The organism is Streptomyces sp. NPDC039423, from assembly GCF_055598725.1.
Genome location: NZ_JBVKAH010000004.1, coordinates 567,806 through 621,833, shown reverse-complemented (window position 1 = coordinate 621,833; position 54,028 = coordinate 567,806). Strand labels below are relative to the sequence as shown.

Below are 54,028 nucleotides of genomic sequence, written 5' to 3'. Positions count from 1 at the left end.
GGCGCTGCCGAACGGGGAGTTGAAGAAGTCCCGGCAGGACGACAGCCACAGGTCCATCTCGCCGTCCAGCAGCTGCTTCGCCTCCTCCTGCCCGACGTCGAACTCCTTCGCCGCGGCCGCGGCGTCCTGCTGCAACTCGGCCTCCCGCTGCGGTGGGATCACCCGCAGCAGGACCGCCTCCTCAAGGGCCTGTGTCAGGCCGTCGGCGACCGCGGCCTCGTGCAGCGGCCGACGCGCCGGAATGTCGGCGTAGTGGGTGGCTGCCACCTCTGTGGAGTGGCCGCGCGCCAGCAGGGGGAGCTGCCCCTTGGTTGCCCGGTAGAACTCCGCCTTGTAGGTCTTGCGGAGCCGTTTGAGCTGGACGGCCAGCCGTTCACCCTGTTCGTCGCACATGTCGTAGCGCTCGCAGAACAGGCCGGCCGCATGCCGTGGTCGGAAGTGCCGCTGGCCGCCGCTGATCCTCCCGGTCCGGTCCTGCCAGTAGATCCACAGCGCCGACTTCGAATCGTCCCAGGCATGCGCCCGGGCCCGCCGGGTGAGCCGCATGACCAGTCGGATCAGTCCGCCCGGTGTACTCACTCCTCCGTCACGTACCCGCATCCGGTTCAGCTCGCTGCCGTGCCGACGCCGCTTGATGTACTCGATCTCGACGTAGCCACGGGTCGGATTCTTCAGGCAGTCCACCGACAGCTTCAGCGCGCACTCCGGCTCCAGCCCGGTGGACAGGACCAGCAGCAGGTAGAGGGCCGCCAGGTCCTCCGCCGTCGGGAACACGGCCTGGTGCAGCTGACGCTGCCTGCCCTCCCAAGGTTCCGGTCCCATGCCAGCCTGGCGGGTGCGGTGGGCCATCAACTCCCGGACGCTCAAAGGGCCGTGGCGGTCCAAGTACCACAGTACGTTCTCCCGCAACCCCCACCCGCCGACCAGCGGATCCTGACCCGCGGCCACCAGGGCATCCGCCTCGACCGTCAGCCGCCGTACCGCGTCACGGATGTGGCGGCGGCATGCCTCCCGCAGGGCCTGCGCGACCGGCGGAGGATAGGCATCCACCCGCTTGTCGAACGGTGGGCGGGGCCGACGCCCGACGAACATCAGCCGGTCGTGAAGGGCCGGGCTCAGCCTCTCCGGCCCGGCGTCGCGGATCTCGCGCAGCATGGTCAACGCGATCGTCAGCAGCGAGTAGGCCGTCCGCTCGGTCGGAGCTGTGTCGTAGAGCCAGGTCTCGAAGTCGTCGACGTCCCGGGGCGTGATCCGCCCGGCTGTCCAGACGGCGGCGTCCGCGCCCGCCCGGTGGGCAAAGAACACGTCCATCTTCCGGGCGGCCTGGGTGTATGACTGCACCGAGCCGCGCGAGGCGATCCGCCGGCCCACCTGTGCCATCGAGCGGATCGTTGCCCCCAACTCCCTCGCCAGCAAGGGGCACTTGGCGTTCGTCAGGTCCACCAGGGTCGAGGGCTGGCCAGGAAGCGGAATCCGGAAGGCCAGCGGCGAGATGTCCTCGCCTGCCTGCTCGGCCTCGGCAGACGGCAGCGCGAAGTTCGCTCGGCGTGGCCGCCTCAGTCCGCTCACCAGGAACCCACCAGGGACGACAGATCGTCGAGGCCGTCCTCCGTGAGCCGCCCGGCCATTTCGGCGACCGCCTCGTCGATCAGCTCCTGGGCCTCCGCCAAGGAGTCCAGATAGACGTGGGTCGAGCTGATATGGGCATGCCCCAATAGCCGCTGCAGGATCCGCAGCGGGTCCCCCATCACCCGCTGGTAGGCGCCCATCCGCAGATCCGCCTGGCCCGACCGCATCGCCGCGATCTGGCACCGGACCAGCTGAGTGAGTATGTGGACGGCGAACGTGTGCCGGCATGTATGGGGCGATGCCTCCACCGGCAACCCGCCCGCCGTCGTGCGCGCGCAGGCCCGCGTGAACGCGTACTCCCACGAGTTCAGCGCCACCGGCGTACCCCGCTCGCTCAGCCACAACGCCAGCGGCCCCAGGCGCGTCCCGGCGTTATCCACTTCCACCAGCCGCATCCGCTCCTCTGGTGCCAGGTCCGCCCACCGCACCGAGATCCACCGGCCGGACGCCGCCTGCACCCGGCCACCCAGCGGACCCACCTCGCATGCCTCGGTCCACCCACGACCCGGCCACCCTCCCCGAGCCGTCGCACGGGCAAGGGACACTGCCCTCTCCACCTCCGCGTACTCCGTCACCCGACGCAGCACCCGCACCGGCACCCAAACCGCCCGCCCCTTGTCCCCCTTGGTCGTGAGCACCGCCAGATCCAGCCGCGCTGCACGATCCTCCGGAAGCGGCCGCAGCCGGGCCAGCTCCGGCAACAGCAGACTGCCGCCCTCCTCCAGCCGCATCCCCGTGGTCACCAGACATCTGCGAACGCCGCGTTCCTTGCCCCGCAGCGCACCCGGCAGGCTGGATCCTCCGAACCGTCCGACCGAAGCCCCCGCAATCCCACATCCCGAAAGACCCGGTAGCGCTCCAGCGACAGGAACTTCACGGAGGCACCCGGCCCCCTTCTCTTTGGCCTCCGCCACCAGCCGCCCGTTGGCCCGCCCCGCAACAGCCACCTCGCGGTAGCCGAACGGCGCGGACGCCACCAGGCTCTCGTCCATCGCCCACCGGTAGAACTTGTCCAGCGCCGCCGCGGACCGGTTCCACGTCTTCGCCTTCACCCGAAAAGGTGGCTGCGACAGACGGCGGGCAGCGTAGAACGCGTCGAAGTCCGACCGGTCCGCATCCCACACCGACCGACCGCGTACCTCCCCCAAGAACCGACCCCATAACGCCAGATCGCGGGCGTAGCCCTCCCAGATGTTCGCCGAGCGGCAGCCCAGCATCGGCAGAGCCCGAAGGAACCGGTTCAGGTGCACGTCGTACGAGCCGTCCGCGTCGAGGATGAATGGCATCCCCTCGCGTACAGGCTCCCGGTCCAGAACTGCCACCAAGTCCGTACGCGGGCCCGACTCCTGCAGCAGATCCCGCACAGTGAAGAAGACTTCCATGAATCGCGGACCGTAGCGGAATCACCACGCTTCGTGCGTCAGTGAGGCGCTGCCAAACTGCCCGGATAACTCCCGCTCGACGGAGTCCTGGGACCAGGGCCACGTCCCCGGCGCGGTCCACCTGCCGACGGCACTCGTCCCGCAGCAGGCGGAGCGGCTGCTCGACCGGTCGGTGCCGGTGATCACGTACTGCTGGGGCCCGGGCTGCAACGGTGCCACCCGCGCGGCCCTCGCCCTCGCCGAACTCGGCTACCAGGTCAAGGAGATGCTCGGCGGTTTCGAGTACTGGGTCCGTGAGGGCTTCGCGTATGAGACCTGGGAGGGCGTCCGCAAGAGCGACGCCGACCCGCTGACCGCCCCGGTCGTCGCCGGCGACTGCGGCTGCTGACCGGCGTCCGGCGCCCCGCGCCCCACGCGCACGCCCGCCCGGCCCGCGCCCCGCGCGCACGCCCCACGTACTCCCGCCGGGGCACGCGCCCCGCGCGCCCCGTCAGAGCCGGGCCAGCTCCTCCACCAGGTCGTCCAGCCCCAGCGGGCCCTGGGACAGCGCGGCCATGTGCCACTTCCTGGCGTCGAACGCGGCACCGTGCGCCAGGCGGGCCTTCTCCCGGCCCAGCAGCCAGGCGCGCTCGCCGAGCTTGTAGCCGATGGCCTGTCCGGGCACCGACAGGTAGCGGGTGAGCTCGCTCTCGACGAAGGCCGGCGGCCGGCTGGTGTGCCGCTGGAAGAACTCCTGCGCCAGCTCGGGCGTCCACCGCTCGCCGGGGTGGAACGGCGAGTCCGCCGGGATCTCCAGCTCCAGGTGCATGCCGATGTCCACGATCACCCGGCAGGCGCGCATCATCTGGCAGTCCAGGTAGCCCAGGCGCCGCTCCGGGTCGGGCAGGTAGCCGAGCTCGTCCATGAGCCGCTCCGCGTACAGCGCCCAGCCCTCCGCGTTGGCGCTGACGACACCGACGGTCGCCTGGTAGCGGGACAGCCGGTCGGCGACGTGCGTCCACTGGGCGATCTGGAGGTGGTGGCCGGGCACGCCCTCGTGGTACCAGGTCGACACCAGGTCGTACACCGGGAAGCGGGTCTCGCCGTCTACCGGCAGCCAGGTGCGGCCGGGGCGGGAGAAGTCCTCGGACGGGCCGGTGTAGTACGGGGCCGCCGCTCCGCCCGGCGGGGCGATCCGGGACTCCACCCTCCGCACCCGCTCGGCGAGTTCGAAGTGCGTGCCGTCCAGGGCCTCGATCACCTCGTCCATCAGCCGCTGGAGCCAGACCCGCACCTCCTCGACGCCCTCGATGTGGGTGCCGTGCTCGTCGAGGTGGGCGAGCGCCTCCCACGGCCCGGCGCCCGGCAGGATCTTCTCCGCCTCGGCCCGCATCTCGGCCAGCAGCCGGTGGTACTCGCTCCAGCCGTACGCGTACGCCTCGTCCAGGTCGCAGTCGCTGCCGTTGAAGTAGCGCGACCAGCGGGCGTAGCGCTCCCGGCCCACCGTGTCGGGCGCGCCCTTCACCGCCGGCGCGTACACGTCCCGCATCCAGTCGCGCAGGTCCGCCAGGGCTCGGGTGGCGACGCGCGCCGCCGGGTCCAGTTCCGAGCGCGACCCGGCGGGGGCGGCCGTCACGAACTCCTCGAACCAGCCGTGTCCCGCCCCCTCCGCGCCCACCCACTCGGTGAGCTGCCCGATGAAGGTCGCGGTGGCCCGGGGACCGGCCGGCAGCCCGCGCTCCAGGCCGAGTTCGAGCGACGCGCGGTACCCCTCGATCGCGGCCGGCACGGCGCGCAGCCGCTCGGCGACCACCCTCCAGTCGTCCCCGGTCTCCGTGGGCATCACGGTGAACACGATGCGCACCCGGTGCACGGGCGAGCGCATGTTGCTGACCGCGCGGAGTCCCTCGCCGGAGTCGTGGACGGCCAGTTCGGCGGTGAGGCGCTCCCGCAGGAGACGCCCGCACCGCCGCTCCACGCCGGCGCGGGCACCGGGCAGGCGCTCGGCCTCGTCGAGCCGGGCGAGCGTGTCACGGGCCAGCCGGGCGACCTCTTCCTGGCCGGCGGGGGAGAGGTCCGGAAGGAGTCCGGCGCTCTTCCGGACGCCCAGGTACGTACCGGTGATCGGGTCGAGGTCGACGAGCGCGTCGACATAGGCGTCGGCGACCATGCGGGGGAGCGCGCTGCTGGAGGTCTCTGGCATGAGGCCATCCTGGTATGCCACGGGCCTTGTCGTCACCCTCATCCGTCCCGGTCGGCTGACAAATGAGCGGGCGCGCCGGGCGGCAGGAGGGGCCCGCACTCCCACTGCTGGAAGATCAGCCGGGTCTCCACCCGGGCCACCTCCCGCTGCGAGGTGAACTCGTCGAGCACCAGTCGTTGCAGGTCGGAGGGGTCGGACACGGCCACGTGCACCAGGTAGTCGTCGGGGCCGGTCAGATGGAACAGGGCGCGCGACTCCGGCAGGGCGCGGATGCGCTCCACGAACGGGCCGATCAGCTCGCGGCGGTGGGGGCGCACCTGCACCAGCAGCAGCGCCTCCAGACCCCGGCCGATTTTGGCCGGATCGAGACGCAGCCGGTTCCCCAGCACGACACCCGTGCGCCGCAGTCGCGCCACCCGGTCCAGACAGGTGGAAGGGGCGACTCCGACCTCGGCGGCGAGCTCGCGGTAGGTGGTCCGGGCGTCGTTCTGCAAAAGGCGAAGTATGTGCAGATCGACCGTGTCCAACACGACAGAATCGGTCATTCGCCGAACGTAACACGGCGATTTTCGGCTACCGCCCGGTACATGTTCACAGTGCGGTCCATGGATGCCCTGTCTTACGACACCTCGCCCGCCCTCCCCACCCCGAGGGCGCTGGCCACCGAAGCCGTGCACGCCGGGCGCGACGACCTCGCCGCCCTGGGCCTGCACGCCGTGCCGCTCGACCTGTCGACCACGTACCCGTCGCACGACGCGAGGGGCGAGGCCGAGCGCATCGACGCGTTCGCCACCACCGGCGCCCGGCCGGACGGGCCGCCCGTCTACGCCCGGCTCGACAACCCCACCACCGCCCGCTTCGAGACGGCGCTCGCCCGGCTGGAGGGCACCGAGAGCGCCGTCGCGTTCGCCAGCGGCATGGCCGCCCTGACGGCCGTCCTGCTCGTCCGGGCGAGCATGGGCCTCCGGCACGTGGTGGCGGTCCGCCCCCTCTACGGGTGCAGCGACCACCTGCTCACCGCCGGGCTCCTCGGTACGGAGGTGACCTGGACGGACGTGGCGGGCATCGCGGACGCCATCCGCCCCGACACCGGCCTGGTGATGGTCGAGACCCCGGCCAACCCCACGCTCACCGAGGTGGACATCCGGGCGGTCGCCGAGGCCTGCGGCTCCGTGCCGCTCCTGGTCGACTCCACGTTCGCCACCCCGGTGCTCCAGCGCCCGGTGGAGCACGGGGCGCGGATCGTCCTGCACAGCGCCACCAAGTACCTCGGCGGCCACGGGGACGTCCTCGCGGGCGTGGTGGCCTGTGACGAGGAGTTCGCCGGCCGGCTGCGCCAGGTGCGGTTCGCCACCGGTGGCGTCCTGCACCCGCTGGCGAGTTACCTGCTGCTGCGCGGGCTGTCCACGCTCCCGGTCCGGATGCGGGCCGCCGCCACGACCGCCGCCGACCTGGCCCGCCGTCTCGCCGCCGACCCGCGGATCGCACGGGTGTACTACCCGGAGATCGGCGGGGCGATGGTCTCCTTCGAGGTGTTCGGCGACCCGCACGACGTGATCGCCGGGGTACGGCTGATCACGCCGGCGGTCAGCCTCGGCAGCGTCGACACCCTGATCCAGCACCCGGCCTCCATCAGTCACCGCATCGTGGACCAGGACGACCGCCGCTCGGCGGGCGTCAGCGACCGGCTGCTGCGGATGTCGGTCGGCCTGGAGGACGTCGAGGACCTGTGGCGGGACCTGACCGAGGCGCTCAGCGCTCGGCCCGGCCGGCCTGCCGCCGTGGAAGAGGCGCGGGCACACCGTTCAGCCGTGCGGTGATCACCAGGGTGCCCTCCTCGATCTGGTAGTCGAGCGGCAGGTTGAGCCCGCGCATCGCCGCGACCATGCCGGTGTTGGACGACTGGGTCACGGCGTAGACGCTCTCGCAGCCCGCCTCCAGCGCCAGCGCCACCAGGCGGGCCAGCAGTTCGGAACCGATGCCGCGGCGCTGCCACTCGTCCTCGACGAGCAGGGCCACCTCGGTCTCGTCGCCGTCCCACAGCAGGTGCCCGAGGGCGACCAGCCGGCCGGACGCCGTCTGTACGGCGAGGGTGCGCCCGAACCGGGGGCTGAGCAGGTGGTTCAGATAGCCGCGGGCGTCCCCCACCGGGCCGTGGTAGCGCAGGCCCAGGGTGCGGTCCGAGCAGCGGTCGTGCATGGCCCGGGCGGCCTCCAGGTCGCCCTGGTCGGCGCGCCGGACCGTGATCTCGTTCCCCTCCGGGAGGGTCAGCACGTCCTGGCTGCGCGGGATGCGCGGCCCGAGGCGGGCGTCCAGCTCCACCAGGGCGCGGGCCCGGGCGAACTCGGTGGGGGTGAACGGCAGATACGGCCGCTCGATGGTGAGGGCGCCACCGTGGGGGTCGCGCAGCCGCATCACCGTCTCCCCCCGCTCCAGGGCCCCCTCCACCGGTGCGGTCGCACCGGTGGGGCGGCCGGTCGGGGAGACGGCGGGCAGGGAGTGGATGGTGCACCGGCCGAGCAACTGGCGCAGCGCCAGCGGCAGTTCGGCGGCGTCGAGCGCGGTACGGGTGGCCAGGCCCAGCACCCGCGCCGGGGTGTCCACCAAGTCGTGCGCGTCGGCCCGCTCGGTCCACGTGCCGGTGCCGCCCGCCGCGGCGACCTCGCGGGCCAGGGCCGCCGCCTGGAGCGGGGCGGGCGCCCGCAGCAGGAACTCGTCGACCGTCCCGTCGGCCAGCGGGTGCGTCTGGAGGGTCAGGATGTCGACGCGCAGGCGGGCCAGCGCCGTGCACAGCGCGGCCAGGCTCCCCGGCTCGTCGCGCACGGTGGTCCGCATGCGCCACAGCACCGTCCCGGCCGCCGCCTCCCGTTCGGCGGCGGCCCCGGCCGGGCCGCCGCCGGTATCGGACGGGGCCGGCGGGGCATGGCTGTGGCGCCGGGCCCACCAGGTGTGGAACACGGCCGTCGCGACAAGGAGCACCGCCGACACGGCGAGGAGGTGCGGGCCGTGCGGACCGTGCACGATGGTGTTCGCGACCGCGTCCGCGACGGCCACGGCGGTGAACAGCGCGGCCAGTTCGACGAGGTCCCGCCGCCAGTGGTGGCGGCGGCGCGGGGTCTTAACAGGAGTCGCATCCGTCATGGCACCACTGTGACCCGGCGGTGTTGCGCGATCACGAACGTTCTGTGACTGATGGGTTAAGCGTCCCTCTGGTGATATAGGTCCGCTTTTCAACGGTTTGGTCCGCAGGGGATCGGGCGGCCCCGCCCGTCACCCGCCCGCCCGGTCGTCCCCCCGTGCGCCGCCCGCCATCAACCGCACCCCGCGCGCGATCCCGGCCGGCGTCAGATGGGCGTACCCGAGGACCAGGCGCACATCACCGTCGCCGGCCCGCGCCGTCCCGTAGTCGGACAGCGGCCGCAGCGCCACCCCGGCCGCCGCCGCCCGGGCCAGGAACGCCCCCTCCGCGCCGCCCGCTGCCCCGCGCGCCCCCGCGTCCCCCACCGCATCCGGCCGTCGCGGCGCCCAGCGCCCCGGCACGCGGGCGATCACATGGAGGCCCGCCGCGATGCCGCTGACCTCCGTACCCGGAAGGTGCTCCGCCAGGGCGGCTATGAGCGCGTCCCGCCGCTCCCGGTAGGCGCGCCCGCAGCGCCGCAACTGGCGATCGTAGCCACCGCTGGTGACGAAGTGGGCGAGCACCGCCTGGTCGAGCGACGGGTTGCCCAGGTCCATCGTCCGCTTGCGCTCGACGACCTCGTCGGCCAGGGACTCCGGCACCAGCATCCAGCCCAGCCGCAGCCCCGGCGCCAGGGACTTGCTGACGGAACCGGTGTACACCACCCGCTCCGGGTCCAGGCCCTGGAGGGCGCCCACGGGGGCCCGGTCGTAGCGGAAGTCGCCGTCGTAGTCGTCCTCCACCACCAGGCCGTCCACCGCCCGCGCCCACTCCAGCAGCCCGGCCCGGCGCCGCGCCGAGTACGCGATCCCGGACGGGAACTGGTGGGCGGGCGTGGTCACCACGGCCCGTACCCCGGAGGCCGCCAGTGGCCCGAGGGCGAGCCCCTCCGCGTCCAGCGGCAGGGGCACGGTCCGCAGCCCCGCCGACGCGAACAGGGCGGTGGGCTCCGGGCTCCCGGGGTCCTCGGTGCCCAGGGTCCGCATCCCGCGGGCGCCCAGGACGAAGCCGAGGAGCGTCATCGCCTGGGCCACGCCCGAGCACACCACCACCCGCTCCGGATCGGCCACCACCCCGCGCCGCCGCGCCAGCAGGCCGGCCAGGGCGGTGCGCAACTCCGGCAGCCCGCGCGGGTCGGGGTAGCCCAGCGCGTGGTGCGGCAGCCGGGACAGGGCCGCCTTGTGCGCGGCCGCCCAGGCGGTCCGGGGGAACAACGACAGGTCCGGTGTGCCGGGGCGGAAGTCCACGCGCGCGCCCGCGCCGCGCGGCGCCAGGTCCCGCGCGGCCGGCGCGGCCCGCCGCACGGCGTCGCCCACCCACGTCCCGGACCCCCGGCCGCTGCGCAGGTACCCCTCGGCCGTGAGCTGCTCGTACGCCTCCGTCACCAGCCCCCGGGAGACCCCCAGATCGGCCGCCAGCTCCCGGCTGGACGGCAGCCGCGTCCCGGCGGCGAGCCGCCCCGACCTGACCGCGTCCCGCAGCGCGGACTGAAGTGTCCGGCCGCGCCGCCGGGACGGCGCGGACACCGCCGGCAGCAGCAACTCCCAGGCGCTCCCGCCGGGTTCACCCGATCCCTCCGTCATGCTCCCGACCCTACGGCGGACCGGACCGCCCGGGCGCGAAGTGGTCCTCGAACCAGGGAGGGAAGTGGCCCTCCAACGGGACCGCCGACCCGCCTAGCGTCGACGCCATGAACGTGAACCGAACGCGGGGCGCGCTCCTCGCGGCCTTCGCCTGCGTCCTCGTCGGCGCCTCCTTCACCGCCAACGGCGTGCTCGGCGACTACCCGTACGCGGGCGGCCAGGCCCTCCGGTACGGGGTGGCCCTGCTGTTGCTGCTGCCGCTGGTCGCCCGGGGCCCGGCCACGGCGGTGCGCCGGCTGACCGCCCGCCAGTGGGCGCGGATCGCGGTGCTCGCGGCCGTGGGGATGGTCGGCTTCAACCTGGCCGTGCTGGCGGCCGAGCGCACCGCGGAACCCGCGGTCCCGGGCGTCTTCGTCGGCTGCGCGCCCGTGGTGGTCGCGGTCCTGGTGCCGGCCCTGGACGGCCGCCGGCCCACCCGGCCGGTGCTGTACGGGGCGCTGCTGGTCGCGGCCGGGGCGTTCACGGTGCAGGGGTGGGGGCGTACCGACCCGGCCGGGATCGCCTGGTCGGTGGCGGCGCTGGTGGGGGAGGTCGGGTTCGCCGTGCTGGCCGTGCCGGTGCTGCGGCCGCTGGGCCCGAAGCCGCTGACGGCCGTCGTGTGCGGCGTCGCCGCGGCCGAGGCGGCCCTGGTGGGGCTGGTGATGGACGGGGCGGACGCGCTGCGGGTGCCGACCGGACCGGAGGCGCTGGCCCTGCTGTGGCAGGCGGCGGTGGTCACGGTCGTCGGGTTCGTCTGCTGGTACATGGGCGTGCAGCGGATCGGGGCCGAGCGCGCCACCCTGTTCTCCGGGCTCATCCCGGTGTCGGCGGCGATGACCGCGCCGCTGGTCGCCACCGGCTCGTACGGGCTCGCCCAGGGCATCGGCAGCGCCCTGGTCGGCGGGGGTGTCGCGCTCGGCTCGGGCGTCCTCGTGCGCCGGTCAGCGGCTCCCGTCGAGCAGGACGCGCGCGACCAGGGCCGGGTCGTCGTTCATCGGCACGTGCCCGCACCCGGGCAGGCGCACCAGCCGGGCGGCGGGGACGGCCCGCTTGGCGCGCACCCCCTGGCGGCGCGGCAGCAGCCGGTCGCGGGTGCCCCACGCGATGGTGACGGGTAGTCCGGGGACGTCGTCCGTGACCCGGACCGCGCGCCCGGCGGCCAGTGTCAGGGCGAACCCGGCGGCTCCGCGCAGCGCGAGCGTCTCGGCCACCACGGCCTCGGGTGAACGGCGCCCGGGCCGGGCGTAGATGGTGCTGGTCAGGGCGGCCCGCCCGGCGGGCGACCGGGACAGCCACTCGATCACCGGCAGCGGCATCGCCGTGGCCCCCCGGCGCATGGCCAGCAGGGTCCCGAAGGCGTACCGCCGCTCGGCCGGCGTCCAGAAGCCGGCGGGCGAGAGCGCCGTCACCGACCGTACGAGCTTCTTCCGGCCCAGTTCCAGGGCCAGCAGCCCGCCCAGCGAATTGCCCGCCACGTGCGGCCGGTCGAGGCCCAGCGCCTCGATCAGGCCGCCGAGCACCGGCACCACCGTGGACAGGTCGTACGCGAATCCGTCGGGCAGCGCGGGGGAGGCGCCGAAGCCGGGCAGGTCGACGGCGATCACCTCCCGCTCGGCGGCCAGGATCCCCATCACCGGCCGCCAGGCCTGCCAGTGGTGGCCTATGCCGTGCAGCAGCAGCAACGGCTCCCCGTCGCCCATCCGCTCGTACTCCAGCGACACCCTGCCGGACCCCCGGGAGGACTCGACCGGGAAAGACACCTGTGCGGCCATGCTGCTGCTCCCTGTTCCCGACCCCGCGCCCCTGATGTAGACGCCGTGTCAGCAACAATTACCGCCCGGTAGCCGCGAGTTCAAGGGCCTGGTCGTTCCCGCCGTCCCGCCGTACCGCATGATGGGACGGTGGCAACCGACACCGGGACCGAACCCGGCACCGCGACCCCGACCGGGACCGTGACCGGGACGGAACCCGACGGCGCCGCCGCCGTCTTCGAGGCGCACCGGGCCGTCCTGACCGGAGTCGCCTACCGGATGCTCGGCCGGGTGGCCGACGCCGAGGACGTGGTCCAGGAGGCCTGGCTGCGCTGGTCCGCCGCCGCGCACGCGGACATCCGCGAGCCCCGCGCCTACCTCGTCCGCGTCACCACCCGCCTCGCCGTCGACCGGCTCCGCCAGGTGCGGGCGCGCCGCGAGGCGTACGTCGGCCCCTGGCTCCCCGAACCGCTCGTCACCGACTTCGGGCCGGCCGTCCCCGACACCGCCGAGCGCGCGGTGCTCGCCGACTCCGTGTCGCTCGCCGTCCTCGTCGTCCTGGAGTCCCTCTCGCCGCTGGAGCGGGCGGTGTTCGTGCTGCGCGAGGCCTTCGGCTTCCCGTACGCGGAGATCGCGGCCACCCTCGACCGGTCGGAGGCCGCCGTGCGCCAGCTCGCGGGCCGGGCCCGCCGCCACGTCGACGAGGGCAGGCCCCGGTACGACGTCGACCCCGCCGAGCGCCGCGACCTGACCGAGCGTTTCCTCACCGCGGCGGCGGGGGGCGACCTGGAGGGGCTGCTGGCCCTGCTCGCCCCGGATGCGCGGCTCATCGGCGACAGTGGCGGCAAGGCCAAGGCCCCGCTGCGGGTCATGGAGACCGCCGACAAGATCGGCCGCTTCCTCTGCGCGGTGGCGCGGGATCCGGCCACGTTCGGCGAGTTCCGCTCCCTGGAGGTCAACGGGGGGCCCGCGCTGCTGGTGCTCCTGGAGGGGCAGCCGGACTCGCTGACCCAGGTGGACGTCAAGGACGGCCTCATCCAGTGCATCTATATCGTGAGAAATCCTGACAAACTCGCCGCCTTGGTGTCCTAACTGCCCTCCCCTCGCCCTCCCTCGCCGGACCGGGCCCCGCCTCCCGACCTGGACGCGGGGCCCGCCGCCATGCCTCGCAGGCCGGTGCGCGAACACCCTGTGAACGCTCCGCGACAAGGCTCGACTCCGCTGCGTAACCGGCCGACGATTGGTCTTGACCAAGGGTGTGCGCCGCTTTATGGTCGCAAGGGTTAGTGCAGGAACCTTTAATAAACAAGGCACGGAAAGCCGCCGGGAGTCCGGCGATTGCGGAGGATCAGGGTGGGGACCACGCAGCTCGAACCGGTGCCGGAGCCCAAGTACTGGCACCTGAAGACCGTGCTCGGCGAAGCGCTGGACACCGACTTCTCGGTCGGGGAGATCCTGCCCAACGAGCGTGAACTGGCCGCCCGTTTCGGTGTCGCCCGCGCGACGCTCCGCCAGGCACTCGAACAGCTTGAGCTCGAGGGCCGCCTCCAGCGCCGCCGGGGCGTCGGCACCACCGTCGCACCGCCCCGCGTGGGCGTGGACGTCTCCACCGCCCAGGCCCGGTGGCCCGGCGCCGGCGAGGAGGCCTGGCAGCCCGTCGACTGCGCCCTCGCCGCCCCGCCCGCCGCCGTGGCCCGCCTCCTGGACCCGGCCGCCGCCGGCGAACCGGTGCACACCGTGCGCCGCCTCCGGCTGACGCACGGTCAGGCCGTCGCCGCCGAGCAGCTCTACGTGCCCGCCGGCTCCGTCCCGGACCTCACCGCCATCGACGCCTCCGGCGCGGCCCGCGCCCGCAGCGTCCTGCGCGAACTCCAGCGGCTCACCCTGGACGGCCAGGACCGTGCCGTCGAGCTCGGCTCCGCCCGCGCCGACGACGCCAAGGAGCTCGACCGGCTGCCCGGCGCCCCCGTCCTCGTCGTCACCACCCGGTACCTGTCGGCCGGCCGCACCGCCGCCGTCTCCGTCGCCACGTACCGCGCCGACACCTGCCGGCTGACCTTCGGCGACGCGGGCGACTTCGGCATCGCGTCCTGACCCCGCGGCCCGTCGCTCAGCGGCGGGCCGTCACCGTCCCCTCCACCGCGAAGAGCTGCTCCTCCACGTGGTCGAGCGCCAGCCGCAGCGCACCCGTCGCCACCGCCGCCTCGCCCAGCAGCGACAACGCCACCCGGGGCGGCCGCAGACAGAACCGTGCCAGCTCGTCCCGCAGCGGCTGGAGCACACCGTCCAGGCCGGCCGCCCAGCCGCCCACCACCACCAGCTCCGGGTCCAGCGCCAGCACCAGCGCCGCCACGTCGTGCACCAGCCGCTGGATGAACCGGTCCACCGCCGCCCTCGCCCGCGCGTCACCCTCCCGCGCCAGCGCGAAGACCTCCGCGACCGCCTGCTCGTCCAGCGGGTGCAGGGGCTCGTCCGTCGTCGACAGCAGCGTCTCCGGCGTCGCGCCCTGACCCAGCAGGTGCAGCGCGCCGATCTCCCCGGCCGCCCCGCCGAACCCCCGGTGCAGCCGCCCGCCGATCAGCGACCCCGCACCCGGACTCAGCCCGGCCAGGACGAAGACGATGTCGTCCGAGTCGGTCGCGGCGCCCTTCCACTGCTCGGCCACCGCCGCCGCGTTCGCGTCGTTCTCCACCAGCACCGGGCACCGGAACGACCGCCGCAGCCGCTCGCCCAGCGCCAGCCCCGTCCAGCCGGGCAGCGCCGTACCGAGCCGGATCGTGCCGTCCGCCTCCACGATCCCGGGCGTCCCCACGCCCACGGCCCGCAGGCTGCCACGGGCCACGCCGGTGCGCCGCAGCACGTCGGCGACCACCACCCGCACCCGCTCCAGCCGCTCGTCCGCCGAGGCCGTCTCCGAGACCTCCCGCGATCCGGCACCGATGATCCGTCCGTCCAGCCCCGACATCAGCGCGGCCACCCGGCGCGGACCGATCTCGATGCCCAGCAGGTGCCCCGCCTCCGCCCGGAACCGGAACCGGCGCGCCGGCCGCCCCTGGCGCCTGGCCTCGCCCTCCTCGGGCGCCGCCTCGACCACCAGCCCGTTGCCGATCAGCCCTTCGACCACGCCCTCGACGGTCGGCCGGGACAGGCCGGTGATCCTGGTCAGATCGGTGAGCGTGCGCGCGTCCGCGCCCCGCAGCGCATGGAGTACCACCGCGGAGTTGATCCGCCGCAGCAGCGACGGGTCCCCGCCGGTCAGCCGCCCCACAGTGTGTCCTCCCAGCTCGCGCGATGTCTGCCGGATGGTACTCAATGATCCGGCCACCTCGTCACACCCCTTGCCCCTGGTGCGCCGGTCACACCGACAGCCGCCGCGCGGACCACCCCGCGCACCGCCCGGGGCCCGCTCCGGACCGCCCCCGGACCGCCCCCGGGTCGCCCCGCGGGGCCGTCCGGAATGCGGACGGTCCCCCTCGCCGCCCGCCGCACGGGGTGCGCCTGACGGAACGCCAATTGTCAGTGGTGGCGGCTTTACTGGAGCCATGACCACCGCACGGCACCTGACGGCCATCGACCGGCTGCGCTCCCTCCCGTTCCCCGGGGAGTCGGGCAGAACGGACGGGGCCCGCAGCGGTGTTGGCTTCCACATCGGTGAACTCGCCACCAGCGAGGACTTCTGGGAGGACGACGGCACCCGCCGCGAGGCCGTCGAGGACCAGTACGAAGCGGAGCGCGACGCCCTCGCGGCGCTGCTGACCGCCCGCTGGGGCGCACCGCAGGTCTTCAGCCTGTGGTCGCTGTGGGACCGGGCCATGTCCGGCGAGGAGATACCCGAGCCGTGGGTCACGCTCAGCCAGTCGGTGCCCGACGTCCAGCTCTGGCGGGCCGACGGGCGCTGGATAGCCCTGGGCGTCTCCCAGTGGGACGACGAACTGCCGTTCCAGCTCCTCGCCGCCGTGACCGACGTCGACCCGTCCTAGGGGGACACCCCCTAGGACGGGTCCGCCTGGGAAGTGCGCCGGGAGTCGCGTCCGGCGCCGCCGCCCGCCCCGGTGGGTGCGTCCCGGTCGTCCTGGGCGGCCCGCCGCAGCCGGGCGAACTCCTCCGCCATCGTCTCCAGCGTCCAGTGCGCGTTCAGCCCGCTGGGATTGGGCAGCGCCCAGATCCGGGTGTCGCCGATCGTCCGCTCCTGCGGCCCGATCCGGGCCCTGGGCTCGTGGAAGGCCGTGCGGTACGCGGTGATGCCCGCCACCGCGAGCCAGCGCGGGCGCAGCCGCTCCACCTTCAGCTCCAGCAGCCGGCCCCCCTCGCGGAACTCCTCGTCGTCGAGCTCGTCGGCACGCGCGCTCGCCCGGGCGACCACGTTGGTGATGCCCAGCCCGTAGCGCAGCAGCTCGTCCTGCTCGGACGGGCGCAACTGCCGCGGGGTGAATCCGGACCGGTGCAGCACGGGCCAGAAGCGGTTCCCGGGGCGGGCGAAGTGGTGGCCCGTCGCGGCCGACATCAGCCCCGGGTTGATGCCGCAGAACAGCACGGACAGGCCGCCCGCGATCACATCGGGGACGATGCGGTCACGGGCGGCCAGGAGTTCCTGAGGTGTCATACGGGTCGTGTGCCCCGCGTCAGAGGATCGCACCCGGGACGTAACCGGCGGCGTCCGGATGCTGCTTGGCGATCTCCTCGATCCGGGCGACGAGCACCCCGACCTGGTCGGCGGCGGCGCCCGTGAAGGACAGCTTGTCCGCCATCGCCGCGTCCAGCTGCGCCCGGTCCAGCGGGATGCGCTCGTCGGCGGCGAGCTTGTCCAGAAGCTCGTTGCGCTCGGCGCCCCGCTCGCGCATGGCCAGCGCCGACGCCACGGCGTTCTCCTTGATGGCCTCGTGGGCCACCTCGCGGCCGACCCCGGCCCGCACCGAGGCCATCAGCACCTTGGTGGTGGCCAGGAACGGCAGGTAGCGGTCCAGCTCGCGGGCGACGACCGCCGGGAACGCGCCGAACTCGTCGAGCACCGTGAGGAACGTTTCCAGCAGTCCGTCCAGCGCGAAGAACGCGTCGGGCAGCGCCACCCGGCGGACCACCGAGCAGGACACGTCGCCCTCGTTCCACTGGTCGCCCGCCAGCTCGCCGGTCATCGACGCGTAACCGCGCAGGATGACCATCAGGCCGTTGACGCGCTCGCAGGAGCGGGTGTTCATCTTGTGCGGCATGGCGGAGGAGCCGACCTGGCCGGGCTTGAAGCCCTCGGTGACCAGCTCGTGCCCGGCCATCAGCCGGACCGTCTTGGCCAGCGACGAGGGCGCGGACGCGAGCTGCACCAGCGCGGTGACGACCTCGTAGTCGAGGGAGCGCGGGTAGACCTGGCCGACCGAGGTGAAGGCGTGGGCGAAGCCCAGGTGCCCGGCGATCCGCTGCTCCAGCTCGGCCAGCTTCCCGGCGTCCCCGCCCAGCAGGTCCAGCATGTCCTGCGCCGTGCCGACCGGGCCCTTGATGCCGCGCAGCGGGTAGCGGCCCAGCAGCTCCTCCAGGCGCGCGTACGCCACCAGCAGCTCGTCCGCCGCGGTGGCGAACCGCTTGCCGAGGGTCGTGGCCTGGGCGGCGACGTTGTGCGAGCGGCCCGCCATGACCAGCTCGCCGTACTCGCCCGCCAGCTTGCCCAGCCGGGCCAGCACCGCCACCGTGCGGTCGCGCACCAGCTCCAGCGACAGCCGGATCTGGAGCTGCTCCACGTTCTCGGTGAGGTCGCGGGAGGTCATGCCCTTGTGGACCTGCTCGTGGCCCGCCAGCGCGTTGAACTCCTCGATCCGCGCCTTCACGTCATGGCGCGTGACCTTCTCGCGCTCCGCGATCGACGCCAGGTCGACCTGGTCGAGCACCCGCTCGTAGTCGGCGAGCGCGGCCTCCGGCACCTCGATCCCGAGGTCCTTCTGGGCACGCAGCACGGCCAGCCACAGTTGGCGCTCCAGCTTCACCTTCTGCTCGGGGGACCAGAGGACGGCGAGCTCCGCGGAGGCGTAGCGGCCGGCCAGGACGTTCGGGATGCGAGGCTTCGCAGACACAGCAGTCACGTGACCAGATTCTACTGGCGGTTTCTGCAGGTCGGCGCCGCGGTCCGGATTGTGGCTTGCTACGAACGCGGGACTACGGGAGCGGCGTCCCGTCGTCGAGGAGGTACGGCGCCAGCTCCGGGCGCTTGGCGGGCCGCCCGTCGCCGGAGGACCGGCCGGTCAGCCGGCGCCCTATCCACGGCCCCAAGTGCTGCCGGGCGAACCGGACGTCGCCGATCCGCCGGGCCAGCCAGGCGGTCGGCACCGCCGGGGGCAGGGGCGCCCGCCAGTCCTCCGCCGGCTCCAGGCCGAGGGCCTGCCACACCGCCTCGGCCACCCGCCGGTGGCCCTCCGTGGTCAGGTGCAGCCGGTCCAGGTCCCACAGCCGCGGGTCGCCCATCACGTCGGCGCCGTACAGGTCGACGAGGACGGCGCCGTGCCGGTCGGCCAGCTCGCCCACGTACCCGAAGAGCTCCTCCATGCGCGGCCGGAACCGCTCCATGACGGGGCCGTTGCGGCCGGGGCTGCGCATCAGGACGAGCCGCCCGCACGAGGGGGCCAGCCGCTCCACGGCCTCCTCCAGCAGCCCGCGCACCCGGCCCATGTCGCACGTGGCGCGCAGCGTGTCGTTCAGCCCGCCGACCAGGGTCACGACGTCCGCCTTCATGGCCGCCGCCAGGTCCACCTGCTCGTCGACGATCTGGCCGATCAGCTTGCCGCGCACGGCGAGGTTCGCGTAACGGAAGCCGGGCGTGCGGGCCGCGAGACGTGCCGCCAGCACATCGGCCCACCCCCGGTAGGAGCCGTCGGGCAGCAGGTCGGACATGCCCTCGGTGAAGCTGTCGCCGACCGCGACGAAACTGTTGTAGGTGGCATTCATCTCCATGGCGGAGTGATCGTACCGTGCGGGCCGGACGGGCCGGCGGGGGAGCGGACCCGTGCCCGCCCCCGCCGCCCCTGCCGGACACTCCCTAGGCGGCCGGGCGGCCGACCAGTTCGCGCAGCACGTCCTCCATGGTGACGAGGCCGGCCGGCTTGCCGTCGTCGTCGAGCACCGCCGCCAGGTGCGTGCGGCTGCGGCGCATGGCCGTCAGCACGTCGTCCAGCGGCGTGGCCGCCCGAACCCGGGCGATCGGGCGCATCGCCGACACCGGGAACGGCAGGTCGCGCGGGACGGCGTCCAGGGCGTCCTTCACGTGGAGGTAGCCCAGGATCCGCCGGGCCGAGTCGATCACCGGGAAGCGGGAGAACCCGGACTCGGCGGCCAGCGCCTCCAACTGCTCCGGTGTGGTGCCGACCCGGGCGTACACCACCCGCTCGACCGGCATCACCACGTCCCGCACCGGACGGCGCCCCAGCTCCAGGGCGTCGTGCAGCCGCTCGGCCGCCCGGTCGTCCAGGAGACCGGCGTCACCGGCGTCCGTGACCATCCGGGCCAGCTCGTCGTCGGAGAAGGTCGCCGACACCTCGTTCTTCGTCTCCACCCGCATCAGCTTCAGCAGGGCGTTGGCGAACGCGTTGATCGTGAAGATCACCGGCTTCAGCGCCCGCGCCAGCGCCACCAGCGGCGGGCCCAGCAGCAGCGCCGTGCGCGTCGGCTCGGCCAGGGCGATGTTCTTCGGCACCATCTCGCCGAGCAGCATGTGCAGGTAGGTGGCGAGGGACAGCGCGATCACGAACGAGATCGGGTGCACCAGCCCGTGCGGTACGCCCATGACGTCGAACACCGGCTCCAGCAGGTGGGCGATGGCGGGCTCGGCGACGACACCGAGCACCAGGGTCGACAGGGTGATGCCGAGCTGGGCCGCGGCGAGCAGCGCCGAGACGTGCTCCAGCCCCCAGATGACGCTGCGCGCCCGCCGGTCGCCGGCCTCCGCCTCCGGTTCGATCTGGCTGCGGCGTACGGAGATCATGGCGAACTCCGCGCCGACGAAGAACGCGTTGACGACCAGCGTCAGAAGGCCGATCAGCAACTGGATCGCGGTCATCGGCCCGCCTCCCCGTCCTCGTGGGCTCCGTACCAGCCGCCACCGCCACCGCCACCGCCGTGCCGGCCGCCGCCGTCGTCACTGCTGTCGTTGTTCGCCGGTCCGCCCGCCGGGGCGTGCAGCAGGACCCGTGCGGCGCGGCGGCCGGAGGCGTCGACCACGTCGAGCAGCCAGCCGTCCACCGCGACGCTGTCGCCGACGGCGGGGATGCGGCCCAGCTCGGTGGCCATCAGTCCGGCGAGGGTCTCGTACGGGCCGTCCGGCACGCGCAGGCCGATCGTCTCGAGCTGGTCCGTGCGGGCGGCGCCGTCCGCCGACCACAGGGCCCGCCCGTCGGCGTCCTCGCCGGCCGGGGCCAGGTCCGGTGTCTCGTGCGGGTCGTGCTCGTCGCGGACCTCGCCGACGACCTCCTCGACGATGTCCTCCAGCGTCACGACGCCGGCCGTACCGCCGTACTCGTCTATGACGACGGCCATGGTCGTCTTGCCCGACAGCCTGTCCAGCAGCCGGTCCACGGTCAGCGACTCCGGGACGAGCAGCGGCTCGCGGAGGATCTCCGCGACGGGCTTGAGGCGCCGCCGGCCGGCGGGGACGGTCAGGACGTCCTTGATGTGCGCGATGCCGATGACCGAGTCCAGGCTGCCCCGGTAGACGGGGAAGCGGGACAGACCGGTGGCGCGGGTGGCGTTGGCGACGTCCTCGGCGGTGGCCTGGGCCTCCAGGGCGGTCACCTGGACGCGCGGCGTCATCACGTTCTCCGCGGTCAGCTCGGCGAGGTTCAGGGTGCGGACGAACAGCTCGGCGGTGTCCGCCTCCAGGGCGCCCTCCCGCGCGGAGTGGCGGGCCAGGGCCACCAGCTCCTGCGGGCTGCGGGCGGTCGCCAGCTCCTCGGCCGGCTCCAGGCCCAGCCGGCGCACGATGCGGTTGGCCGTGTTGTTGAGGTGGCTGATCAGCGGCCGGAACGCGGTGGTGAAGAACCGCTGCGGGGTGGCGACCACCTTGGCGACACTGAGCGGCGAGGAGATGGCCCAGTTCTTGGGGACCAGTTCGCCGACCACCATCAGGACGACCGTCGACAGGGCCGTACCGAGGACGAGAGCCGCCGAGGACGCCACGGACGCGGAGAGGCCGAGGGCCTGGAGCGGCCCGCGGATGAGCTTGGAGATGGACGGCTCGGCCAGCATGCCGACGACGAGGTTCGTGACGGTGATGCCGAGCTGGGCGCCGGAGAGCTGGAAGGTGAGGGAGCGTACGGCCTTCAGCGCGCCGGCCGCCCCCCGCTCACCCCGCTCGACCGCCCGTTCGAGCTCGGCGCGCTCGACCGTCGTCAGCGAGAACTCGGCCGCGACGAACGCGCCGCATGCGACGGAGAGCAGCAGCGCCACGAGGAGCAGGAGCACTTCGGTCATCGGTTCACCTCCGTTCCATGATCAGCCACGGAGGCTCCGGATGCGCGATCTCGACTACGGCCACTACTGGGAGGCTCGCCCATGGGCGGACGCTCACACCTTCCGATCGAGGGTGAATTGGTCCACCCATGGTAAAGGATCAGCAAAGTGGTCAGTGGCCGGTGGGGCGGTCGCCCTTGCGGAAGACCCGGGCGACTCCCAGGTCACCGACTGGGGCGCGCTCGTCGTCGCCGTCAGCCGGCGCGGGACCTGGCCCGGCTGGTCAAGGGTGGAGGCGCGGACGTGCGCGCCAGCGCCGCGGAGCCGCGCCGCTGGAGCCGCTGACTCCCTTTGTGCGGAATCGCTGGAACCGCTCCGTCCGTTCCGGTGTGCCGTTACGTTCCGCCCCATGACACCCACACGGAACACACGTACGAGGCGGATCGCCGTCGCCGTCGCGGGCACCGCCGCGGCCGTGGTGCTGAGCATCGGCGGTGCCCCCGCGGCCGGCGGCTCCGGCGAGGCCCCGGCCGCCGGGCCGTCCGCGCACACGGCCACCCCGGAGCCGACCACACCGCCGGACGGTGACAGCGGCGGCACCACGGGCGGCGACAGCGAGGGCGGCACCGGCGGCTCCGGTTCGGGCGGCGGCGACGTCGACGGCGGGAGCATCGCCGGCGTGGACACGGGCGGCTCCGGTTCCGGCGGCGGCGACACCGGTGGTTCCGGTTCGGGCGGCGGCGACACCGGCGGTGGCGGCATCACCGGCGGTTCCGGTTCTGCTTCCGGCGGCGGGGACCCGGACCCGACGTCCACCCCCGGCCCCACCGACCCCTCCGTCCCGCCCCACATCGCCGACCTCACCAAGCGCATCGACGAACTGGACGCCAAGGTCGAGCAACTGCCCACCAAGAAGGAACTCGCCGACGCCCTGCGCGCCATGGCCGACCAACTGGAGAAGTGACCGGGCCGCCCCGCCGCCGTCCGCACCGGGACGCGCTCAGTGGACGGACAGCCCGCCGTCCACGAAGAGCGCGTGCCCGGTGACGTACGCCGAGGACGGGCTCGCGAGGAACACCGCCGCGCCGGCGAAGTCCTCCGCCCGCCCGTTGCGGCCCGCCATCGTGCGCGCGGCCAGCTCCGCCATCGTGTCGGGGTCCTCCTGGAGCCGTGCGTTGAGCGGGGTCGGCACGAAACCCGGCACCAGGGTGTTGACCGTGACGCCGTACGGCGACCACGCCTCGGCCTGCGAGCGGGCCAGCGACTCCAGACCGCCCTTCGACACCCCGTACACCCCGCTCCGCACGAAGGCCCGGTGCGCCTGCTGCGAGGTGACGTGGATGATCCGCCCGAAGCCCCGCTCCGCCATGCCCGGACCGAAACGCTCACCCAGCAGGAAGGGAGCCTCCAGGTTCACCGCCATGGTGGCGTCCCAGACGTCCTCGCCCACCTCGCCCATCGGCGGGCGCAGGTTGATCCCCGCGCTGTTGACGAGGACGTCGGGCTCCCCGTACACCTCCGCCGCAGCCTCGGCGGCGGCCCGCACCCCGGCACGGCCGGACAGGTCGCCGCTCACCCACGCGGCGCGGCAGCCGTCGGCCACCAGCTCGTCCACGGTGGCCGCCAGCTCCGCCTCCCGGCGCGCCACGATCACCACGCTCGCCCCGGCCCGCGCCAGCGCCCCGGCGATCGACCGGCCGATGCCGGAACTGCCACCGGTCACCAGGGCCACCCGGCCGTCCAGCGAGAACAGATGGGAGAGGTACGTGGGAATGGTCATCCCCGAACCCTAGTCCGGCCCCGCACACCGGTCCGGCCGCGCACACCGGTCCGGCCGCCCGCGGACCCGCCGCCCGGACCGCCGCCCGTCCCGGGGAGCGCTCAGGCCGGCCGCCGCGCCACGCCCAGCACACAGGGCGACGTCGGCGCCCCCGGACCCTTCTCCGGGATCCGCAGCCGGCGGTAGGTGACGATCTCGAACCCCGCCGCCCCGATCGCGGCCAGCGGGTCCCGGGCCGTGTGGCAGCCGCCGAACAGCAGCGGCCACACCGTGCGGTCCAGCGCCCGCTGGGCCGTCGCCATGGCCCGCCCCTCGGCGAGCCCGTGCTCGAAGAAGCGCAGTTCACCGCCCGGCCGCAGCACCCGCCGGAGCTCCGCCAGCGCCCGCGGCAGGTCCCGTACCGTACACAGCACCAGCGACGCGACCGCCCCGTCGAAGGCCTCGCTCTTCACCGGCAGCGCCTCCGCCACCCCCGGCACCACGTCCACCGGCACGTCGGCCCGCAGGCCGGCGGTCGCGGCCAGCCGCCGCAGCCGCCGCTCCGGTTCGACGGCCACGACCTCCGACACGGCGCCCGGGTAGTGGGCGAAGTTCAGCCCGTTCCCGGCGCCGACCTCGATGACCCGGCCGGCGAGCCCGTCCAGCAGCTCCCGGCGGTGTGCGGCGATTCCGCCCCTCTCCTCCATGGCGACGCTCACGCGCGCGTAGAAACGGGCGAACAGCGGGTGGTGGACGGCGTCCCTCATCACGGACCTCCTGGGAGACGGACGGACGGGCCAGGACCCGACACCGTCAGTGTCCCCCCGTCAGCCGCTGACGAAGCAGAACTCGTTGCCTTCGGGGTCCCGCAGCACCTGGAAGTCGCCCTGTTCGTCCGTCACGATCCCGCCGGCCCGCACCGCGCCGAGCCGCACCGCGTGACCGGCCGCCGCCGCCACGTCACCGGCGGACAGGTCCAGATGGAGCCGGTTCTTCACGGCCTTGCCCTCCGGCACGCGCTGGAAGGCGACCCGCACGAAACCGGGGGGCTCCACGTACGACCAGTCCGGGCTCCGGTCCACCGGCTCGCCGCCCAGCAGCGCGGCCCAGAACCGGACCAGCCCCGCCGGGTCGGCGCAGTCGAACACGATCTCGCTGACGACGGCCCGCACGTCAGCGGACCACCGCGGCGGTGAACGCCTCCGCGTCCCATGTGCCGCCCAGCGCCGGGGCGAGCCAGTGCCCCGCCGCCGCCCGGAAGGCCGCCGGGTCCAGCGCCCCCGCGCCCGCGGGCACCGCGCCGAGCAGCGGCGCGCCCGCCACCTCCGGCAGGTCCCGGACGTTGCAGCGCTCCGCCAGCCCCGGCTCGTCCGGCCAGGCACCGACGACCACGCCGGCCTGGACCAGTCCGCGCGCCCGCAGCGCCTCGGCGGTCAGCGTCACCATGTTGAGCGTGCCGAGCGCGGGGGGCGCCACCACCAGCACCGGGGCGTCCAGCAGTCCGGCCGCGTCGGCGAGCGTGCCGCCCTCGTCGTCGTACCGCACGAGCAGCCCGCCCGCGCCCTCGATCAGCACCAGGTCGTGCTCGCCGGCCAGCTTCCGCGCGGCGTCGGCCACCTCCCGGGGCCCTACCGGCGCCATCCCGGCCCGGCGCGCGGCCGTGTCGGGCGCCAGGGGCTCGGGGAAGCGGGCCAGCTCGACCGGGACGACCTCGTCCCCGGCCAGCCGGACGACCTCGTCCGCGTCGCCCCGCTCGTCCGGGCCGACCCCCGTCTGCGCGGGCTTCAGCACGGCCACCGACCGCCCGGCCGCCCGCGCCACCGAGGCGAGGGCCGCCGTGACGACCGTCTTGCCGATCTCCGTGCCCGTCCCGCTGACCACCAGTACCGTCATCTCAGCCCTCCCGTGCGGCCGCGCACACCGCGCGGCAGATCCGTGCCACGTCCTCGTCACCCGTGACGTAGGGCGGCATCACGTACACCAGGTCCCGGAACGGACGCAGCCACACGCCCTCGCGGACCGCCGCCGCCGTCGCGGCCGCCATGTCGACCGGGTGGTCGAGCTGGACGACCCCGATGGCACCGAGCACCCGGGCCTCGCGCACCCCCGGCAGCTCGGCGGTCTCCGCCAGCCCGTCGCGCAGCCCCGACTCGATCCGCTTGACCTCCTGGGCCCAGTCCTGGCCGAGCAGCAGCTCGATCGAGGCGCACGCCACGGCGGTGGCCAGCGGGTTGCCCATGAAGGTGGGTCCGTGCGCCAGCACCGGCACCTCGCCCCGCGAGATCCCGTCCGCCACCCGCGGGGTGCACAGGGTGGCCGCCAGCGACAGGTAGCCGCCGGTCAGCGCCTTGCCCAGGCACATCACGTCCGGCGCCACGCCCGCGTGCTCCGCCGCGAACAGGGCCCCCGTCCGCCCGAAACCGGTCGCGATCTCGTCGAACACCAGCAGCACGTCATGGGCGTCGCAGGCCTCCCGCAGCACCCGCAGGTACGCCGGGTCGTGGAACCGCATCCCGCCCGCGCCCTGGACCAATGGCTCGACGACGACCGCGGCCAGCTCGTCCGCGTGCCGTTCGATCTCCGACCGCAGCCGGTCGGCGTACGACTCCTCGTACTCCGCCGGCGGCGGGCCCACGAAGACCTGCCGGGGCAGCGCGCCGGACCACAGCTCGTGCATCCCGCCCTCGGGATCGCACACCGACATCGGCTGCCAGGTGTCGCCGTGGTACCCGCCGCGCCAGGTGAACAGGCGCCGCTTGGCGGGCCGGCCCACGGAGCGCCAGTACTGGAGGCACATCTTGATCGCGACCTCGACCGCCACCGAGCCCGAGTCGCAGAGGAAGACGTGCCGCAGCGGCTCGGGGGTGATCTCCACCAGCCGGGTGGCCAGCCGCACGGCGGGCTCGTGGGTGAGCCCGCCGAACATCACGTGGCTCATCCGGTCGAGCTGGCCACGCGCCGCCTCGTTGAGGACCGGGTGGTTGTAGCCGTGGACGGCCGACCACCAGGACGACATGCCGTCGACCAGCTCGTCGTGCCCGTACGCCGGTTCGGCCAGCCGCAGCCGGACCCCGGAGGCGGACTCGACCACCAGCGGGTCCGTACGGCCCGGCATGGGGCTGTACGGGTGCCACACGTGGGCCCGGTCGAGGGCGATCAGTTCGGCCGGGGCGAACTCAGGCATTGGGCGCCAGGTCGGTGCCGGCGCCCCGGCGCCGCACGGCCACCAGGTCCGTGCGGGCCTGGTCGGCGGTGGCGGTGCCGGCGGCGGTGGCCGGGGCGGTCGCGGCGGTCGCGGGGGCGGACTCCTCGGAGGAGCACACCGAACCCGAACCGCAGCCGCCGCCGGATCCGCAGGACGCGGCGTCCGACCGGTGCTCGGGCAGCGTGGTGGTGTCCGTGCCCTCCACCTCGAAACCGGCGTCCGCGATCATCTCCAGGTCCGCCTTGCCGGCCTGCCCCTCGCTGGTGAGGTAGTCGCCCAGGAAGATCGAGTTGGCCAGGTGCAGGGCCAGGGGCTGAAGCGTGCGCAGATGCACCTCGCGCCCGCCCGCCAGCCGGACCTCCACGTCCGGGCAGACGAACCGGACCATCGCCAGGATCCGCAGCGCCCGCTGGGGCGTGAGGTTCCACTCCTTGGCCAGCGGCGTGCCCTCGAAGGGGATGAGGAAGTTCACCGGCACCGAGTCCGGGTCCAGCTCGCGCAGCGCGAAGACCACGTCGACCAGGTCCTCGTCGCTCTCGCCCATGCCCGCGATCAGTCCGGAGCAGGCGGACAGCCCCGCGGCGTGCGCCTTCTGCACGGTGTCCACACGGTCCGCGTAGGTGTGCGTGGTCGTGATGTCCCCGTACGTCCCCTCGGACGTGTTGAGGTTGTGGTTGTACGCGTCGGCCCCCGCCGACCGCAGCCGCTCCGCCTGGCCGTCCGAGAGCAGCCCGAGGCACGCGCAGACCTCGACGCCCTCGTTCTCCTCCTTGATCGCCTCGATGGTCTTGGAGACCCGGTCGACGTCCCGGTCTGTGGGGCCGCGGCCGCTGGCCACCAGGCAGACCCGCTTGGCACCGCCGGCGACGCCCGCGGCGGCGGCCTTCGACGCCTCCTCCGGCTTCAGCCAGGTGTACTTGAGGATCTCCGCCTTCGAGCCCAGGCGCTGCGAACAGTACGAGCAGTCCTCGGGGCACAGACCGGACTTGAGGTTGACCAGGTAGTTGAGTTTCACCCGCCGCCCGAACCACTGACGGCGTACCTTCCCGGCCGCGGCGACCACATCCAGCAGCTCGTCGTCCGAGGTCGCCAGGACGGCGAGCGCTTCTTCGCGGGTCGGCAGCTCGCGCCGAAGCCCCTTCTCCACCAGCGTGTTCAGCAGGTCCATGACGCTGATCCTGGCCTACGGCACGGCCCCGGGCCAAGGAGGAACTCCACAGGAGACTCGGTTTCGAGTGTGTGTATAACCACACTCCGGCGCCACCCCACCACCATTAGGGTCTGTTCGCTGTCTACAAAAGGGACCCAGACATGCCCCAGGCTCCGTTCGACTCGCCGTTCGACTCGCCCTTCGACTGGACCGACGCCGAGGCACGCCGCCGCGCGGACGCCGGTCTGGTCCGTACGCTCCGCCCGCGACCGGCCGTGCCGGACGTCCTGGACCTGGCGAGCAACGACTACCTCGGGCTGACCCACCACCCGGACATCACCGCGGCGGCCGCCGGGGCGGCCCGCCGCTGGGGCGCGGGCGCCACCGGTTCGCGGCTGGTGACGGGCACCACCGAGCTGCACGCCGAGCTGGAGCGGGAGCTGGCCGCGTTCTGCGGCTTCGAGGCCGCGCTGGTGTTCTCCTCCGGGTACGCGGCCAACCTCGCCGCCCTCACCGCGCTGAGCGCCCGTGGCTCGCTGATCGTCTCGGACGCGGGCAACCACGCCTCGATCGTGGACGGCTGCCGGCTCTCGCGCGCCGACACCGAGGTCGTCCCGCACGCCGACCCCGAGGCGGTCGGCAAGACCCTGGCCGCCCACCCGGGACGGCGGGCGCTCGTGGTCACCGACTCGGTCTTCTCCGTCGACGGGGACGCGGCGCCGCTGGCCGGCCACGCGGCGGTGTGCCGGGCGCACGGCGCCGCGCTGGTCGTCGACGACGCCCACGGGCTGGGCGTGCTGGGCGAGGGCGGGCGCGGCGCGCTGCACGCGGCGGGGCTCGCGGGCGCCCCGGACGTGGTCGCCACGCTCACGCTCTCCAAGTCCCTGGGCAGCCAGGGCGGGGCCGTCCTCGGTCCGGCCCGGGTCGTCGACCACCTGGTCAACGCCGCCCGGACCTTCATCTTCGACACGGGCCTCGCCCCGGCCGCCGCGGGGGCGGCGCTGGCGAGCCTGCGGCACTTGCGCGCCGAACCGGGGCTGGCCGGCCGGGCGCGGACGGTGGCGGCCACCCTCCACGCCCGGCTGACGGCCGCGGGCCTGACGGCCGTGCGGCCGGACGCCGCCGTCGTCTCCGTACGCGCCCCCTCACCCGAGCGGGCCGTGCGGTGGGCGGCCGACTGCCGGGCCGAGGGGCTCGCGGTGGGCTGCTTCCGGCCGCCGTCGGTGCCGGACGGCATCTCGCGCCTCCGGCTCACCGCCCGCGCCGACTTGACGGAGCGTCAGATCGACGAGGCGGTCGCGACGATCCTCCGTACCGCCCCGGACGGCGCGGTCAGCCGGACCCCGTGAGAGGGGATCCCTTGAGCGAGGTGACGAAGGACGTCCAGGCCGCCGCGGAGAACCGCAGCGGCGGCCTGGTGGTGTCCTTCGAGTCGCGGACGGCGAGCCGCGCGGTGTCGAGGCGGGCGGCCTCGACGCAGTTGTTCATGCCGACGCTGCGGCTGCTGCGCCGCCAGCGCGGGGCGTCGTGGTGTGCGGGGTGAGCAGACATGGGGGGTGCCTCTCCCTACGCGCCGTCACCGATCCCGGCGATGAGGTCCGACGAGTCCTCGGGTGACAGGGCGCACGCCTGCATGCTGCGGAAGGCGGCGCCGTACGCCTCGAGGTCTTCCGTGCGTTCGAGATAGAGGCTACTCGTCAGGTGGTCAAGAGCAACCACGTCCAGATCAGAAATGTGCGGAAAGGAGAAAATAACGAAAGGGCCGGAGAGTCCGACGTACGCGCCCCCGGCGAACGGCAGGACCTGGAGCCGCACCTGGGGCGACCGCGCCCACTCCCGCAACCGCCGTAACTGCTCCCGCATCACCCCCGGACCGCCCACCCGCCTGTGCAGCACCGCCTCGTCGAGCACCGCCTCCAGCCGCAGCGGGGGATCGGCGCGCAGCACCTCCTGCCGGGCGATCCGCACCCGCACCAGCGACTCGACCGTCTCCGGCGGCGCCCCCTCCAGCGCCGCCCGGGTCACCGCCCGCGCGTAGTCGGCCGTCTGGAGCAGGCCGGGCACGACCGACGTCTCCAGGGTGCGCGCCACACAGGCCTGCGCCTCCAGGCTGATGAAGTCCTGGTACGGCGGCGGCAGCACACCCCGGTAGGCGTGCCACCAGCCCGCACCGCCGCCGTCCGCCGCTCCCGCCAGCGCCTCCAGCAGGGCCCGCCGCCGCGGCTCGCGCACCCCGTAGGCGTCGAGCAGCCGCGCCACGTCCGGGCCCGTGACCCCGCTGGTGCCGGTCTCGATGCGGCTCACCTTCGACTGGTGCCAGTCCACCAGCCGCGCCGCCTCCCGGCTGGTCAGGTCGGCGGCCAGCCGCAGGGCGCGCAACTCCTCGCCGAGCTTGCGCCTGCGCACCGCCGGTCCGTGCCGCGTGCCCCGCATGACCGTTCCTCCCGACGTCGGGCAACCCATCAGTTTGCCGCCCAAATCCGGCCTTCAGGGGCAGAGTTCACCGCTTCGGGCGACAGATATATGCATATCTTGGTGGATCGGCCCCAACAGGGGCTACCTGAGTGGCAGTCTGGCGCGAAGCACAATCCGAGGCCGAGCTCACCGAACATCCGGTACGTGTCGGAGTCCGGCCCCGGTGGGAAAGGGACGGCGTCGCCATGGCAGACCATCAGGAAGCATCCGTCACTCTGCCGAGCGCTCCCGCCTCGGTCTCCGCCGCCCGGAGGTACGTGGCGGACGTCCTCGAGGAATGGGGCCTGCCGGGCGAGGCCGAGACCGCCGACACGGTACGGCTCATCGTCTCGGAGCTCGCCACCAACGCCGTCCAGCACACCTTCGGTCAGTCGCCGACCTTCACGGTGGACGTGAGGCTGGAACGCGACGAGCAACTGCGCATCGGGGTCACCGACAGCCACCCGCGCTGGCCCCGCCGGCTCCCGGCGGCCGTGCAGCAGGACAACGGCCGGGGCATGGTCATCATCCGCTGGCTCGCCGCCGAGTGCGGTGGCCGCCTGTCCGTGACCCCGACCGCCGAGGGCGGCAAGACCGTGTGGATCGCCCTCCCCTGGACGGTCCCGGTGACCTGACCCGCGTGCGGTTCCCCGGTGGCCGCTCCGGCGGCGGCCGCTCGCCGAGCCGGCGCCGCACGAGGTGGGGGAGGAGCCCCCACAGCCCGGCGCACACCGCCAGGGTGAAGGCGCCGGCCGCCAGGCCCTCGGGCCGGCCGTGCACCACGTCCACCACCAGCGACACTGAGCAGGTGAGCGCCAGCGCCAGCACCGCGAGCCCGATCCGGGCCAGCCGGGACGACACGGCCACGATGCGGATTTTGGCGCCCTGCTGGAACAGCGTGCGGTGCAGCGCGGCGGGGGCGGTCAGCAGCGCCGCGGCGACCACGGAGAGCAGCAGCGTCACCACGTACAGCCCCCGCTGGTAGGAGTCCAGCGAGGTGAAGCGGGGGGTGAACGCCAGGGTGAGCAGGAAGGCGAACAGGATCTGGACGCCGGTCTGGGTGACGCGCAGTTCCTGGAGCAGCTCGGCGAAGTTGCGGTCGGCGCGCTCCAGGGGCGTCTCGTTGCGCGCGGTGCGGGGGCTCTCGCCGGACATTCCGGACGAGTACCCCCGCGCCGCGGGTCATGCCCGGAGCGTCAGCGGACGCGTCCGTACCAGACCGACTTCGACCAGATCTTGTCCAGCTTCACCACCGATCCCGACTTCGGTGAGTGCCAGATCTTGTTGTTACCCGCGTAGATGCCCACGTGGTAGACGCTGCTGCCACGGTGGAAGAAGACCAGGTCGCCCTTCACCCTGCTGGAGGCGGAGATGTGGCGGGTCTTGTTGTACTGCTGCTGCGCCGTGCGCGGCAGTGACTTGCCGGCCTTCTTGTACGAGTACAGCGTCAGTCCGGAGCAGTCGAACCGGGACGGGCCCGTCGCTCCGTACGCGTACGGTGCGCCCTTCTTGGACGCGGCGATGTTCAGCGCCTTGGTCGCGTGTGCCGGGGCGGCCTGGGCCTCGGACACACCGCCGGGCACCAGTGCCGGGCCGCCGACGGCGGCGAGGGCGAGTGCCGAGACGGCACCGGCCCGGGACAGCAGAGACGGGACATGAATCTGCGCGGTCATTGCGCAACCCTTCGTCAGCCGCCTGTGAAGGATGACCTGTCGGGTTCGGACTGGCGAAGTTGCCCGGCCGCTGACGCGGCTTCACCCCAAGGGCGACCGATGCGACGAACATCGTTCGGTCACCCGTACTGCTTGGGTCCTCCACTCCTGCCGATCCACTCCTGTCGACCAGTCATCCGGGCGGCGGCAGGACTCGGCGTCCGCCCGGACCGCCCCGCCGCGGTGGCGGGGGCTTGTCGTCGTGAGGGATCTTGACCCATGTCGAGGGGAAATTCCGAGTCGAAACGGCCGTTTGTGAGGCTCCTCACGACTGATCCATTCGGGTGGACAGGGGGGATTTGGCGCCCGGCGGTGAGACGTCGACGATCCCCGTACCAGGGCCGGAACGTGATATTCCGCCAGACGTGTAGCGTCGGTGCGCAACTCGTGCCGTACAGAATTCGTCCGGTTGCGTACGCTGAACGGGGGAGCGTTTCTCGTACTCCTGAGCCCATTCGGGGGAGAGCTACATCGGTCCCACGCCTCGATTGTGAGGCACCGTCACGCGACTCGCGCGCCGTTCGCCGTCAAGCACCCGCAGCGCCCGCGCCAGCGTGTGGGCATGCACGTCGCTCTCGCCGCGCTCGTGCATCGACGCCAGGGCGTCACGGAGCGCCGTCGCGCGCCCGACCAGGGCCTGCGCCGCGCGCAGGGCGCCATAGGTGTGGGTGGCGCGCGCCGGATTGATCCGGCCCAGCAGGTCGACGACCTCGAGCCACCCGTCGACGAACGCGCATTCGGCCCGGGTGAGGGCGGGCAGGGGCGGGGGCTCCGGGGGCAGCACCGCTCAGCCCCGGCGGCGCGCGACGACGTGGTCGACCAGGCCGTACGCCACGGCCCCGGCGGCGTCGAGGACCGTGTCGCGCTCCAGGTCGGCGTCCACCCGCTCGCGGTCCCGGCCGCTGTGCCGGGCCAGGACGCCGGCCAGCAGGTCGCGCCGGCGCAGCAACTCGCGGGCGTGGACGTCCAGGTCGGACGGCTGTCCGTGCAGCGGCTCGTCCAGGGACGGCTGTCGGATCACGACGCGCGCCCCCGGCAGGGTCAGGCGCTTGCCGGGGGTGCCGGCGGCGAGCAGGGCGGCGGCGGTCGACGCCGCCTGCCCGATGCAGGTCGTCTCCACGTCGCAGCGCACCGCCCGCATGGTGTCGTAGACGGCCGTCATGGCCTCCATCGGACCGCCGGGGGAGTTGATGTAGAGCGAGATGTCCCGGTCGGGCGCGGCGTACTCGAGGTACAGGAACTGGGCGACGACGTCGTTGGCCGCGGTGTCGTCGAGGGGTGTGCCGAGGAAGACGATCCGCTCCTCCAGCAGCTTGGAGTACGGGTCGACCGTGCGGGTGCCGGAGCTGGTGCGCTCGGTGAAGCCGGGCAGGACGTACCGCGCCGTGCGGCTCATGACATGCCTCCTCTGTCGCCGTAAAAAATGTACAGGATGTACAGGGCGTTATGATGGGAGCATGGCCTACGAGATTCCGGTGACGCAAGCCCGCGCAGAGCTCGCCGATCTGATCAACCGCGTCGTCTACGGCGGTGAACGCGTGGTCGTCACCCGCCACGGCAAGCCGCTCGTGGCCCTGGTGTCGGCCGCCGACCTGGAGCGACTCGAGGCGCCGGGGGAGCCGGCCGAGGAGCCGGTGGTCCGCTCGGTCTCCACCGTCCAGGACGTCCCGGCGTCCGCTCCGGGCGAACGGGGCCGCTTCGGCATCGCCGCCGAACACGAGCCGTACGGCCCGCACCGCCCGGGGCACTGACCCCCGCTCCACCCCCTGCCGAGACCGGATGTCGCCGTCCGGCGGCCCTGCCTGCCCATGCGGCGGCAAAGGACGGGTTTACCTCCCGGAAAAACTTCTGCCCGAGTTGGAAATATCTCTGCGCGACACTCGTTCCCGCAGGTCAACAGAGTGTTGAAGCCGGATAGTGTCCCGCTGCGCCCGGGGTCACACCGGGCGGGAGACCGTGAGGTGAAACGTGCAACTGACGCCGCACGAGCAGGAACGCCTGCTCATCCATGTGGCCGCCGACGTGGCGGAGAAGCGCCGGGCCCGCGGGGTGAGGCTCAACCACCCCGAGGCCGTCGCCCTCATCACCTCCCACATCCTGGAGGGCGCCCGCGACGGCCGCACCGTGGCCGAACTGATGGCGTCCGGCCGCAAGGTGCTCAGCCGCGACGACGTCATGGACGGCATCCCCGAGATGATCCACGACGTCCAGGTGGAAGCCACCTTCCCGGACGGCACCAAGCTCGTCACCGTCCACGACCCCATCGTCTGACGGGACGGGAACCACGCCGATGATCCCCGGAGAGATCCTGTACGCCGACGAACCGGTGCCCCTCAACGAGGGCCGCCCGGTCACGCGCCTCACCGTCCTCAACGCCGCCGACCGGCCCGTCCAGGTCGGCTCCCACTACCACTTCGCCGAGGCCAACCCGGGCCTCGACTTCGACCGCCCGGCCGCCCACGGCCTCCGGCTCAACATCGCCGCCGGCACCGCCGTGCGCTTCGAGCCCGGGATCCCCGTCGACGTCGAACTCGTCCCGCTCGCGGGGCTGCGTGTCGTCCCCGGCCTGCGCGGACGTACCGGAGGTGCCCTCGATGGCTGAACTGACCCGGCCCGTGTACGCCGACCTCTTCGGCCCCACCACCGGCGACCGGATCCGGCTCGCCGACACCGACCTGCTGGTCGAGATCGAGGAGGACCGCTGCGGCGGCCCCGGCCGCTCGGGCGACGAGGCGGTCTTCGGCGGCGGCAAGGTGATCCGCGAGTCCATGGGCCAGTCCCGCGCGACCCGCGCCGAAGGCGCCCCGGACACCGTCATCACCGGCGCGGTCGTCATCGACCACTGGGGCGTCGTCAAGGCCGACATCGGCATCCGCGACGGGCGCATCACCGGCATCGGCAAGGCCGGCAACCCGGACACCATGGACGGCGTCCACCCCGACCTCGTCATCGGCCCGGAGACCGAGATCATCGCCGGCAACGGCAAGATCCTCACCGCCGGCGCCGTCGACGCGCACATCCACTTCATCTCGCCGACCGTCGTCGAACAGGCGCTCACCTCCGGCATCACCACCCTCGTCGGCGGCGGCACCGGACCCGCCGAGGGCACCAAGGCCACCACCGTCACCCCCGGCCCCTGGCACCTCGCCAGGATGTTCGAGGCGCTGGAGACGTACCCCGTCAACATCGGCCTGCTCGGCAAAGGCAACACCGTCTCCCTCGAGGCGATGCGCTCCCAGCTACGGGGCGGAGCCCTCGGCTTCAAGATCCACGAGGACTGGGGCGCCACCCCGGCGGCCATCGACGCGTGCCTGCGCGTCTGCGACGAGACCGGCGCCCAGCTCGCCATCCACACCGACACCCTCAACGAGGCCGGGTTCGTCGGCGACACCCTCGCCGCCATCGCGGGCCGCACCATCCACGCGTACCACACCGAGGGGGCGGGCGGCGGTCACGCCCCCGACATCATCACGGTCGTCTCCGAGCCCTACGTCCTGCCCAGCTCCACCAACCCCACCCGCCCGCACACCGTCAACACCCTCGACGAGCACCTCGACATGCTGATGGTGTGCCACCACCTCAACCCGGCCGTCCCCGAGGACCTCGCCTTCGCCGAGTCCCGCATCCGGCCCTCGACCATCGCGGCCGAGGACATCCTGCACGACATGGGCGCCATCTCGATCATCTCCTCCGACTCCCAGGCCATGGGCCGCGTCGGCGAGGTCATCCTGCGGACCTGGCAGACCGCCCACGTCATGAAGAGGCGCCGGGGCGCGCTGCCGGGCGACGGCCGCGCCGACAACCACCGCGCGCGTCGCTACGTCGCCAAGTACACGATCAACCCGGCCGTCGCCCAGGGACTGGACCACGAGATCGGCTCCGTCGAGACCGGCAAACTCGCGGACCTCGTCCTGTGGGAGCCGGCGTTCTTCGGCGTCAAGCCGCAGACCGTCATCAAGGGCGGCCAGATCGCCTACGCCCAGATGGGCGACGCCAACGCCTCCATCCCCACGCCCCAGCCGGTCATGCCCCGCCCCATGTTCGGCGCGCTCGGCCGGGCGGCGGCGGCCGGCTCGTTCAACTTCGTCACCGGCACCGCCCTCGACGACGGACTCCCCGAACGGCTGGGCCTGACCAAGGAGTTCCGGGCCATCACCAGCACGAGGGGGGTCACCAAGGCGGACATGAGGGAGAACGACGCACTGCCACGCGTCGAGGTCGACGCCGACACGTTCACGGTGACCATCGACGGCGAGCCGGTCGACCCGGCACCCGCCGCCGAACTCCCCATGGCCCAGCGCTACTTCCTCTTCTGATGAGTACGCGATGACCCGTGCCGCCCTCCTCGTCCTCGCCGACGGCCGGTTCCCCGCCGGTGGCCACGCCCACTCCGGCGGCGCCGAACCGGCCGTCACGGCGGGACGCCTCCGCGACGCCCGCGACCTGGAGTCCTTCTGCCGCGGCCGCCTGCACACCAGCGGGCTCACCGCGGCCGGCCTCGCCGCCGCGGCCGCCCTCGGCCACGACCCCGCCGCGCTCGACGCCGCCGCCGACGCCCGCACCCCGTCACCCGCGCTGCGCGCCACCGCCCGCAAGCTCGGCCGCCAGATGCTGCGGGCCGCCCGTGCCACCTGGCCGCACCCCGAACTCGACGCTTTGGCACGGGTGTTCCCGCGCGGGGCGCACCAGCCCGTCGTCCTCGGGATCGCCGCGCGGGCCGCGGGCCTCGGCCCCGAGGACGCCGCGCACTGCGTGGCGTACGAGACGGTCAGCGGCCCCGCCACGGCCGCCGTCCGGCTGCTGAGCCTCGACCCCTTCCGCGCCACCGCCGTCCTGGCGCGCCTGGCACCCGAGATGGACCAGGTGGCCGCGCGGGCGGCGCGGGCCGCACGGGCGGCCGCCGAGGACGGCCTCGACGCGCTGCCCGCCGCGTCGGCACCGCTGCTCGACATCACCGCCGAGCAGCACGCGGCCTGGCCCGTACGCCTCTTCGCCTCCTGACGACAAGGAAAGCCATGCACCTCGACCACGGCCACCACGGCCCCGCCGCCGTCAGCGCCGACGCCCACCGGCCCGACGGCACCCACCGCGCCCTGCGCATCGGCCTCGGCGGGCCGGTCGGCTCCGGCAAGACCGCCACCGTCGCCGCCCTCTGCCGCGAACTGCGCGAGCAGTTCTCCCTCGCCGTCGTCACCAACGACATCTACACCCGCGAGGACGCCGAGTTCCTGCTGCGCAACGCGGTCCTGCCGCCCGAGCGGATCCAGGCGGTGGAGACCGGCGCCTGCCCGCACACCGCGATCCGCGACGACATCTCCGCCAACCTCGAAGCCGTCGAGGACCTGGAGGACGCCGTCGGCCCCCTCGACCTGATCCTCGTGGAGTCCGGCGGCGACAACCTCACGGCCACCTTCTCCAAGGGCCTCGTCGACGCGCAGGTCTTCGTCATCGACGTCGCGGGCGGCGACGACATCCCGCGCAAGGGCGGACCCGGTGTCACCACCGCCGACCTGCTCGTCATCAACAAGACCGACCTCGCCCCGTACGTCGGTTCCGACCTGGAGCGGATGGCCCGGGACGCCCGGGCGCAGCGCGGCGACCTGCCCGTCGCCTTCACCTCGCTGCGCGGCGAGCGGGGCGTCGCGCCGGTCGCCGACTGGGTGCGCGCCCGGCTCGCCGCCTGGACCGCCACCGTATGAGCGTCCACGCCACCGCCCGGATCGTCGCCACGCCCACGGGCCTGCCCGTGCTGGAGAGCGACGGGCCGCTCGCCCTGCGCCGCACCCGCGCCACCGGCCCGTACACCCGGGTCACCGTCGTCGGCGCGATGACCGCGCCGCTCGGCGGCGACCGGCTGGCCGTCGAGGCGGAGGTGCGCGACGGGGCCCGCCTGGCCGTCGGTTCGGCGGCCGCGACGGTCGCCCTGCCGGGCCGGGGCGCGGGCCACGCCCGCTACGACGTGCGCCTGACGGTCGGCGAGGGGGCGGAACTGCGCTGGCTGCCGGAACAACTGGTGTCCGCGCACGGCTCCGACCTCCGGATGCGCACGACGGTCGACCTGGCCGCCACCGCACGTCTGGTGCTGCGCGAGGAACAGGTCCTGGGCCGGCACGCCGAGGAGCCCGGCACCCTCGTCACCCGCCTGACCGTACGCCGCGCCGGACGCCCCCTGCTGGACCAGGAACTGGCCTACGGTCCGGGGGCGCCCGGCGGCTGGGACGGCGGCGCGGTCCTCGGGGGGCACCGGGCCGTGGGCCAGCTCCTCGTGGTGGACCCGGCCTACGACGAGAAGCCCGCCGCGCCCCGGCTCATCGGGGACACCGCGGCCGTCACGCCGCTGGCCGGGCCCGCCGTCCTGGTCACCGCGGTCGCCCCGGACGCGCTGCGGCTGCGGCGCGTCCTGGACGAGGCGCGGGCGACCCTGTGACGGGCGGCGGCGTCAGCCGCCGACGTACCAGGTGAAACCGCCGGAGGACGCCGCCACCGCCAGCAGGATGCCGAAGACGACCAGGTCGACGATGCCGAGGACTATCGCGGCCTTCGCCATGCCCGCGCCGTTCTTGACCGACGCCTGCCTGAGCGCGACCGCACCGAAGATGATGGCCAGCGGCCCGAGGATGATGTTGAAGAACAGCACGCCCACGATGCCGCAGACGAGTCCGGCGATGGCGAGGCCGTTGGTGCGGGACTGCGCCTGCCCGTGTCCGTGCGTACTGCTGGTGCCGTAACCGGCCATGACAACTCTCCCTTTCCGGGGTGGACTTGTGAAGGTCCGTGTTGCCCGCCGTGCCGGTCCCATGCCCACCGTGTGAGAGATCCGTTCAGGCCTCGCTCACGGCCGCCTCGGCGATCGGGGCCGTCCGGGGCCGGGCGACCGCCACATAGTCGGCCGTGCGCAGCGCCAGGGAGCGGTCGAGGCGCGCCGCGTTGAAGAACAGCTCGTCCTCCTCCAGCAGCGCCGGGTCGACGACCAGTTCCAGCTCCGGGTCGAAGGAGAACGGCAGGATCGTGCCGCTGACACTGCCCGCCAGCCGCTCGGCCACCTCGGGCGTGGCGAACCCGGCGTACGTGCCGCCCAGCAGGGCCTTCACCGCGCCCAGGTCGACCCGCCGGTCGCCGGGCACCACGGCCAGGGCGTACCGCCTCGTCCTCTTGCCGGTCTTGACCATTACGACGATGCACTTGGCGGCCTGCTCCAGCCGGTTGCCGCGCAACGCGCTGACCGCCTCCGTCGCACCCTCCGGGTCGTGCTCGACCACCCGGTAGGACGCCCCGTGCTCGTCCAGCAGGCCGATCAGTTTCTCGTACGCCTCGTACGTCTCGTGCGTCGTGTACGTCTCGTGTGTCGTCTGGTGCTCGCTCACCGGCGTCCCTTCGGGCAGGAGGTCCCGTCGCTCGTCACCCCGACCCTATCGACCGGCCGGCCGCGCCCGCGCGGGCCCGCCTCAGCGGCGGAAACCCGGGAACCTCCGCCGCTGCGCGGCCTGTTCGGCCTCCTTCACCTTGGCCGCGTAGTCGTCCACGTACTCCTGGCCGGACAGCGCGAGGATCCGGTACATGATCTCGTCGGTGACGGCCCGCAGCACCGTCCGGTCGTTCTCCATCCCCGCGTACCGCGAGAAGTCCAGCGGCTCGCCGAACCGGATCGTCACCTTCTTGATCTTCGGTACGACCTGGCCGGGCGGCTGGATCTCGAACGTGCCGACCATCGCGCACGGGACCACCGGCACGCCCGCCGTCAAGGCCATGACGGCCACCCCGACCTTGCCCTTGTAGAGCCGCCCGTCGTGCGAGCGGGTGCCCTCCGGGTAGATCCCCAGCAGCTCGCCCTTGGACAGCACCCCGAGACCTTCGCGGATCGCCGCCTGCCCGGCCTCCTTGCCGGAGCGGTCCACCGGGATCTGCCCCGCGCTGCGGAAGAACGCGGCGGTCAGCCGGCCCTTGATCCCGGGCCCCGTGAAGTACTCCTGCTTCGCCAGGAAGGTGATCCGCCGCTTGAGGACGACCGGCATCAGGAAGTGGTCCGAGAACGACAGGTGGTTGCCCGCGACGATCGCCGCGCCGTCCTCCGGGACGTGCTCCAGCCCCTCGGTCCTCGGCCGGAAAAGCAACCGCAGCACCGGCCCGAGAAGGAGGTGCTTGAGCAGGTAGTAGAACACTGGCTGGCTCCCTACTGCCCCGGGTCGGCGGGGGATCGGATCGGCTCTGTGCGTTGTACCAGGACACAAACCAGTTCGAGGGGGATCAGTGTAGATGCGCGTGTCGTGACCGGGAACCGCGCCGCGATGGGCGGCCCCGATGCGGGCACACGGAGGTCATGACTGTACCCAAGAGCAGTGTCCTGGTCCTGGACAGCGCCGAACCCGAGGCCCTGGCGGACTTCTACGCCGGGCTCCTCGGCGCCCGGACCCGTCGCGGAACCGATCCCGACTTCATCGAGGTGGTGGGCCACGAGGGCGTGTGCGTCGCCGTCCGGCGCGACCACGGCTACGCGCCGCCGAGTTGGCCGCGCCCCGACGACTCGCTCCAGGCGCACCTGCACATCCTGGTCGCCGAGGACGACATGGACGAGGCCGAGCGGGAGGCGGTCGGGCTCGGCGCCCGTCCGGTGGAGACCAGGGACAACTCCGGTCCCCGGGACGTCAGGACGTACTCCGACCCGGCGGGACACTCCTTCACCCTGGTCGCCCGGGAGGGCCGCTCGGCCACGTAGGGCGGCCTCCGGGGAGCGGAAGGTTACTCATGCGTTCCGCACGGCCGGTTGCTGACGCTTGTGACTGTTGCCGCCCCTGGCCGGGATGACACCGTCTTCCCCGTCGTCACCGTCGTCGATGGAGGGAGCAGGTGTGATCAAGGGCTACGCCGCCTTCTGCGACGCGGACCGTCACTTCTACGACGCGCCGTACCGGCTGTCCGCCGGGGGCACCGACCGGCGGGGCGCGCCGTACGGGGCGGCGCTCGCGCCGGTACCGGAAGGGTGGCGCCGGCACCGCAGCGGCGACTGGCTGGCCCTCCGCCCCCTCGACGTCGCGCTGCCCGCGCAGGGCTGGAAGATCCACGTATCGGCGTGCCTGGACAACGCCGAAACGATTCTTGAGCGCGTCATGGACTACTGCCTCGCCCGGGGCGTCGCCTTCAAGTTCGTCCCGAGCCGGTACCTGCTGCACACCCGCAACGCCAAGTACGCCGACCGGGCCGGCAGCGGCAAGTTCATCACCGTCTACCCGGCCGGCGACGAGCAGTGCCACCGGATCGCCGACGACCTGGCGGCCCTGCTCGCCGGCGAGCCCGGCCCGTACATCCTCAGCGACCTGCGCTGGGGCAAGGGACCGGTGCACGTCCGGTACGGCAGCTTCACCCGGCGGCACTGCTACGGCGAGAACGGCGAACTCTGCCCCGCCGTCGAGGACCCGGACGGACGCCTCGTCCCCGACCTGCGCGGCCCGGTGTTCCAGATACCCGACTGGCTCGAACCCCCCGCCTTCCTCCGGCCCCACCTGGACGCGCGGGCCGCCGTGACGGTCACGGACATCCCGTACACCGTCGACAGCGCGCTGCACTTCTCCAACGGCGGGGGAGTGTACGTCGGCCACGACCGCCGCACCGGCGAGAAGGTCGTCCTCAAGGAGGCCCGCCCGCACGCCGGCCTGGCCGCCGACGGGGCCGACGCCGTCACCCGGCTGCACCGCGAGCGGACCGCCCTCGAACGGCTCGCCGGACTGCCGTACACCCCCGAGGTCAAGGGCACGTTCGTCCTGGGCGAGCACCACTTCCTGGCGATGGAGTTCCTGGAGGGCAAGCCCCTCAACACCTTCTTCGCCCGCCGGCACCCGCTGATCGAGGCCGACCCCACGCCCGAGTCACTGGCCGAGTACACCGAGTGGGCCCTGCGGATCCACCGGCTCGTCGAGGAGGCCGTCGACGCCGTGCACGCCCGCGGTGTGGTCTTCAACGACCTGCACCTGTTCAACATCATGGTGTCCGAGGACGAGACGTCCGTGGCGCTCCTCGACTTCGAGGCCGCCGCCCACATCGACGAGGGACGGCGCCAGACCGTCGCCAACCCGGCGTTCGTCGCACCGCCCGACCGGCGTGGGTTCGCCGTCGACCGGTACGCCCTCGCCTGCCTCCGGCTCGCCCTCTTCCTGCCGCTGACCAGCCTGTTCCCGCTGGACCCCGGCAAGGCCCGGCACCTCGCCGACATCGCGGCCGCGCACTTCCCCGTACCGCGCGCCTTCCTCGACGAGGCGGTCGAGGAGATCGCGGGGGACACCGGCCACGGCCCGTACCTGCCCGTCGAGCCCGGCGACTGGCCGCGCAGCCGTGACTCCATGGCCGGCGCCGTGCTCGCCTCCGCGACACCGGAACGCGAGGACCGCTTCTTCCCCGGCGACATCGCCCAGTTCGCCACCGCCGGCGGCGGCCTGACCTTCGGCTACGGCACCGCGGGCGTCCTGTACGCCCTCTCCGGGACGGGCGCCGGAGCGTGCCCGGAGGCCGAGGAGTGGCTGCTGCGCCGCACCAAGGAGCCCGAGTCCGGCACACCCCTCGGCTTCTACGACGGCCTGGCCGGCGTCGCCTGGACCCTCGACCGCCTCGGCCATCCCGAACGGGCCCTGGAACTGGCGGAACTGACGCTCCGCCGGCCGTGGGAGGACATCGCCCCCGACCTGCACGGCGGCCTCGCGGGCGTCGGCCTCGCGCTGGACGCGCTCGGCATGCGGGACGCCGCCCTGCGCTGCGCCGACCTCGTCGCCGGCGCCCTGCCCGGCATCTCCCGGGCCGGGCTGCTGTACGGCGCCTCCGGCTCCGCCCTGCTCTTCCTCCGCCTGTACGAACGCACCGGCGACACCGGGCTGCTGGACTTGGCCGCCGACGCGCTCCGGCGCGACCTGGCCCGCTGCGTGACCAGCGCGGGCGGCACCCTCCAGGTCGACGAGGGGTGGCGGACCATGCCGTACCTCGGCGCCGGGAGCGTCGGCATCGGGATGGTGCTCGACGACTACGCCGCCCACCGCGAGGACGCGGACTTCGAGCGGGCGCGCCGCGAGATCGTACGGGCCGCCCAGGCCACCTTCTACGCCCAGCCCGGACTGTTCCGGGGCGCGGCCGGCATGGTGCTGTACCTGAGCCGCACCACCGCGCCCGGCCCGGGAACCGCCCCCGTCGACGTACGCCGCCAGATCGACGCCCTCGCCCGGCACGCCGTGCCGTACCAGGGCCGGCTGGCCTTCCCCGGCGAGCAGATGATGCGGCTGTCCATGGACCTCGCCACGGGCACCGCGGGCTGCCTGCTCGCCCTCGGCAGCGCCGCGTCCGACGGACACGCGCACCTGCCGTTCCTCCCGCCGCTCCGGCGGCCCACGAGCCGGCCCCAGCCAGGGGCCGAAACAGAGCACACCGTCCCCATGAAGGAAAGGAATCGATCATGACGCTTCTCGACCTGCAGTCGATGGAGACCCCGAAGGAAGAGGCGACGGGCGACATCGCCACGGGCAGCCGCGCGAGCCTGCTGCTCTGCGGTGACAGCAGCCTGAGCGTCACCACCTGTAACTGACCCGTCGGGTCGCGCGGTGCCGAATGCGCGCGGCCCCATGGATCAGCCGGTCCCGGGCGGTTCACCCCGCCCGGGACCCTCCGCGTTCCCGCCCGAGGAGGACACCGCCACCCATGACCTCCCCGCCCCCCGACCCCTCGATCCCGTACGCCCCCGCCCCCTCGGACGCGCCCGGCAGCGGTGACGCGCCCACCGGGCCGGCCGCCGCCACCGGGCCGGGCGCCGCCACCGGGTCGGGCGCCGCCGCCGGGTCGGCCGCTGCCGCCGGGCCGGGCGTCCCCACCGGGTCGGCCGCCCCTACAGGGCCGGGCTCTGCCGCCGGGCCTGACGGGCCGTCGGGCGACGGGCCGCGCCGGCAGCCGGGCGCGGGCGGCGGCGGCCGAGAGGTGTCCGGGCCGGGTGCCGCGATCGGCGGCCGACGGGCCGAGCGGGTGGTGCGGGGCGCCGTACGGCACAGCGCGGGCCGTACCGCGGCGATCACCGTCTGCTCCGTGGCCGCCGCACTGGCCGCCCTCGCCGAGCCGGCCGTCCTCGGCCGCAGCCTCGACCTGCTCCTGGCCGGCTCCGCGGCGGCACCCCGCTGGGTGGCCCTGTGCGGCGCGCTGATCGCCGCCGAGGTGATCCTCGACGCGCTGGTCGCCCTGCTGACCGGCACCACCAACGCCCGGTCCACCGCCTGGCTGCGCCACCGCGCCCTGGACCGGCTGCTCGGAGCCCCGCCGCACGCCGCGGCCGCCCGCTTCGCGCCCGGCGACCTCGCCACCCGGCTGACGGCCAACGCCACGGAGGCCGGCACCGTCCCGGCGACCGCCGCCGGCGCGCTGGCCACGGTCCTCCCGCCGCTCGGGGCCCTGGTCGCGCTGCTCCTCATCGACCTGTGGACGGCGGCCGCGTTCCTGGCCGGCGTCCCGCTGCTCGTCCTGCTGCTGCGGGCCTTCGCCCGCACCTCCTCCGACACCGTCTCCCGCTACCAGCGCGTGCAGTCCGGCATGGCGGACCGCCTCCTGGAGGCCCTGGCCGGGGCCCGCACCATCGCCGCCGCCGGGACCGCCGCGCGCGAACAGCGGCGCATCCTCGCCACGCTGCCCGAACTCGCCGCGGAGGGACGGACGATGTGGCGCGTGTACGGCCGGGCCGTCGCCCGCAGCGGCGTGCTCATGCCCCTGCTGGTCACCGTCGTCCTCGCCGTGGGCGGGGCCCGGCTGGCCTCCGGTGCCCTGGGCGTCGGCGACCTGGTGGCGGCCTCCCGGTACGCGGCGCTGGCGGCCGGCGTCGGCTCGGTGGCCGCCTCGCTCGGCGCCCTGGTCCGGGGCCGTACCGCCGCCCGCCGCACCGGCGAGATCCTCGCCCTCCCGGCCGTGCCGTACGGCCCGGACACGCTGCCCGCCCACGGCGCGGGCACCCTCGAACTGCGCGGCGTCACCGTCGTACGGGACGGGGCCGCCGTGCTGCGCGGAGTCGACCTGCGGGTGCCCGGCGGGGCGACCGCCGCCGTGGTCGGCCGCTCGGGCGCGGGCAAGTCCCTGCTCGCCGCCGTCGCGGGCCGGCTCACCGACCCCGACGAGGGGTGCGTCCTGCTCGACGGCGTGCGGCTGGACCGGCTCGGGCCCCGGGAACTGCGCCGTGAGGTCGCGTACGCCTTCTCCCGCCCCGCCCTCTTCGGCACGACGGTCGGGGAGGCCATCGCCTTCGGGGCGGAGCCCGCCCCGCCGGGCGCCGTGCGCTCCGCCGCCCGGGCGGCGGGCGCCGACGGGTTCGTCGAGCGGCTGCCCGCCGGTTACGACACGCCGCTCGCCGACGCCCCGCTGTCGGGCGGTGAGTACCAGCGGCTGGGGCTCGCCCGGGCGTTCGCCCACGCCGGGCGGCTGCTGGTCCTGGACGACGCCATGTCGGGCCTGGACACCGTCACCCTGCGGCAGGTCGAGCGGTCGCTGGCCCGGGACGTCCGGCCGGGCACCCGCCTCGTCGTCGCCCACCGGCTGTCCGCCGCGTCGCGTGCGGACCTGGTGGTGTGGCTGGAGGAGGGCCGGGTACGGGCCGTCGGCCCGCACCGCACGCTGTGGCGGGACCCGGCGTACCGGGCCGTGTTCGCCGCGACGGACGGGGCGGACGCGACCGGCGGGGCGACCGGGGCGACCGGGCCGGACGCGACGGACCCGGCGGAGCCGGCGCACCCGGCGGACGCGACCCACAGGAGGGCCGGATGACGGCACGGCGGGTCCTCCCCGAGGGCAGGCGCTTCCTGGCGCGGCGCAAACGCGACCTGCTGCGCCTCGCCGCCTGGTCCCTGCTGGAGTCGGCCCACACGTTCCTGGGCGGGTACGGCGTCGCCCGCGCGCTGGACGACGGGTTCCTCGCCGGACGCACCGGCACCGGCCTGGTGTGGCTGGCCGTCGCCGCCGCCGGGACGCTCCTCGGCGGGCTCGCCGTGCGCGGGGTGTTCGCCGGACTCGCGGGCCTGGTGGAACCGCTGCGGGACGGGCTGGTCCGCCGGGCCGTGGCGCAGGCCGTCGCCGCCGCGGTGGCGGACCCCGCCCGGGCGGAGGGCGCGGCCGGCGGCGCGGCCGTCTCCCGGCTCACGCAGCAGACCGAGATCGCCCGCGACAGCTTCGCCGGGCTGGTCCTCACCACCCGGTCCTTCGTCTTCACCGCCCTGGGCGCGCTGCTCGGCATGGCCTCCCTGGAGCCGGCGCTGACCCTCGTCGTCCTCCCGCCCCTGCTGCTCGGCCTGGCGGTGTTCCTCGCCACCCTCGCGCCCATGGCCGCCGTGCAGCGCGCCTCCCTCGACACCGACGAGGCCCTCGCGGCCCGGGTCGGCGCGGTGGGCGCGGGACTGCGCGACGTGGTGGCGTGCGGCGCCGGACCGCACGTCGCGGCCGGGACCGGGCGGCTGGTCGACGCCGAGGCCCGGCTCTCCCGCCGCCTGGCCCGCTGGGCGGCCGTCCGCACCCTGGCCCTGGGCGCGGCGGGCCGGCTGCCGGTGCTGGCCCTGCTGCTCGCCACGCCCTGGCTGCTCGGCCGGGGGGTCACCGCGGGCACCCTGCTCGGCGCGCTCACCTACCTCGTCCAGGCGCTGCTGCCGGCCCTGGACGCGCTGATGACCGCGGTCGGGACGGCCGGCACCCGGCTGCTGGTCGTCCTGGAGCGGTTCACCGACGTGCCGGCCCCGCCCCCGGCGCCCGCGCCACGGCCGCTGCCGCCCGCCCGGCCGCGGGCCGCCCGCCCGGCCGCCGAGCTGCGGGGCGTCCGGTTCGCCTACGGCCCCGGGGCGCGCCCGGTGCTGGACGGCCTCGACCTGGTGGTCGAGCCGGGGGAGCACCTGGCCGTCGTCGGGCCCAGCGGCATCGGCAAGTCCACCCTGACCGCGCTGCTCGCCGGGCTGCTGGCCCCGACCGCGGGCACCGTCGCCGTGACCGGCCGCCCGGCGCTGCTGCCCCAGCAGGCGTACGTGTTCACCGGCACCGTGCTCGACAACCTCCGCTACCTGCGCCCCGACGCCACCCACGGTGAGGTCCGGCGGGCGGTGGACGCGCTCGGGCTCGGCCCCCTCGTCCAGCGGCTCGGCGGCCCGGACGCGGTGATCGACCCGGGCCGGCTGTCGCACGGCGAGCGGCAGGGGCTGGCGCTCGCCCGCGCCTACCTTTCGCCCGCCCCCCTGCTCCTCCTGGACGAGGCGACGTGCCACCTGGACCCGGACACCGAGGAGCGGGCCGAGCGCGCCCTGGCCGCCCGGCCCGGCGGCCTCGTCGTCGTCGCGCACCGCATCACGTCCGCCGTGCGGGCCGACCGGGTCCTGGTCCTGGACGGCGACCGGGCCCGGTGCGCGCCGCACGGGGAACTCCTCAGGCGCTCCGGCCTGTACCGGGACCTCGTCGGGATGTGGCATCCCGACGCGGCCTGACCCGGAGGGCCTCCCTCACACCCACCCCGCGCCCTGCGAGATACGGATCGCGTCGATCCGGTTGCGGGCGCCGACCTTGCGGGTGGCCGACGCCATGTAGTTGCGCACCGTCCCGTTCGACAGGTGCAGGCCCCGCGCTATCTCCGCTATGGACTCGCCCTCCGCCGCCCGCGCCAGCACGCTCAGCTCGCGCGCCGTCAGCGGCATCCGGGAGGCCTCCAGGAAGCCGAAGGCGAGCGATTCGTCCACGAACCGCTCGCCCTCGGCGACCTTGCGGATCCCCCGCACCAGCCGGTGCGGGGAGCCGTGCTTGTCGACATAGCCCAGCGCGCGGGCCTCGAACGCCCTGCGCAGCGCTCCCGGCCGCCCCGCCGACGCCAGGACCAGCAGTGCCGTCCGGTCGCCGAGCACCTCCCGCTCCGTCCCCGAGGCACCGTCCAGCAGCGCCGCCGCGCCCGGACAGTCCAGGTCCACCACGCACACGTCCGGCCGTAATGACTCGGTGTGCCGGCTAGCGGTGCGCCAGCCGGCGGAGAACACGTCGAAGGCCCCCTCGGATCTCAGCAGCGCCACCAGCGCCGACCTCAGCAGACTGACACTGTGCAGGACCAGCACTCTGGTCATGTCCCATCCCCTCCCTGCCGTCAGCCCGGCCGATCACTCCGGGCTTACGTATGGTCACCCATGCGGCTTCCCCGAGTGGCGAACCTGGAACATCGCGCGCGGAACGCGCGGGGCGCGCGCCCCGCGCACAAGAGCGCCCCCTGTGCTGCCGTGCGCGCCGGTGTGCGCCGTGGCCCGGAGCGGTGGTCCCGTACCCGGGCGGTACGACGGGACCGGCCGCGTGGTGGGAAACGGCGCGTCGCCCGAGAATGGCTGGGTATGCGGTGGTCCTCCGCACGACGAGGAGGGTAGGACCCCATGACGTACACGCCCGGCCGGCCTCCGTCCGCCGAGGGGGAGACCGAGCTGCCCACGGTGCGCTCCCTCCGTGAACTCGGCGAGCTGGTCGAGCACGGCGGGCCGCTCTACGTCCGCTGGTCCCGGGGGCCCGCCCGCGACCTGGACTCCACGCGCAGCGTCGACGAACTGACGGGCATCCCCATGCCCGGCCTGTCGGCGAACCCGCTCCAGGTGGAGTCCTGGTGGGGCGACCGCTCGCTGCGGCTGTGGGTGGCGCGCCGGCTGTACGACTACTGCCACCTGCGCCGGGACCGGGACGGCGACGTCCGCCCCTGGCTGCTGCGCGGCCGGGAGGTGGGCCGCGGCCCGGACAACGAGCCGCTCGTGTGCGACATCGAACCGGTCTGCTGGATCGACCTGGCCGTGATCGAGGAGGCCGAGGCCGAGGTCGCCCGCCAGCGCCGCCCCTGGGGCCCCATGCGCCGCTGATCCCCCGGCGCCCCGGCCCCGCCCGCGGCTCGCGGCACCGGCGGGTCGGACGTCCCGGCTGACCCGGCGGAACCGGGGAAGAGGGGGATCATGCCGACAGTGAACGATCAGCCGCTCCAGCGGGCCCTCACCACGCCCCTGCTCTACTTCTTCATCCTCGGGGACGTCCTCGGCGCCGGGGTGTACGTCCTCATCGGCCAGGTCGCCGCCGACGCCGGGGGCGCCGTCTGGGTGCCCCTCACCGCGGCCCTCGCGCTGGCGCTGCTCACGGCGACGTCCTACGCCGAACTGGCCACGAAGTACCCCCGCGCCGGAGGCGCCTCGCACTACGCCACCCGCGCCTTCGGCCCCTTCGCCGGGTTCCTCGCGGGCTTCTGCATGCTGGCCGCCGGGGTCGTCTCGGTCGGCGCGCTCGCCCGGGGCTTCGCCGGCGAGTACCTCACCGCCTTCGTGTCCGCCCCCGTCGCCCTGGTCGCCGTCCTGTTCCTGGCGGCGCTCGCGCTGCTGAACGCCCGCGGCATCAAGGAGTCCACCCGGGCCAACGTCGTCGCGACGGTGATCGAGCTGGGCGGCCTGGCGATCGTCGTCGTCCTGGGTGCCTGGCTGCTGCTGCGGGGCGACGGCGACCCCGGCCGGCTCACCCGGCTGGGCACGGCCGAGCAGGGCGCGCTCCCGGCCGTGCTGAGCGGCGCGGTCCTGGCGTACTACTCCTTCGTCGGCTTCGAGACCTCCGTCAACGTCGCCGAGGAGACCCGCGACCCCCGGCGCTCCTACCCGCGCGCCCTCTTCGGCGCGCTGCTCACGGCGGGCGCGGTGTACGTCCTGGTCGGAGTGGCCGCCTCGGCCGCCGTGCCCACCGGGACGCTCGCGAGCTCCAGCGGGCCACTGCTGGAGGTGGTCAGGGCGGCGGGCGGCGTACCGGTGTGGCTGTTCAGCGCCATCGCGCTGGTCGCCGTCGCCAACGGCGCGCTGCTGACCGGCATCATGTCCTCCCGGCTGGCCTACGGGATGGCCCGGGACGGTCTGCTGCCCGCCGCGCTGACGAGGGTGCTGCCGGGGCGCCGCACCCCGTGGGTCGCGATCGCGGCCACCACCGCCCTGTCGATGCTCCTGGCCCTGACCGGGGGAGTGGCCACCCTCGCCGCCACCCTGGTGCTGCTGCTCCTGGTGGTGTTCTTCCTGGTCAACACGGCCGCGCTCGTCCTGCGCCGGGACCCGGGCACCGCCGGGCACTTCCGGGCGCCCACCGTGGTGCCGGTGCTGGGCGCGGCCTCCTGCGTCCTGCTGGCCACCCGGGTGGAGCCGGAGGTGTGGCTGCGCGGGCTGCTCGTGCTGGGCGCCGGCCTGGTGCTCGCGGCGGTGGCCGCCGCCCGGCGCGACACGGAGCGGGCCCCGGTCTGAGACGGCACGGAGCGGCTCCCGCGCGAGGAGCGTCCGGCCATCCGGCCCGGTGCCCCGTCCCGGGCGCCGGGCCCGCCGGGCCGCTCAGGTGTCGCGGGTGGCCGCCATCCCGATGGTCACCAGCCCGAGCACCACCCAGCCGAACCACAGCCAGCCGTTGCTGCCGAGCGCCACCGTGTACGCCGTCGTCAGCACCAGTGCTCCGAGGGTGAGCCCGCTCATCGTCTTCGTGGAACCGGACATGCGCGTCCTCCTCATGGCGGCCGTACCGCCATGGTCGCCCCACAGGGCGCCTCCGCGCTACCGCCCGCGCGCCTGCAACGAAGCCAGGTAGGCGTTGTACGCCTCCAGCTCCTGGTCCCCGTCGCGGTCGGCCGCCCGGTCCTTGCGGACCGCGTGGCGCTGCTCGGACCGGTACCACTGGTACACCAGCGCGATCAGCACCAGCACGGACGGGATCTCGCTGAACGCCCAGGCGATGCCGCCCGCCGCGTTCTGGTCGGCGAGGGCGTCGACGCCGAGCGACGCCGGCGGGTTCTCGTACGCCTTGACCATCGGCTCCGTGGCCATCATCAGCGCGATGCCGAAGAAGGCGTGGAACGGCATGCCCGCGAACAGCTCCAGCATCCGCATCACGTAGCCGGGCCGGTGCGGCCCCGGGTCCACGCCCATGATCGGCCAGAAGAACACCAGGCCGACGGCGAGGAAGTGCACCATCATCGCGATGTGGCCCGGCCTGGACCCCATCAGGAAGTCGAACAGCGGCGTGAAGTACAGGGCGTACAGGCTCGCGATGAACAGCGGGATCGTGAACACCGGGTGCGTGACGATCCGCATGTAGCGGCTGTGCAGCAGCGCCAGCAGCAGCTCGCGCGGCCCCTTGGCGCCGCGCCGGGACGCCACCGGGAGCGCCCGCAGCGCCAGGGTCACCGGCGCGCCGAGCAGCAGCAGGATCGGCGAGAGCATGCTGATCACCATGTGCTGCACCATGTGCACGCTGAACATGACCATGCCGTAGTCGTTCAGCGCCGTGCACATCACCAGGGCGACGGTCAGCACGCCGAGGACGAAGAAGACCGTCCGGCCGGCCGGCCAGGCGTCCCCGCGCCGGCGCAGCCGCGCCACGCCCCACCCGTACAGGCCCAGCGCCAGCAGACAGCCGACGAGGAAGAACGAGTCCGGCGAGAAGGCCAGGCCCCGCTCCAGGGTGAACGGCGGCAGATCCATGGGCATGTCGTGCGTACCGTGCCCGCTGTGATCCATCCGCGCGCTCCTGCTTCGTTTCGTGCTGGGTTGTCCGCTTGCGGGTCCAGACTAGAACCGCCCCCGATCGCGGCTGCGACCGGGGGCGGGTGGTTCAGCGCGGAGCGGAGGTCACAGCACGGTCTCGGCCTCGTCGTACCGCTCCGACGGCACCGTCTTGAGCGTCTCCACGGCCTGGGCCAGCGGCACCATGACGATGTCCGTGCCGCGCAGCGCGGTCAGCATGCCGAACTCGCCCCGGTGCGCCGCCTCCACCGCGTGCCAGCCGAACCGGGTCGCCAGCACCCGGTCGTACGCGGTGGGCGTGCCGCCCCGCTGGACGTGCCCGAGGATCACCGCGCGGGCCTCCTTGCCGAGCCGCCGCTCCAGCTCGCCGGCAAGCTGCTGGGCCACGCCGGCGAAGCGCTCGTGGCCGTAGATGTCCTTGCCGCCCTCGTTGAAGTCCATCGTGCCGGCGCGCGGCTTGGCACCCTCCGCGACCACGACGATCGCGAACTTCTTGCCCGCCTCGAAGCGCGCCCCGACCCGGGCCGTCAGCTCGTCGATGTCGAAGGGGCGCTCGGGGACCACGATGGCGTGCGCGCCGGCCGCCATGCCGGAGTGCAGCGCGATCCACCCGGTGTGGCGGCCCATGACCTCCACGATCAGCACCCGCTGGTGGGACTCGGCGGTGGTCTTCAGCCGGTCCAGCGCCTCCGTGGCGACCCCGACGGCGGTGTCGAAACCGAAGGTCACGTCGGTCGACGCGATGTCGTTGTCGATGGTCTTCGGCACGCCGACGATCGGCAGCCCCGCCTGGGAGAGGAGGTTCGCCGCCTTGAGGGTGCCCTCACCGCCGATCGGGATGATCGCGTCGAGACCGAGGTCGGCGACATGGCCCCGGGCCCGCTCGACGCCGTCGACCAGGTGGGCCGGCTGGACGCGGGAGGAGCCGAGGATCGTGCCGCCACGCGCCAGGATGCCGGCCACCGCGTCCAGGTCGAGCTTGCGGTAGTCGCACTCCAGGAGGCCCTTCCAGCCGTCGTGGAAACCGATGACCTCGTCGCCGTGGTCGACGACGGCGCGGTGCACGACGGAACGGATGACGGCGTTCAGACCGGGGCAGTCGCCGCCGGAGGTGAGCACACCAATGCGCATAGCCCGAGATACCTTTGCAACGTGGGCCGACTCCCGGACCACGTCGTCCGGTTGGATCCCCGCCACCCTACCGGCGTTGGGTGACGGGGCCGAAACGAGCGTCCGACTACTGGACGGTAGTCGTACGAACCGACAATTCCCCGGGAACGGCGGTCCGTCAGGCGGGCTGCGAGGCCGCCGCGATGCGCTCCGCGCGCAGCGCCTCGTACCACCGGTCGTCGGTCGGGGGCAGCGCGTTCACATCGAGGGCCAGCTTCAGCAGCAGGTCCGCGATCTGCGGATTGCGCGCCATGACCGGTCCGTGCATGTACGTCCCGAAAACGGTGTCGTTGTACGCGCCCTCCGTGCCGTCCCCGGTGCCGTTGCCGTTGCCGAAGACCGTCCGGGCGAAGGGCCGGGCCGTCGGACCGAGGTGCGTGACGCCCTGGTGGTTCTCGAACCCGGTGAGCTGGGGGAGGCCCAGCCGCGGGTCGATGTCCGCCAGCACGTCACCGACGCAGCGGGCCCCCTCGCCACGGGTGGAGATCACGTCGATCAGGCCGAGGCCGGGCTCCCGCTCCCCGAGGTCGTTGATGAACTCATGGCCCAGGATCTGGTAGCCGGCACATACCGAGAAGATGATGGCGCCGTTCTCGGCCGCGCGGTTCAGACCGCCGTCGCGGCGCAGCCGCTCCGCCGCCAGCCGCTGCGGACGGTCCTCACCGCCGCCGATCAGGTAGATGTCACCGGAGGTGGGGATGGGCTGGTCGCTGCGCACGTCCACCCGCTGCACGTCCAGGCCCCGCTGGCGGGCACGCCGCTCCACCACGAGGGCGTTGCCCTGGTCTCCGTACGTACTGAGCAGGTCCGGGTAGACCCACACGAGACGCAGACTGCTGTCGCTCATGCTCATGTCCTTAGAGGGGGTCAGTTGCCGACGCGGCGGCGGACGTCCTGGAACGCGGTGTAGTTGGCGATCAGCTCGATCCGCCCGGGCGGGGAGAGCTGCACCGCCTCGTCGACCGTCTCGCACACCCGGAAGTCCAGGCCCGCGACCTCCAGCCGCACCGCGAGGTCCAGCCGGCGGTCGCCGATCACCACGATGGGGTGCCCGGCCAGCCGCGTGTAGTCCACGTCCCAGAGCCAGGAGGTGTCCGTGCCGTCCGCGCCGCGGGCGTTGACGGACAGGATGACCGGCGTCGGCGGCGGGTCGATCAGGGAAAACGTTTCGAGCCAGCCCGCCGGGTTCTTCGCCAGCAGCAGCCGCAGGTCACGGCCCTGGAAGGAGACCACGTCATACCGGCCGGCCACCGCCTGCACCTGGTACATGCGCTCCAGCGCCACCTGCGGCGGCACGCCGAACACGGCGGCGACGGCGGCCGAGGTGGCGGCGTTCGCCCGGTTGGCGCGGCCCGGTAGCTGGAGGTGGATCGGCCAGGCCGAACCGTGCGGGTCCAGGACGTGCTCGCCGCTGAGCGCCCAGCTCGGGGCGGGCCGGCGGAAGCCGCACTCGCCGCAGAACCAGTCGTCGCCCGGGCGCTGCATCACACCGCCGCAGGCGGGGCACGACCAGGCGTCGTCCTTCCACTCCTGACCCGCCGCCACCCAGACGACGTTGGGGGAGGAGGACGCGGCCCACACGACGAGCGGGTCGTCGGCGTTGGCGATGACGACCGCCTTCGAGCCGGACAGGCCCTCGCGCCACTTCTCGGCGAGCATCCGGGTCTCGGCGGCGCGGTCGAGCTGGTCGCGGGAGAGGTTGAGCAGCGCGATCGCCTTGGGCGCCACGTCGCGTGCGACGCCGGCGAGGTACTTCTCGTCGACCTCGATCACGCCGTACTTGGCGTCCGAACCGCCCGCGAGGGCGGAGGTGATGCCCGCGGGCATGTTGGCGCCGAGGGCGTTCGAGACGACCGGGCCGCTGGCCCGCAGTGCCTCGGCGATCAGCCGGGTG

The 54,028-nt window shown here is 73.9% G+C and carries 55 protein-coding genes, 2 pseudogenes and 1 riboswitch (2 of these 58 cut by a window edge); of the genes and pseudogenes, 23 read left to right on the top strand and 34 right to left on the bottom strand.

The genetic code is table 11. The features are described 5' to 3' along the window. Both ACZ7LK_RS16950 and ACZ7LK_RS16945 read right to left on the bottom strand, forming a co-directional pair. Positions 1-1,569: the 5' portion of a hypothetical protein gene (locus ACZ7LK_RS16950; RefSeq protein WP_471141472.1), read on the bottom strand. 240 nt of this gene lie to the left of the window's left edge; only the first 1,569 of its 1,809 coding nucleotides appear in the window; it begins with the start codon at positions 1,567-1,569; the stop codon falls past the left edge of the window. Next, on the bottom strand, positions 1,566-3,011 hold the full coding sequence (locus ACZ7LK_RS16945) for a tyrosine-type recombinase/integrase (RefSeq protein WP_471141470.1): 1,446 nt from the start codon (positions 3,009-3,011) through the stop codon (positions 1,566-1,568). Before ACZ7LK_RS16945 ends, ACZ7LK_RS16950 begins: the two co-directional genes overlap by 4 nt. A gap of 67 nt (positions 3,012-3,078) precedes the next feature. Here ACZ7LK_RS16945 and ACZ7LK_RS16940 point away from each other — a divergent pair. Next, positions 3,079-3,399, top strand: a pseudogene (locus ACZ7LK_RS16940) (rhodanese-like domain-containing protein); the annotation flags it as partial. 102 nt (positions 3,400-3,501) lie between these two features. Here the strand turns inward: ACZ7LK_RS16940 and ACZ7LK_RS16935 are convergent. Both ACZ7LK_RS16935 and ACZ7LK_RS16930 read right to left on the bottom strand, forming a co-directional pair. Further along, entirely contained in the window at positions 3,502-5,193 is a 1,692-nt protein-coding gene (locus ACZ7LK_RS16935; RefSeq protein WP_471141467.1) for a DUF885 domain-containing protein, read from the bottom strand. Positions 5,194-5,231: 38 nt separating this feature from the next. Next, entirely contained in the window at positions 5,232-5,738 is a 507-nt protein-coding gene (locus ACZ7LK_RS16930) for an Lrp/AsnC family transcriptional regulator (protein WP_392273346.1), read from the bottom strand. 60 nt (positions 5,739-5,798) lie between these two features. On the opposite strand from ACZ7LK_RS16930, the gene ACZ7LK_RS16925 reads away from it, so the two are divergent. Further along, complete coding sequence (locus tag ACZ7LK_RS16925; RefSeq protein WP_471141463.1) at positions 5,799-7,013, top strand: trans-sulfuration enzyme family protein; 1,215 nt, start codon at positions 5,799-5,801, stop codon at positions 7,011-7,013. Here ACZ7LK_RS16925 and ACZ7LK_RS16920 read toward each other — a convergent pair. Together ACZ7LK_RS16920 and pdxR are read right to left on the bottom strand one after the other, a co-directional pair. Then, positions 6,946-8,334 carry a GNAT family N-acetyltransferase gene (locus ACZ7LK_RS16920; RefSeq protein ID WP_469462702.1) on the bottom strand — a complete coding sequence of 463 codons (1,389 nt, stop codon included), beginning with the start codon at positions 8,332-8,334 and terminating at the stop codon, positions 6,946-6,948. The two genes, ACZ7LK_RS16925 and ACZ7LK_RS16920, sit on opposite strands and share 68 nt — an antisense overlap. Before the next feature lie 129 nt (positions 8,335-8,463). After that, positions 8,464-9,954, bottom strand: coding sequence for a MocR-like pyridoxine biosynthesis transcription factor PdxR (pdxR, locus tag ACZ7LK_RS16915; RefSeq protein WP_469462700.1), 1,491 nt, complete (start codon positions 9,952-9,954; stop codon positions 8,464-8,466). A 107-nt stretch (positions 9,955-10,061) separates the two neighbouring features. On the opposite strand from pdxR, the pseudogene ACZ7LK_RS16910 reads away from it, so the two are divergent. Then, a pseudogene (locus ACZ7LK_RS16910) lies at positions 10,062-10,898 on the top strand (DMT family transporter); the annotation flags it as partial. A 36-nt stretch (positions 10,899-10,934) separates the two neighbouring features. Here the strand turns inward: ACZ7LK_RS16910 and ACZ7LK_RS16905 are convergent. After that, positions 10,935-11,765: an alpha/beta fold hydrolase gene (locus ACZ7LK_RS16905; RefSeq protein ID WP_469462698.1), complete on the bottom strand. Its 831-nt coding sequence runs from the start codon at positions 11,763-11,765 to the stop codon at positions 10,935-10,937. A gap of 180 nt (positions 11,766-11,945) precedes the next feature. Here ACZ7LK_RS16905 and ACZ7LK_RS16900 point away from each other — a divergent pair, with 180 nt between their 5' ends. Together ACZ7LK_RS16900 and ACZ7LK_RS16895 are read left to right on the top strand one after the other, a co-directional pair. Continuing rightward, positions 11,946-12,836 carry an RNA polymerase sigma-70 factor gene (locus ACZ7LK_RS16900; RefSeq protein ID WP_469462769.1) on the top strand — a complete coding sequence of 297 codons (891 nt, stop codon included), beginning with the start codon at positions 11,946-11,948 and terminating at the stop codon, positions 12,834-12,836. Positions 12,837-13,097: 261 nt separating this feature from the next. Then, positions 13,098-13,838, top strand: coding sequence for a GntR family transcriptional regulator (locus ACZ7LK_RS16895; RefSeq protein WP_392273352.1), 741 nt, complete (start codon positions 13,098-13,100; stop codon positions 13,836-13,838). A gap of 16 nt (positions 13,839-13,854) precedes the next feature. On the opposite strand, the gene ACZ7LK_RS16890 is transcribed toward ACZ7LK_RS16895, so the two are convergent. Beyond that, positions 13,855-15,012 carry an ROK family transcriptional regulator gene (locus tag ACZ7LK_RS16890; protein WP_469462695.1) on the bottom strand — a complete coding sequence of 386 codons (1,158 nt, stop codon included), beginning with the start codon at positions 15,010-15,012 and terminating at the stop codon, positions 13,855-13,857. A gap of 274 nt (positions 15,013-15,286) precedes the next feature. Here ACZ7LK_RS16890 and ACZ7LK_RS16885 point away from each other — a divergent pair, with 274 nt between their 5' ends. Further along, positions 15,287-15,724, top strand: coding sequence for a hypothetical protein (locus ACZ7LK_RS16885; protein WP_471141459.1), 438 nt, complete (start codon positions 15,287-15,289; stop codon positions 15,722-15,724). A gap of 11 nt (positions 15,725-15,735) precedes the next feature. On the opposite strand, the gene mug is transcribed toward ACZ7LK_RS16885, so the two are convergent. The 5 genes from mug to ACZ7LK_RS16860 all read right to left on the bottom strand — a co-directional run bounded on the left by mug (position 15,736) and on the right by ACZ7LK_RS16860 (position 21,185). Then, a complete protein-coding gene (mug, locus tag ACZ7LK_RS16880) occupies positions 15,736-16,347 on the bottom strand; it encodes a G/U mismatch-specific DNA glycosylase (protein ID WP_392273355.1) in 612 nt (203 codons plus the stop codon). Between the two features lie 19 nt (positions 16,348-16,366). Beyond that, complete coding sequence (gene purB, locus ACZ7LK_RS16875; protein WP_392273356.1) at positions 16,367-17,809, bottom strand: adenylosuccinate lyase; 1,443 nt, start codon at positions 17,807-17,809, stop codon at positions 16,367-16,369. A 73-nt stretch (positions 17,810-17,882) separates the two neighbouring features. Then, positions 17,883-18,674, bottom strand: coding sequence for an SGNH/GDSL hydrolase family protein (locus ACZ7LK_RS16870; protein WP_469462688.1), 792 nt, complete (start codon positions 18,672-18,674; stop codon positions 17,883-17,885). A gap of 85 nt (positions 18,675-18,759) precedes the next feature. Next, positions 18,760-19,776, bottom strand: coding sequence for a hemolysin family protein (locus ACZ7LK_RS16865; protein ID WP_392273358.1), 1,017 nt, complete (start codon positions 19,774-19,776; stop codon positions 18,760-18,762). Then, a complete protein-coding gene (locus ACZ7LK_RS16860) occupies positions 19,773-21,185 on the bottom strand; it encodes a hemolysin family protein (RefSeq protein WP_471141454.1) in 1,413 nt (470 codons plus the stop codon). The genes ACZ7LK_RS16865 and ACZ7LK_RS16860 overlap by 4 nt, the downstream gene beginning before the upstream one ends. Positions 21,186-21,573: 388 nt before the next feature. Between ACZ7LK_RS16860 and ACZ7LK_RS16855 the strand changes: the two genes are divergently transcribed. Further along, positions 21,574-22,128, top strand: coding sequence for a hypothetical protein (locus ACZ7LK_RS16855; RefSeq protein WP_471141451.1), 555 nt, complete (start codon positions 21,574-21,576; stop codon positions 22,126-22,128). Between the two features lie 36 nt (positions 22,129-22,164). Here ACZ7LK_RS16855 and ACZ7LK_RS16850 read toward each other — a convergent pair whose 3' ends face one another. The 6 genes from ACZ7LK_RS16850 to bioB all read right to left on the bottom strand — a co-directional run bounded on the left by ACZ7LK_RS16850 (position 22,165) and on the right by bioB (position 27,296). After that, the gene (locus tag ACZ7LK_RS16850) at positions 22,165-22,944 is read right to left on the bottom strand and encodes an SDR family NAD(P)-dependent oxidoreductase (RefSeq protein ID WP_392273361.1); all 780 of its coding nucleotides are present in this window, start codon (positions 22,942-22,944) and stop codon (positions 22,165-22,167) included. Positions 22,945-23,045: 101 nt separating this feature from the next. After that, positions 23,046-23,690: a class I SAM-dependent methyltransferase gene (locus tag ACZ7LK_RS16845; RefSeq protein WP_469462680.1), complete on the bottom strand. Its 645-nt coding sequence runs from the start codon at positions 23,688-23,690 to the stop codon at positions 23,046-23,048. A gap of 60 nt (positions 23,691-23,750) precedes the next feature. Continuing rightward, positions 23,751-24,095: a VOC family protein gene (locus ACZ7LK_RS16840; RefSeq protein WP_392273363.1), complete on the bottom strand. Its 345-nt coding sequence runs from the start codon at positions 24,093-24,095 to the stop codon at positions 23,751-23,753. Between the two features lies 1 nt (position 24,096). Continuing rightward, positions 24,097-24,816, bottom strand: a complete 720-nt coding sequence (gene bioD / locus ACZ7LK_RS16835; protein WP_471141447.1) for a dethiobiotin synthase — start codon at positions 24,814-24,816, stop codon at positions 24,097-24,099. Between the two features lies 1 nt (position 24,817). Beyond that, positions 24,818-26,107: an adenosylmethionine--8-amino-7-oxononanoate transaminase gene (locus tag ACZ7LK_RS16830; RefSeq protein WP_392273365.1), complete on the bottom strand. Its 1,290-nt coding sequence runs from the start codon at positions 26,105-26,107 to the stop codon at positions 24,818-24,820. Then, positions 26,100-27,296: a biotin synthase BioB gene (gene bioB / locus ACZ7LK_RS16825; protein ID WP_392273366.1), complete on the bottom strand. Its 1,197-nt coding sequence runs from the start codon at positions 27,294-27,296 to the stop codon at positions 26,100-26,102. Before bioB ends, ACZ7LK_RS16830 begins: the two co-directional genes overlap by 8 nt. Positions 27,297-27,439: 143 nt before the next feature. Here bioB and ACZ7LK_RS16820 point away from each other — a divergent pair, with 143 nt between their 5' ends. Next, positions 27,440-28,627, top strand: a complete 1,188-nt coding sequence (locus ACZ7LK_RS16820) for an 8-amino-7-oxononanoate synthase (RefSeq protein WP_471141443.1) — start codon at positions 27,440-27,442, stop codon at positions 28,625-28,627. On the opposite strand, the gene ACZ7LK_RS16815 is transcribed toward ACZ7LK_RS16820, so the two are convergent. Continuing rightward, positions 28,611-28,829, bottom strand: coding sequence for a DUF397 domain-containing protein (locus tag ACZ7LK_RS16815; protein WP_471141441.1), 219 nt, complete (start codon positions 28,827-28,829; stop codon positions 28,611-28,613). The genes ACZ7LK_RS16820 and ACZ7LK_RS16815 overlap by 17 nt on opposite strands. Before the next feature lie 15 nt (positions 28,830-28,844). Beyond that, on the bottom strand, positions 28,845-29,711 hold the full coding sequence (locus tag ACZ7LK_RS16810; RefSeq protein ID WP_471141438.1) for a helix-turn-helix domain-containing protein: 867 nt from the start codon (positions 29,709-29,711) through the stop codon (positions 28,845-28,847). A 227-nt stretch (positions 29,712-29,938) separates the two neighbouring features. Here ACZ7LK_RS16810 and ACZ7LK_RS16805 point away from each other — a divergent pair, with 227 nt between their 5' ends. Next, positions 29,939-30,367: an ATP-binding protein gene (locus ACZ7LK_RS16805; RefSeq protein ID WP_392273370.1), complete on the top strand. Its 429-nt coding sequence runs from the start codon at positions 29,939-29,941 to the stop codon at positions 30,365-30,367. Here ACZ7LK_RS16805 and ACZ7LK_RS16800 read toward each other — a convergent pair. The 4 genes from ACZ7LK_RS16800 to ACZ7LK_RS16785 all read right to left on the bottom strand — a co-directional run bounded on the left by ACZ7LK_RS16800 (position 30,258) and on the right by ACZ7LK_RS16785 (position 32,840). After that, the gene (locus ACZ7LK_RS16800) at positions 30,258-30,887 is read right to left on the bottom strand and encodes a DUF6328 family protein (protein WP_469462669.1); all 630 of its coding nucleotides are present in this window, start codon (positions 30,885-30,887) and stop codon (positions 30,258-30,260) included. The genes ACZ7LK_RS16805 and ACZ7LK_RS16800 overlap by 110 nt on opposite strands. Positions 30,888-30,928: 41 nt before the next feature. Further along, positions 30,929-31,405, bottom strand: a complete 477-nt coding sequence (locus ACZ7LK_RS16795) for a C40 family peptidase (RefSeq protein ID WP_392273372.1) — start codon at positions 31,403-31,405, stop codon at positions 30,929-30,931. Positions 31,406-31,409: 4 nt separating this feature from the next. Beyond that, a riboswitch (cyclic di-AMP (ydaO/yuaA leader) is annotated at positions 31,410-31,582 on the bottom strand. Positions 31,583-31,910: 328 nt separating this feature from the next. Further along, positions 31,911-32,228: a hypothetical protein gene (locus ACZ7LK_RS16790; RefSeq protein WP_392273373.1), complete on the bottom strand. Its 318-nt coding sequence runs from the start codon at positions 32,226-32,228 to the stop codon at positions 31,911-31,913. Between the two features lie 3 nt (positions 32,229-32,231). Then, the gene (locus ACZ7LK_RS16785) at positions 32,232-32,840 is read right to left on the bottom strand and encodes an ATP-dependent Clp protease proteolytic subunit (protein ID WP_471141434.1); all 609 of its coding nucleotides are present in this window, start codon (positions 32,838-32,840) and stop codon (positions 32,232-32,234) included. Positions 32,841-32,901: 61 nt separating this feature from the next. Between ACZ7LK_RS16785 and ACZ7LK_RS16780 the strand changes: the two genes are divergently transcribed. From ACZ7LK_RS16780 to ACZ7LK_RS16750, 7 genes are all read left to right on the top strand, one after another. Then, entirely contained in the window at positions 32,902-33,195 is a 294-nt protein-coding gene (locus tag ACZ7LK_RS16780) for a type II toxin-antitoxin system Phd/YefM family antitoxin (RefSeq protein WP_392273375.1), read from the top strand. Between the two features lie 217 nt (positions 33,196-33,412). Further along, complete coding sequence (locus ACZ7LK_RS16775; RefSeq protein ID WP_073755663.1) at positions 33,413-33,715, top strand: urease subunit gamma; 303 nt, start codon at positions 33,413-33,415, stop codon at positions 33,713-33,715. A gap of 19 nt (positions 33,716-33,734) precedes the next feature. Continuing rightward, the gene (locus ACZ7LK_RS16770) at positions 33,735-34,046 is read left to right on the top strand and encodes an urease subunit beta (RefSeq protein ID WP_392273376.1); all 312 of its coding nucleotides are present in this window, start codon (positions 33,735-33,737) and stop codon (positions 34,044-34,046) included. After that, entirely contained in the window at positions 34,039-35,760 is a 1,722-nt protein-coding gene (locus ACZ7LK_RS16765) for an urease subunit alpha (RefSeq protein ID WP_471141431.1), read from the top strand. The genes ACZ7LK_RS16770 and ACZ7LK_RS16765 overlap by 8 nt, the downstream gene beginning before the upstream one ends. Before the next feature lie 10 nt (positions 35,761-35,770). Continuing rightward, positions 35,771-36,445: an urease accessory protein UreF gene (locus tag ACZ7LK_RS16760; RefSeq protein WP_471141429.1), complete on the top strand. Its 675-nt coding sequence runs from the start codon at positions 35,771-35,773 to the stop codon at positions 36,443-36,445. A 14-nt stretch (positions 36,446-36,459) separates the two neighbouring features. Further along, positions 36,460-37,143, top strand: a complete 684-nt coding sequence (gene ureG / locus ACZ7LK_RS16755; RefSeq protein ID WP_471141427.1) for an urease accessory protein UreG — start codon at positions 36,460-36,462, stop codon at positions 37,141-37,143. Further along, entirely contained in the window at positions 37,140-37,871 is a 732-nt protein-coding gene (locus ACZ7LK_RS16750; RefSeq protein ID WP_392273380.1) for an urease accessory protein UreD, read from the top strand. The genes ureG and ACZ7LK_RS16750 overlap by 4 nt, the downstream gene beginning before the upstream one ends. A 12-nt stretch (positions 37,872-37,883) precedes the next feature. Here ACZ7LK_RS16750 and ACZ7LK_RS16745 read toward each other — a convergent pair whose 3' ends face one another. The 3 genes from ACZ7LK_RS16745 to ACZ7LK_RS16735 all read right to left on the bottom strand — a co-directional run bounded on the left by ACZ7LK_RS16745 (position 37,884) and on the right by ACZ7LK_RS16735 (position 39,603). Next, positions 37,884-38,180, bottom strand: a complete 297-nt coding sequence (locus ACZ7LK_RS16745; RefSeq protein ID WP_392273381.1) for a DUF4190 domain-containing protein — start codon at positions 38,178-38,180, stop codon at positions 37,884-37,886. A gap of 85 nt (positions 38,181-38,265) precedes the next feature. Continuing rightward, a complete protein-coding gene (locus ACZ7LK_RS16740) occupies positions 38,266-38,808 on the bottom strand; it encodes a YbaK/EbsC family protein (RefSeq protein ID WP_469462660.1) in 543 nt (180 codons plus the stop codon). Positions 38,809-38,889: 81 nt separating this feature from the next. Continuing rightward, complete coding sequence (locus ACZ7LK_RS16735) at positions 38,890-39,603, bottom strand: lysophospholipid acyltransferase family protein (protein WP_392273383.1); 714 nt, start codon at positions 39,601-39,603, stop codon at positions 38,890-38,892. A gap of 158 nt (positions 39,604-39,761) precedes the next feature. Between ACZ7LK_RS16735 and ACZ7LK_RS16730 the strand changes: the two genes are divergently transcribed. The 5 genes from ACZ7LK_RS16730 to ACZ7LK_RS16710 all read left to right on the top strand — a co-directional run bounded on the left by ACZ7LK_RS16730 (position 39,762) and on the right by ACZ7LK_RS16710 (position 46,902). After that, the gene (locus ACZ7LK_RS16730; protein WP_392273384.1) at positions 39,762-40,157 is read left to right on the top strand and encodes a VOC family protein; all 396 of its coding nucleotides are present in this window, start codon (positions 39,762-39,764) and stop codon (positions 40,155-40,157) included. Positions 40,158-40,290: 133 nt separating this feature from the next. After that, on the top strand, positions 40,291-42,876 hold the full coding sequence (gene lanKC, locus ACZ7LK_RS16725; protein WP_471141423.1) for a class III lanthionine synthetase LanKC: 2,586 nt from the start codon (positions 40,291-40,293) through the stop codon (positions 42,874-42,876). Continuing rightward, complete coding sequence (locus ACZ7LK_RS16720; RefSeq protein WP_073755677.1) at positions 42,873-43,001, top strand: SapB/AmfS family lanthipeptide; 129 nt, start codon at positions 42,873-42,875, stop codon at positions 42,999-43,001. Before lanKC ends, ACZ7LK_RS16720 begins: the two co-directional genes overlap by 4 nt. A gap of 113 nt (positions 43,002-43,114) precedes the next feature. Beyond that, positions 43,115-45,208: an ABC transporter ATP-binding protein gene (locus tag ACZ7LK_RS16715; protein WP_471141419.1), complete on the top strand. Its 2,094-nt coding sequence runs from the start codon at positions 43,115-43,117 to the stop codon at positions 45,206-45,208. Further along, positions 45,205-46,902, top strand: a complete 1,698-nt coding sequence (locus ACZ7LK_RS16710; protein WP_471141416.1) for an ATP-binding cassette domain-containing protein — start codon at positions 45,205-45,207, stop codon at positions 46,900-46,902. The genes ACZ7LK_RS16715 and ACZ7LK_RS16710 overlap by 4 nt, the downstream gene beginning before the upstream one ends. Positions 46,903-46,917: 15 nt before the next feature. On the opposite strand, the gene ACZ7LK_RS16705 is transcribed toward ACZ7LK_RS16710, so the two are convergent. Continuing rightward, positions 46,918-47,526 carry a response regulator transcription factor gene (locus tag ACZ7LK_RS16705; RefSeq protein WP_392273388.1) on the bottom strand — a complete coding sequence of 203 codons (609 nt, stop codon included), beginning with the start codon at positions 47,524-47,526 and terminating at the stop codon, positions 46,918-46,920. Between the two features lie 297 nt (positions 47,527-47,823). On the opposite strand from ACZ7LK_RS16705, the gene ACZ7LK_RS16700 reads away from it, so the two are divergent. Both ACZ7LK_RS16700 and ACZ7LK_RS16695 read left to right on the top strand, forming a co-directional pair. Next, positions 47,824-48,294 (top strand): DUF6098 family protein, encoded by a 471-nt coding sequence (locus ACZ7LK_RS16700; RefSeq protein WP_392273389.1) that lies wholly within the window; start codon positions 47,824-47,826, stop codon positions 48,292-48,294. 99 nt (positions 48,295-48,393) lie between these two features. Next, positions 48,394-49,695, top strand: a complete 1,302-nt coding sequence (locus ACZ7LK_RS16695; protein ID WP_392273390.1) for an APC family permease — start codon at positions 48,394-48,396, stop codon at positions 49,693-49,695. 84 nt (positions 49,696-49,779) lie between these two features. Here ACZ7LK_RS16695 and ACZ7LK_RS16690 read toward each other — a convergent pair whose 3' ends face one another. The 5 genes from ACZ7LK_RS16690 to ACZ7LK_RS16670 form a co-directional block, all read right to left on the bottom strand. Then, entirely contained in the window at positions 49,780-49,938 is a 159-nt protein-coding gene (locus tag ACZ7LK_RS16690) for a hypothetical protein (RefSeq protein WP_392273391.1), read from the bottom strand. A gap of 57 nt (positions 49,939-49,995) precedes the next feature. Next, on the bottom strand, positions 49,996-50,958 hold the full coding sequence (locus ACZ7LK_RS16685) for a cytochrome c oxidase assembly protein (protein ID WP_392273392.1): 963 nt from the start codon (positions 50,956-50,958) through the stop codon (positions 49,996-49,998). Between the two features lie 111 nt (positions 50,959-51,069). Then, positions 51,070-52,095 carry a 6-phosphofructokinase gene (locus ACZ7LK_RS16680; RefSeq protein ID WP_392273393.1) on the bottom strand — a complete coding sequence of 342 codons (1,026 nt, stop codon included), beginning with the start codon at positions 52,093-52,095 and terminating at the stop codon, positions 51,070-51,072. A 157-nt stretch (positions 52,096-52,252) separates the two neighbouring features. Continuing rightward, positions 52,253-52,981: a type 1 glutamine amidotransferase gene (locus ACZ7LK_RS16675; RefSeq protein WP_064067135.1), complete on the bottom strand. Its 729-nt coding sequence runs from the start codon at positions 52,979-52,981 to the stop codon at positions 52,253-52,255. A gap of 20 nt (positions 52,982-53,001) precedes the next feature. Then, positions 53,002-54,028: the 3' portion of a Mur ligase family protein gene (locus ACZ7LK_RS16670; protein WP_126887077.1), read on the bottom strand. It continues 221 nt past the right edge of the window; only the last 1,027 of its 1,248 coding nucleotides appear in the window; its start codon lies off the right edge, out of view; it ends in the stop codon at positions 53,002-53,004.

What these genes read in the sequence shown, in the direction of transcription:
- ACZ7LK_RS16945 (WP_471141470.1), bottom strand. Translation starts at nt 3,011, where the DNA reads ATGGAAGTCTTCTTCACTGTGCGGGATCTGCTGCAGGAGTCGGGCCCG.
- ACZ7LK_RS16935 (WP_471141467.1), bottom strand. Translation starts at nt 5,193, where the DNA reads ATGCCAGAGACCTCCAGCAGCGCGCTCCCCCGCATGGTCGCCGACGCC.
- ACZ7LK_RS16930 (WP_392273346.1), bottom strand. Translation starts at nt 5,738, where the DNA reads ATGACCGATTCTGTCGTGTTGGACACGGTCGATCTGCACATACTTCGC.
- ACZ7LK_RS16925 (WP_471141463.1), top strand. Translation starts at nt 5,799, where the DNA reads ATGGATGCCCTGTCTTACGACACCTCGCCCGCCCTCCCCACCCCGAGG.
- ACZ7LK_RS16920 (WP_469462702.1), bottom strand. Translation starts at nt 8,334, where the DNA reads ATGACGGATGCGACTCCTGTTAAGACCCCGCGCCGCCGCCACCACTGG.
- pdxR (WP_469462700.1), bottom strand. Translation starts at nt 9,954, where the DNA reads ATGACGGAGGGATCGGGTGAACCCGGCGGGAGCGCCTGGGAGTTGCTG.
- ACZ7LK_RS16905 (WP_469462698.1), bottom strand. Translation starts at nt 11,765, where the DNA reads ATGGCCGCACAGGTGTCTTTCCCGGTCGAGTCCTCCCGGGGGTCCGGC.
- ACZ7LK_RS16885 (WP_471141459.1), top strand. Translation starts at nt 15,287, where the DNA reads ATGACCACCGCACGGCACCTGACGGCCATCGACCGGCTGCGCTCCCTC.
- mug (WP_392273355.1), bottom strand. Translation starts at nt 16,347, where the DNA reads ATGACACCTCAGGAACTCCTGGCCGCCCGTGACCGCATCGTCCCCGAT.
- ACZ7LK_RS16870 (WP_469462688.1), bottom strand. Translation starts at nt 18,674, where the DNA reads ATGGAGATGAATGCCACCTACAACAGTTTCGTCGCGGTCGGCGACAGC.
- ACZ7LK_RS16865 (WP_392273358.1), bottom strand. Translation starts at nt 19,776, where the DNA reads ATGACCGCGATCCAGTTGCTGATCGGCCTTCTGACGCTGGTCGTCAAC.
- ACZ7LK_RS16860 (WP_471141454.1), bottom strand. Translation starts at nt 21,185, where the DNA reads ATGACCGAAGTGCTCCTGCTCCTCGTGGCGCTGCTGCTCTCCGTCGCA.
- ACZ7LK_RS16855 (WP_471141451.1), top strand. Translation starts at nt 21,574, where the DNA reads ATGACACCCACACGGAACACACGTACGAGGCGGATCGCCGTCGCCGTC.
- ACZ7LK_RS16850 (WP_392273361.1), bottom strand. Translation starts at nt 22,944, where the DNA reads ATGACCATTCCCACGTACCTCTCCCATCTGTTCTCGCTGGACGGCCGG.
- ACZ7LK_RS16845 (WP_469462680.1), bottom strand. Translation starts at nt 23,690, where the DNA reads ATGAGGGACGCCGTCCACCACCCGCTGTTCGCCCGTTTCTACGCGCGC.
- bioD (WP_471141447.1), bottom strand. Translation starts at nt 24,816, where the DNA reads ATGACGGTACTGGTGGTCAGCGGGACGGGCACGGAGATCGGCAAGACG.
- ACZ7LK_RS16830 (WP_392273365.1), bottom strand. Translation starts at nt 26,107, where the DNA reads ATGCCTGAGTTCGCCCCGGCCGAACTGATCGCCCTCGACCGGGCCCAC.
- bioB (WP_392273366.1), bottom strand. Translation starts at nt 27,296, where the DNA reads ATGGACCTGCTGAACACGCTGGTGGAGAAGGGGCTTCGGCGCGAGCTG.
- ACZ7LK_RS16820 (WP_471141443.1), top strand. Translation starts at nt 27,440, where the DNA reads ATGCCCCAGGCTCCGTTCGACTCGCCGTTCGACTCGCCCTTCGACTGG.
- ACZ7LK_RS16815 (WP_471141441.1), bottom strand. Translation starts at nt 28,829, where the DNA reads ATGTCTGCTCACCCCGCACACCACGACGCCCCGCGCTGGCGGCGCAGC.
- ACZ7LK_RS16810 (WP_471141438.1), bottom strand. Translation starts at nt 29,711, where the DNA reads ATGCGGGGCACGCGGCACGGACCGGCGGTGCGCAGGCGCAAGCTCGGC.
- ACZ7LK_RS16805 (WP_392273370.1), top strand. Translation starts at nt 29,939, where the DNA reads ATGGCAGACCATCAGGAAGCATCCGTCACTCTGCCGAGCGCTCCCGCC.
- ACZ7LK_RS16800 (WP_469462669.1), bottom strand. Translation starts at nt 30,887, where the DNA reads ATGTCCGGCGAGAGCCCCCGCACCGCGCGCAACGAGACGCCCCTGGAG.
- ACZ7LK_RS16795 (WP_392273372.1), bottom strand. Translation starts at nt 31,405, where the DNA reads ATGACCGCGCAGATTCATGTCCCGTCTCTGCTGTCCCGGGCCGGTGCC.
- ACZ7LK_RS16785 (WP_471141434.1), bottom strand. Translation starts at nt 32,840, where the DNA reads ATGAGCCGCACGGCGCGGTACGTCCTGCCCGGCTTCACCGAGCGCACC.
- ACZ7LK_RS16780 (WP_392273375.1), top strand. Translation starts at nt 32,902, where the DNA reads ATGGCCTACGAGATTCCGGTGACGCAAGCCCGCGCAGAGCTCGCCGAT.
- ACZ7LK_RS16770 (WP_392273376.1), top strand. Translation starts at nt 33,735, where the DNA reads ATGATCCCCGGAGAGATCCTGTACGCCGACGAACCGGTGCCCCTCAAC.
- ACZ7LK_RS16765 (WP_471141431.1), top strand. Translation starts at nt 34,039, where the DNA reads ATGGCTGAACTGACCCGGCCCGTGTACGCCGACCTCTTCGGCCCCACC.
- ACZ7LK_RS16760 (WP_471141429.1), top strand. Translation starts at nt 35,771, where the DNA reads ATGACCCGTGCCGCCCTCCTCGTCCTCGCCGACGGCCGGTTCCCCGCC.
- ureG (WP_471141427.1), top strand. Translation starts at nt 36,460, where the DNA reads ATGCACCTCGACCACGGCCACCACGGCCCCGCCGCCGTCAGCGCCGAC.
- ACZ7LK_RS16750 (WP_392273380.1), top strand. Translation starts at nt 37,140, where the DNA reads ATGAGCGTCCACGCCACCGCCCGGATCGTCGCCACGCCCACGGGCCTG.
- ACZ7LK_RS16745 (WP_392273381.1), bottom strand. Translation starts at nt 38,180, where the DNA reads ATGGCCGGTTACGGCACCAGCAGTACGCACGGACACGGGCAGGCGCAG.
- ACZ7LK_RS16730 (WP_392273384.1), top strand. Translation starts at nt 39,762, where the DNA reads ATGACTGTACCCAAGAGCAGTGTCCTGGTCCTGGACAGCGCCGAACCC.
- ACZ7LK_RS16720 (WP_073755677.1), top strand. Translation starts at nt 42,873, where the DNA reads ATGACGCTTCTCGACCTGCAGTCGATGGAGACCCCGAAGGAAGAGGCG.
- ACZ7LK_RS16715 (WP_471141419.1), top strand. Translation starts at nt 43,115, where the DNA reads ATGACCTCCCCGCCCCCCGACCCCTCGATCCCGTACGCCCCCGCCCCC.
- ACZ7LK_RS16710 (WP_471141416.1), top strand. Translation starts at nt 45,205, where the DNA reads ATGACGGCACGGCGGGTCCTCCCCGAGGGCAGGCGCTTCCTGGCGCGG.
- ACZ7LK_RS16705 (WP_392273388.1), bottom strand. Translation starts at nt 47,526, where the DNA reads ATGACCAGAGTGCTGGTCCTGCACAGTGTCAGTCTGCTGAGGTCGGCG.
- ACZ7LK_RS16700 (WP_392273389.1), top strand. Translation starts at nt 47,824, where the DNA reads ATGACGTACACGCCCGGCCGGCCTCCGTCCGCCGAGGGGGAGACCGAG.
- ACZ7LK_RS16690 (WP_392273391.1), bottom strand. Translation starts at nt 49,938, where the DNA reads ATGTCCGGTTCCACGAAGACGATGAGCGGGCTCACCCTCGGAGCACTG.
- ACZ7LK_RS16685 (WP_392273392.1), bottom strand. Translation starts at nt 50,958, where the DNA reads ATGGATCACAGCGGGCACGGTACGCACGACATGCCCATGGATCTGCCG.
- ACZ7LK_RS16680 (WP_392273393.1), bottom strand. Translation starts at nt 52,095, where the DNA reads ATGCGCATTGGTGTGCTCACCTCCGGCGGCGACTGCCCCGGTCTGAAC.
- ACZ7LK_RS16675 (WP_064067135.1), bottom strand. Translation starts at nt 52,981, where the DNA reads ATGAGCGACAGCAGTCTGCGTCTCGTGTGGGTCTACCCGGACCTGCTC.